Genomic DNA, 55,677 nt, shown 5'->3' with positions numbered 1-55,677 from the left:
ATTCGTAGAGGCCGGCTGCGAGCAGCGGCGCAACGAGAAAAAAGCCGGAGATGGCGACTGTTACCAGGTACGGGTAACGCAAGGTGGCCAGGATGATCAGGTCGCCACCCAGAGCGAACAGCAGGCCGTAGGCCAGCGAGGGGAGTGGATTCGCCTTGAGGTCATCGACCCCGGCCATCAGCCAGGAAAATGGCCGGTCCCAGCCGACTTGGCGGATCGCCGGCAGTGACACGCCCGGCAAGTGGAGATGGATATGCGGTCTCATGGCAGCCTCCTCGAATGGCGGAACTGCCGTTTGACCCGGCCATGGCGGCCGGGTTCCGTAATGACGTGGTACTTTTTACAGCGTCTGGCCGGTCAGGCGCTCGTAGGCCTCGATGTATTTGGCGCTGGTCCGGGCCACGACATCATCCGGCAGCTTCGGGCCGGGGGCGACCTTGCCCCAGTCCAGGGTTTCGAGATAGTCGCGGACGTACTGCTTGTCGTAGGACGGCGGGTTGCTGCCTTCCTGGTACTGGTCGGCCGGCCAGAAACGCGAGGAATCCGGGGTCAGCGCTTCGTCGATCAGGTGTAGCGTGCCGGCGGCATCGATGCCGAACTCGAACTTGGTGTCGGCGATGATGATGCCGCGTGTTGCCGCGTAAACCGAAGCTTCCTCGTACAGACGGATGGCGGCGTCGCGGGCTTCGGCGCAGAGCTGGGCGCCGGTCTTGCCGGTGCCCTTGAGGGCCTCGGCCAGCGTTGTATCGCAGTTGGCCTGGGCCTGGGCGAAGGAGACGTTTTCGTCGTGATCGCCGACTTCAGCCTTGGTCGCCGGGGTGAAGATCGGTGCCGGCAGCTTGGCCGCCATTTTCAGGCCGGCCGGTAGCGGGATGCCGCAGATGGCGCCGGTTTCCTGGTAATCCTTCCAGCCGGAGCCGATCACGTAGCCGCGGACGACGGCTTCGATCGGCAGCGGCTTCAGGCGCTTGACGACGACGGCACGGCCGCGCACCTGCTCGCGTTCATTCTCGGCAACAACCGATTCCGGATCGATGCCGGTCAACTGGTTCGGCACGATGTGGCCGAGCTTTTCAAACCAGAAATTGGCAACGGCCTGCAGCACTTCACCCTTGCGCGGGATCGGATCGGGCAGGATGACGTCGAAGGCCGACAGGCGGTCGGTGGTGATAATCAGCAGTTTGTCGGCGTCGACCGCGTAGATGTCGCGGACCTTCCCCTTGGAGAGCAGTGGCAGGCTGGTGATGGACGACTGGAAGAGAGGTGCGGTCACGGTCATGTTCCCGAAAGCAAAACGACAATTATAAATTAATGCGCGGCTTCGCCTTCTTCGGCGGCGAGCTTCTTGCGCATCTGGCGAGTTCCCCAGGCCACGACGCCGGCGATCACCGGAATCGAAATGGCGGTGATCTGGTCGGTGTTCAGGTGGTGCAGTTCCTTGCTGCCCTTGGCCAGATACTGCACCAGTTGCGAGCCGTAGTAGGTGAGGACAACCACCGACAGGCCTTCGACGGTTTCCTGCAGGCGCAGTTGCAGCTTGGCGCGGCGGTTCATCTGCGACAGCACTTCCTGATTCTGGCGTTCCAGTTCGATATCGACGCGGGTACGCAACAGTTGGCTGGTCCGGGCAATACGGGCCGAGAGGTCTTCCTGGCGGCTGGACACCGCGGCGCAGGTGTTCAGGGCCGGGGCCAGGCGGCGCTCCATGAAGCCCTTGATCGTCGGGTAGCCGGAAACGCGGGTTTCCTTGAGGTCGACGATGCGTTGCTGGACCAGCCGGTAGTAGGCGGCGGCAGCCCCGAAACGGAAATTGGTGCTCGCCACCGAGTGCTCGACTTCGGCGGCCAGTCGGGTCAGGTCGGCCAGCACGGCACGTTCGTCCTGCGGGCTGGCGGCGCTGACCATGCGGTCGATCAGCATGGCGAGGTCGGCTTCGGCACGGTTGAGCAATTTGCCGACCGCTTTGGCGACCGGGAAGGCAAGCAGCGCCATCACCCGGTAGGTTTCGATTTCGAGCAGGCGCTGGATGATGCGGCCGGTGCGCAGCTTGCCCATGCTCTCGTCGAGCACGGTGAAGCGCGAGAAACCGTGGTGGATGCGGAAGTCGGTGAACATCCAGGCGGCTTGCCCGGCGATCAGCGAAATGATGTTGGTGTCGCCCTTGTTGGTCAGGTTGACGATCATTTCTTCCGGGCTGATCGAGCCGGCGGCCAACAGTTCGACGTGGCTGGCGGCGATGACCTGGCCGGGAATGCCCTGCACCCAGTCGGCTGGGGCGGCATCGAGCGCGGTTTCACCCGATTGCGGCGGCTGCTTCGGCTGGGTGAAGAAGGTGTAGGTCGAGAATTCGCCGTGCTGCTCCCATTTCAGCTGGAAGTCGCCGCCGTCGATGATCAGATGCGCGGCTTCGGCGCTCGGCTCGACCGGCAGCCCCATCCGTTCGTAGAGCAGACCGATGTGGGTGCGTTCGCCAAGCGGGTTTTCCGGGTCATGGGTGAAGGCCAAGTAGCTGATCAGCGCCGGCGCTTCCAGCGGAATCGGCGGGCGGGTGTGCACTTCGTCGTTGAGGCGTTGGCGGAGCGGGTGTTGGGTGAATTCCACGGAGCTGACTCGAAAAGAAAAAGGCCGCAAGAAGCGGCCTCCGAATGTACCAAAAAAAGTCGATTATTTGACGATCTGGTTCAGTTCACCCTTGGCATAACGCTCGGCCATCTTGTCGAGGGCGACAGCCTTGATCTTGCTCGCCTGGCCAGCGGCACCGAAGGCTTCGAAACGGGCCAGACAGATCTTCTTGGCGGCTTCGCGGGCCGGCTTCAGGTAATCGCGCGGGTCGAACTTGTCCGGATGCTCTGCCAGGTAGCGGCGGACGGCGCCGGTCATGGCAAGGCGGATGTCGGTGTCGATATTGACCTTGCGCACGCCGTGCTTGATGCCCTTGACGATTTCCTCGACCGGCACGCCGTAGGTTTCCTTCATGTCGCCGCCGAATTCGCGGATTTCGGCCAGCAGTTCCTGCGGCACGGAAGACGAGCCGTGCATCACCAGGTGGGTATTCGGGATGCGGGCGTGGATTTCGGCGATGCGGTCGATGGCGAGGATGTCGCCGGTCGGCTTCTTGGTGAACTTGTAGGCGCCGTGGCTGGTGCCGATGGCGATGGCCAGCGCGTCGCAGTTGGTCTGCTTGACGAAGTCGGCAGCCTGCTCGACGTCGGTCAGCAGGTCTTCGCGGGTCATGTGGCCTTCGGCACCGTGGCCGTCTTCCTTGTCGGCCTTCATGGTTTCCAGCGAGCCGAGCACGCCGAGTTCGCCTTCGACGGAAACACCGATGGCGTGGGCGAATTCGACCACCTTGCGGGTCACTTCGACGTTGTATTCATAGCTGGCGACGCTCTTGCCGTCGGCCTGCAGCGAGCCGTCCATCATCACCGAGGTGAAGCCGGAGCGGATCGCGGCCATGCAGACGGCCGGGCTCTGGCCGTGGTCCTGGTGCATGACGATGGGCAGGTGCGGGTAGGCTTCGAGGGCGGCCAGAATCTGGTGGCGCAGGAAAGGCTCGCCGGCGTATTTGCGGGCGCCGGCCGAGGCCTGCATGATGACCGGGGCGTCGACCTGGCTGGCCGCTTCGCAGATGGCCCAGACCTGTTCCATGTTGTTGACGTTGAAAGCGGGCAGACCGTAGCCGTTTTCAGCGGCGTGGTCGAGCAGTTGGCGCATGGAGACGAGCGGCATGGGAACTCCTGTTCGATATCGTGTTTAGTTAATCTGGCTATTTTAAAGGATTTGATGTTCGCCGACGCGGACGATCTTGAGTGTATTGGTCCCACCGGTAGTGCCGATCGGCTCGCCGATGGTCAGGGCGATCAGGTCGCCTTTTTCTACGACACCACGATCGATCAGGAGTTGCTCGGCTTCGGCCAGCAGGAGGTCGCGGTCGGTGTGTTGCTGCTTCATCGAAAGCGGGCTGACGCCGCGGTAGAGCACCATGCGGCCGACCGATTCGGCATCGGGGGTCAGCGCGTAAATCGGCACACCGCAGTTCAGGCGGCTCATCCACAAGGCGGTCGAACCGGACTGGGTGAGCGCGGCGATGGCCTTGACCTTGAGATGATGCGCCGTCCAGATGGCGGCCATGGCGATCGACTGGTCGATGCGGGTGAAGACGCGGTCGAGGAATTCGCGATCGAGCGTCACTTCGGCCGAGCGCTCGGCTTCGACGCAGATGCGCGCCATCGACTCGACGACTTCGACCGGGTATTTGCCGGCGGCGGTTTCGGCCGACAGCATCACGGCATCGGTGCCGTCGAGCACGGCGTTGGCGACGTCGGAGACTTCGGCGCGGGTCGGCACCGGCGACTGGATCATTGATTCCATCATCTGGGTGGCGGTGATGGTCAGCTTGTTCTTGTCGCGCGCCATGCGGATCATTTTTTTCTGCAGCGCCGGCACGGTCGCGTCACCGACTTCGACGGCGAGGTCGCCGCGGGCGACCATGATGCCATCCGAGGCATCGAGGATTTCGGCGAGGTTGGTAATCGCTTCGACGCGCTCGATCTTGGCGATCAGCACGGCGGTGCTGCCGGCAGCGCGCAACAACTGGCGCGCCATGTACATGTCGGCGGCGCTTTTCGGGAAGGAGACAGCGACGAAATCGACGCCGATCAGCGCGGCGGTCTTGATGTCGTCCATGTCCTTGGCGGTCAGGGCCGGGGCGGTCAGGCCGCCGCCCTGGCGGTTGATGCCCTTGTTGTTCGACAGTTCGCCGCCGACCAGGACGCGGGTGTGAATCTCTTGGCCGCGGACACCGGTAACTTCCAGTTTCAGGCGGCCGTCGTCGAGGAGCAGGATGTCGCCGAAGACGACATCTTTCGGCAGATCCTTGTAATCCAGTCCGACGCGTTCCTGGTTGCCGAGCGTGCATTGGGCGTCGAGGATGAACTTCTCGTCGCCGACCAGCGTGATCTTGCCGTTCTCGAACTTGCCGACGCGGATTTTCGGGCCCTGCAGGTCGCCGAGGATGCCGACCGTGCGGCCGTGCTTGGCAGCGGCGGCGCGGATGCCTTCGGCACGCGCCTTGTGGTCGTCGGCCGTGCCGTGCGAGAAGTTCATGCGGACGACGTCGATGCCGGCCTGGACCATGCGTTCGAGGATTTCCGGCGTTGACGAGGCGGGGCCCAGCGTGGCGACGATCTTGGTATGGCGCGACATCTCTTCTCTCCCTGAAACTTGACTGGTTTTTGCTCTTTTTCGCAGGTCGACCGCGGGACTCGTGGCGAGGCCGGCGGTCGACGCGGTTTTACGACTTATTTCGCGGCGCGCTCTTCGAGCACTGCGATCGCCGGCAGGGTCTTGCCTTCGAGGAATTCGAGGAAGGCACCGCCGCCGGTCGAGATGTAGCCGACGTCATCGGCGATGTGGAACTTGGCGATGGCAGCCAGCGTGTCGCCGCCGCCGGCGATCGAGAAGGCTTCGGAGTGGGCGATGGCCGAGGACAGCATCTTGGTGCCGCCGGCGAACTGCGGCAGCTCAAAGACGCCGACCGGGCCGTTCCAGACGATGGTGCCGGCATGGGCGATGATCTCGGCCAGCTTGACCGCCGACTTCGGACCGATGTCGAGGATGCGGTCGTGGGTCGCGACGTCATCGACCGAGATCTTGTTGGCACGGGCCAGAGCCGAGACTTCGTCGGCCACGACGACGTCGGTCGGCAACGGCACTTCGGCGCCGCGCTCCTTCATCATGTCCATGATGGCGTGGGCTTCCTTGACCAGGTCGGCTTCGGCCAGCGAGTCGCCGATGCGCTTGCCGGAGGCGAGCAGGAAGGTGTTGGCGATGCCGCCGCCGACGATCAACTGGTCGACCTTGCCGGCCAGCGACTTGAGGATGGTCAGCTTGCTGGATACCTTGGAGCCGCCGACGATGGCGACCAGCGGCCGCTTCGGCTCGTGCAGAGCCTTGCCCAGCGCGTCGATTTCGGCGCCCATCAGGATGCCGGCGCAGGCCACCGGGGCGTACTTGGCGATGCCGTGAGTGGTCGCTTCGGCGCGGTGGGCGGTGCCGAAGGCGTCGTTCACATAAACGTCGCACAGCTTGGCCATCTTCTGGGCTAGTTCATCATTGTTCTTCTTCTCGCCCTTGTTGACGCGGCAGTTTTCGAGCAGGACGACTTCGCCCGGCTTCACGTCAAAACCGCCATCGACCCAGTTCTGGATCAGGCGGACCGAGGTGTGCAGCATCTGGCCGAGACGCACGGCGACCGGCATCAGGCTGTCTTCGTGGCTCAGTTCGCCTTCGGTCGGGCGGCCGAGGTGGGAAGTGACCATGACGGCGGCACCCTTTTCCAGGCAGTACTTGATCGACGGCAGCGAGGCACGGATGCGGGTGTCTTCGGTGATGTTGCCGGCTTCGTCCTGCGGCACGTTCAGGTCGGCGCGGATGAACACACGCTTGCCGGATACATCGAGGTCGGTCAGTTTGATGACGTTCATGGTCTTCTCCAGAGGTCGGTTAGTTATCTTGTTGTTGCCAGAGTCGCGACCAGTGGTCGGCAACTTCCAGCATGCGGTTGGCGAAGCCCCATTCGTTGTCGAACCAGACGAAGAGATTGACCAGATGCGTACCGCTGGTCCGCGTCTGGCTGCCATCGACGATGGCCGAATGCGGGTCGTGATTGAAATCGATCGAGGCGTGCGCCGCTTCGGAATAGGCGATCAGGCGCTTGAACGGGCCACTGGCGGCGTCGGCGAGCAGCCGGTTGATGCTGTGTGCCGAGACCGGGCGCTGGGTGGTGATGGTCAGGTCGATGGCCGAGACATTCAGCGTCGGGACGCGGATCGCCTTGGCCTGGACGCGGCCGGTCAGGCCGGGGAGGAGGCGCTCGACGCCACGGGCCAGGCCGGTCGACACCGGGATGATCGACTGCATCGCCGAGCGCGTCCGGCGCAGGTCGTCATGGTGGTAGCCGTCGATCAGCGGCTGGTCGTTCATTACCGAGTGCAGCGTCGTCAGCAACACCTGTTCGATGCCGATCTCGCGGTCGAGTAGGTCGAGGATGGGTACAATGGCGTTGGTCGTGCACGAGGCGGCGGAGACCAGGTGCTCGTCACCACGCAGCGTGTTCTGGTTGATGCCGGCGATTATGGTGGCGTCGACGTCCTCACCGCTGGCGCCCGGGTGCGACAGCAGCAGGCGTGGGCTGCCGGCGTGCAGAAAACGGCTCAGTTCGGCGCGTCGACCGTAGGCCCCCGAGCATTCGACAACGAGGTCGATGCCCTGCCAGTCGACTTCTTCCGGCGTACGGGTGTGGCTGATGCGAATCGCCTTGCCATCGATCAACAGCTTGCCGTCGGCGACTTCAACCGGGCCGGGAAAACGGCCGTGGGTCGAGTCGTAGCGCGTCAGGTAGGCCATGCTTTCCAGATTGGCCGGTTCGTTGATGGCGGCAACCTGCAGGTTGTGGGCGACCGGCGATTCGAGCAAGGCGCGCAGGAAACAGCGGCCGATCCGGCCATAGCCGTTGATGGCGAGACGAAGAGGGCGATGGGTGCCGGGCACGCGGGCCAATCCGAAGTGATCGAAGCCTGTGATTTTACAAGGTTGTGAGCGTAAATCCGAGCGCTGTTGTGGCGAATTGGCATAGCCGGTCGGCAATATCTGCCGCAAGTGCGGGGGCTTTTTGAAAAACCAACCCTCTTGCCGGGCTTACGGTCGGTTTTATGCTGGTGCGTTATTTGCTTTTCTATCTTGTCTCTTTCAAGGATCGAATCATGCAGATTGTCAATGAACTGTCCGGCACTCTTCCGGCAAGCCGTGGGCGCTCGGCTGAGCTGCCGGGTGGTCAAAATTTTGCTGATGTCTTCAAAAAGGCTGCAACGGCTGCCGAGCAGGGAAAAGAGGTCAAGCTTGAAAAATCGGCCAGTCAGATTCAGCAGGAAAAGGACGAAGCCATTGAGGCGGCACGCAAGGTCGCGCTGGCCGAGTTGCACGACTACCTGAAAAAAAGCCCGGCCGAACATATCCGTGATGCCGTCTTGAAGGAGTTGGGTCTAAGCGAGGAGAGCCTGGCGGCCATGCCGCCGGAGCAGCGGATGGCGTTGGAGGCGAAGATCAACGAGCGTATTCGCGAACAGCTGCTCGGCCGAAAACCGGAGTCGGGGCCTGAGGTTGCTTCTGCCCAACTGATTGGCCGGGATGCAAGCGAGAGCAGTGGTGTCGCTACCGATGCCCTCCGGGTGGCCCTGGCGGGGACGACTCAGGCAATGATCACGGCTGCCTGATTGAGGTCAGAGTAACTGCTTGGTTCAGGGGGGGCGTTTCGCTGGCCGTGCATTTCATGAGGACGAGCGGGGCGAAAAAAAAGGGGTCTTGCGACCCCTTTTTGTATTGCGGCGAGTTACTTGGCGGCCATCCAGGCGCGGGCGGCGTCGAGCATGCGGCAGGAGTAGCCCCACTCGTTGTCGTACCAAGCCAGCACCTTGACCAGCACCGAGCCGTCTTCGCCCTTGATGACGCGGGTCTGGGTGGCGTCGAAGGTCGAGGAAACGGTGGTGTGGTTGAAGTCGGAAGAGACCAGCGGCTCGTTGTTGACGTCGAGGATGCCCTTCAGCGGACCGTTGGCAGCGGCGGTCATCAAGGCGTTGATTTCTTCCTTGGTGGTGGCGCGCTCGGCGGTGAAGGTCAGGTCGACCAGCGAGACGTTGATGGTCGGCACGCGCAGCGCGAAACCATCGACCTTGCCAACCAGTTGCGGCAGCACCAGGCCGACGGCCTTGGCGGCGCCGGTCTTGGTCGGGATGATGTTGGCGGCAGCGGCACGGGCGCGACGCAGGTCCTTGTGACGGACGTCGACGGTAACTTGATCGTTGGTGTAGGCGTGGATGGTGGTCATCAGGCCCTGCTTGATACCGATTGCGTCGGACAGGATCTTGGCGACCGGGGCCAGGCAGTTGGTCGTGCAGGAAGCGTTGGAAACGACGGTCATGTCGGCCTTGACGTCGCCTTCATTGACGCCGACGACGATGGTGGTGTCGACGTCATCGCCACCCGGGGCGGAGATCAGGACGCGCTTGGCGCCTTGCTCAAGCAGCGCGGCAGCCTTGGCCTTGGTGGTATAGGCGCCGGTACATTCGAGCAGGACTTCAACGCCGTGGTCGGCCCAGTTGATGTCCTTCGGGTTCTTGGTCGAGTAGAAGGGGATCTTCTTGCCATCGATGATGATGCAGTTTTCACCTTCGGTCTCGACGCTGGTGCGGAAACGGCCGTGCGTGGTGTCGTACTTCAGCAGGTGGGCGTTGGTCGCCAGGTCGCCGGAGGCGTTGATGGCGACGACGTCGAATTCATTCTGCAGACCCTGTTCGTAAATCGCGCGCAGCGTGCAGCGACCGATACGACCAAACCCGTTGATTGCAACCTTGATAGCCATGTGATTCCTCTCTCTGTTGAATTTGAATCAGGACAAAAGTTCTTTCGCCGTCTTGACGACGTTGGCGACCGTGAAGCCGAACATTTCGAAAAGTTGACCGGCGGGGGCGGATTCACCGAAGCGGTCGATGCCGATCACGGCACCGTGCAGGCCGACGTACTTGCGCCAGAAATCCGGATGCGCCGCTTCGATGGCGATGCGCTTCTTGCAGGCGCCAAGCACGGCGGCTTTGTAGTCGGCGCTCTGGCGGTCGAAAACGTTGGTGCAAGGCATCGAGACGACGCGGCTGGCAATGCCTTCGCCGGCCAGGGCGGCCTGGGCGTCAAGCGCCAGCTTGATTTCGGAGCCGGTGGCGATGAAAGTGATCTGGGCTTCGCCGGTGCAATCGGAGAGTACGTAGCCGCCCTTGGCGATGTCGGCGTCGCCGACGTTCTGCGTCACGGTCGGCAGGTTCTGGCGCGACAGGGCGAGCAAACTCGGCCCGTCGGCACGGTCGACCGCAGCGGTCCAGGCGATCGCCGTTTCGGTCGCGTCGGCCGGGCGCCAGACGTCGAGGTTGGGGATGATGCGCAGGCTGGGAATGTGCTCGACCGGCTGGTGGGTCGGGCCGTCCTCGCCGAGGCCGATGGAGTCATGGGTGTAGACCATGATCTGGCGCTGCTTCATCAGCGCAGCCATGCGGATGCCGTTGCGGGCGTAATCGGAGAAGACCAGGAAGGTCGCCGTGTAGGGGATCAGGCCGCCGTGTAGCGCGAGACCGTTGGCGATGGCGGTCATGCCGAATTCGCGGACGCCGTAGTAGCAGTAGTTGCCGCCCTCGGTACGGGTGACACCCTTGCTGCCCTTGACGAAGGTCAGGTTGGAGCCGGCCAGGTCGGCCGAGCCGCCGAAGATTTCCGGCACGGCCGGGACCAGTGCGGCGATGGCGTTCTGGGAGGCCTTGCGGCTGGCGATGTTCTCCGCCTTTTCGCGGCAGCTGGCGAGGTAGGCGGCCTTGGTCGCTGCCCAGTTGGCCGGCAGTTCGCGCTTGATGACGCGGCGTTCGAACTCGGCGGCTTCGGCCGGGAAGGCGGCGCGATAGGCGGCGAAACGGTTGTTCCAGTTTTCCTCGAAGGTGGCGCCGCGCGGCTTGCCGTTCCAGGCTGCATAAACGTCGGCCGGGACCTCGAAAGCCGGGTGCGGCCAGCCGATGTATTCGCGGGCGGCGGCAATTTCGTCCTTGCCGAGCGGTGCACCGTGGCAGTCGTGCGAACCCTGCTTGTTGGGCGACCCCATGCCGATGGTCGTCTTGCAGCAGATCAGGCTCGGCTTGTCGGTGACGGCCTTGGCGGCAAGCAGGGCGCGCTCGATGGCGTCGCTGTCATGGCCGTCTACATCGGCGACGACATGCCAGCCGTAAGCTTCGAAGCGCTTCGGTGTGTTGTCGGTGAACCAGCCTTCGACGTGGCCGTCGATCGAAATGCCGTTATCGTCCCAGAAGGCGATCAGCTTGCCGAGGCCGAGCGTGCCGGCCAGCGAGCAGGCTTCGTGCGAGACGCCTTCCATCAGGCAGCCGTCGCCGAGGAAAACGTAGGTGTGGTGATTGACGATCTCGTGGCCGGGCTTGTTGAACTCGGCAGCCAGAACGTGTTCGGCGAGGGCGAAGCCGACGGCATTGGTGATGCCCTGGCCGAGCGGGCCGGTCGTCGTTTCGATGCCGGCGGTGTAGCCGAATTCAGGGTGGCCAGGAGTCTTGGCGTGCAGCTGGCGGAAGTTCTTCAGGTCGTCGATCGACAGTTCGTAGCCGGTCAGGTGAAGCAGCGCATAGACCAGCATCGAACCGTGGCCGTTCGACATCACGAAGCGGTCGCGGTCGGGCCAGTGCGGGTTGGCCGGGTTGTGGCGCAGGTGGCGACGCCAGAGGACTTCGGCGATTTCCGCCATGCCCATCGGTGCGCCGGGGTGCCCGGAATTTGCCTGTTGCACGGCATCCATGGCCAGGGCGCGAATGGCGCCGGTCAGGGGAGAAAACTTGGGGGCGTTGCTGACGCTCATGATCCGGAAATCCAGCCTGCTGAAAAGGTGAAATTATCCGGGAAAAGGCCCTTTTTGGGTAGGGCAATGTGAGGAGGCTGCAGGTCGACGCAACCTGCAGCTCTCGTCTCTATTTATGCCTATTGGATTTTCGGGTCGTAGTTGATCATCATCAGCACGCCCTGGCCGCCGCCCATGCCGCCACCGGTGTAGGCGACGCTGCCCTGGCCGGCATAGACCGCTTCGTAGCGGTGGCTGTCGGTGCCGAAGTAGAACGGGATGAAGGCCTTGCCGGTGACGTAGCCGCGGATGTTGTGGGTGACGCCGAGGATGCGTTCGACTTCGCTCTGGTGCATGCCGATCTGCAAGCGGGACCATTTGCTGCCGGCCGGGATGTTGCCATGCACCTCGCCGTCGAAGGTGCCGTCCCGCGACTTGACGACGCAGGGCTTGCATTCCGTGCCGGTCTTGATGCTGCCGGCCGAGACTGGTGCCGCAGCGGCGCCTGGCTTGGTTTCGACAGTCTTGGCGGTGGGGGCGACCGCTTCGGTCTTCGGCTTGGCGGGCTCGCAGTCCACCGGTGCCGGCTCGGCCTTCTTCGCGGTTTTCTTGCTGCCCTTCTTGGCGGCCGGTTCGGGTTTGCAGGCCGGCTTCGCGGCGACCGGTTCGGGGGCCGGTGCAGCCGCCGGGGCAGGGGGCGCCTCGGGCTTTTTCTCGTTGCTGGCGCAACCGGCACCAATGATGGAGGCGGCAAGAAGCAGGGCAAGCAGGCGTGGGGTCATGGGGTCATCCTCGGGCGTTTGTCGGTTATGACAATGTAGCAGGTCAGGCGGCGTGATAGCCAGTGACGCGGTCGACCTCGTTTTTCGAGCCCAAAATGACCGGCACGCGCTGGTGCAGCTTGCCCGGCACGATGTCGAGGATGCGCTGGCGGCCGGTAGTGGCGGCGCCGCCGGCCTGCTCGATCAGCATCGCCATCGGGTTGGCTTCGTACATCAGGCGCAGCTTGCCGCCCTGGGCCTTGATCTTGCTGTCCAGCGGGTACATGAAGATGCCGCCGCGGGTCATGATGCGATGCACGTCGGCGACCATCGAGGCGACCCAGCGCATGTTGTAGTCCTTGCCGAGCGGGCCTTCCTTGCCGGCCTGCATTTCGGCGACATAGCGCTGGACCGGGGCTTCCCAGAAACGCTGATTCGACATGTTGATGGCGAATTCCTTGGTGTCGGCCGGAATCTGCACGTTTTCCTGGGTCAGGATGAAACTGCCCTGTTCGCGGTCGAGGGTGAACACGGCGACGCCATTGCCGACGGTCAGGACGAGCAGCGTGGTCGGGCCGTAAACGGCGTAACCGGCGGCGACTTGCGCCGTGCCCGGTTGCAGGAAGGCGGCTTCGGCCGCTTCCGGTGTGCTCAGGTCAGCGCCTTCCGGGCATTTCAGCACCGAGAAGATGGTGCCGATCGAGACATTGACGTCGATGTTCGACGAGCCGTCGAGCGGGTCGAAGGTCAGCAGGTATTCGCCTTTCGGGAAACGATGCGGCACCAGGTGCGGCAGGTCCATTTCCTCGGAGGCCATGGCGGCAAGGTGGCCGCCCCATTCGTTGGCGTCGAGCAGGATGTCGTTGGACAGCACGTCGAGCTTCTTCTGCGCCTCGCCCTGCACGTTGTCGCTGCCGGCTTCGCCGAGCACGCCGCCCAGGCTGCCCTTGCCGATGGCGACTGAAATGGCCTGGCAGGCACGGGAAACGATTTCGATCAGGAACTTGAGATCGGCGGTGATGACGCCCTTGTTGCGTTGCTCCTCGGTGAGGTAGCGTGCCAGCGTGCGCTGAACCATGGTGACTCCCTGCTGCAATGACAAAAGCGGGATTTTACTCCGAGCGGCAGCGGGCGTGCAGGAAGGCGAAGGCGGCGGCGCTGTTGAGGGGCTTGCTGAACAGGTAGCCCTGGACTTCGTCGCAGCCGTTGCTGCGCAGCAATTCGAGCTGGTCGGGGGTTTCGACGCCTTCGGCAATGACGTTGAGGCCGAGCGAGTGGGCGAGCGCGATGGTACCGAAGGCGATGGCCCGGTCGTTGAGGTCGTGCTCGATGTCGGCGACGAAGGAGCGGTCGATCTTCAGGTGGTCGATCGGGAACAGCTTCAGGTAGGCGAGCGACGAGTAGCCGGTGCCGAAGTCGTCGATGGCCAGCGAAACGCCCATGCGGCCGAGGCGTTCGAGAATCTGGATGGCCTCTTCCGGGTTTTCCATCACCGAGCTTTCGGTGATTTCGAGCTCCAGCAATTCGGCCGGCAGGCCGGAGCCGGCCAGCGCGCCGGCCACCGTTTCGCAGAAGTCGCGGCGGCGCAACTGGCGGGCGGAAACGTTGACGGCGATGCGCATCGGCTTGAGGCCGGCGTCGATCCAGTGCTTCATCTCGCGGCAGGCGTTGAGCAGCACCCATTCGCCGATCTCGACAATGATGCCGGTTTCCTCGGCGACCGGGATGAAACGCAGCGGCGAGATCATGCCGTCGACCGGGTGGTGCCAGCGGATCAGTGCCTCGACACCGGTCGGCTGCGAGCTGTCGGCCTTGAACTGGGGCTGGAAGCAGAGCGCCAACTCGTTGCGGGCGATGGCGTGACGCAGCTTGCGTTCGATGTTCAGGCGCTCGGCGGTCGCCTTGTTCATGTCGGCGGCAAAAAACTGGTAGTTGTTCCGGCCGGCCGCCTTGGCGTGGTACATCGCGGTGTCGGCGTTTTTCAGGATGGTGTCGCCATCCGGGCCGTCATCGGGGAAGAGGCTGATGCCGATCGACGGGCTGGTGTGCAGCTCGTGGCCTTCTGCCTCGATCGGAGAAGAGAGGGCGGCGATGATCTTGTTGGCGACGATCGCCGCATCCGACGGGTTGGTGATGCCGGGCAGGATGACGACGAACTCGTCGCCGCCGAGACGGGCGACGAAGTCGGTTTCGCGGACGACCTTGCTCAGGCGGCAGGCGACTTCGCGCAGCAACTCGTCACCGACCTGGTGGCCCAGGGTGTCGTTGATGATCTTGAAGCGGTCGAGGTCGAGGAACATGATCGCCATCGTCAGCTTGTGCCGACGGGCTTCCGGCAGCAACTGGCCGAGGCGCATCAGTAACGCCAGACGATTCGGCAGGCCGGTCAGCGCGTCGTGCTGGGCGATGTGCCGCATGCGCTCCTCGGCTTCCTTGCGTTCGGTGATGTCGGCCAGGATCCAGATGTAATGGGCCGGCATGCCGCTGTGCGGGTCATCGACCCGGGTGACGCGGATGCCTGCCGGGAAGTCTTCGCCGCTTTTCTTGGTGACTTCCAGTTCGCCGCGCCAGGAGCCGCGCAGCGCGACATTTTCCTGAAAGCTTTCCGGGGTCTGGTCGGGCGGCAGGTTGGCCAGGCCGAAGACTGTATGACCGAGCAGCTCGAAGGCTTCGTAGCCGGTCATCTGGGTGGTGGCCGGATTGATCGACAGGATGCGGTGCACCTCGTCAGTGAAGATGATGCCGGTCGGCGTGTGGTTGAAGACCTTCTGCGCCAGTTGCTCCCGTTCGGCGCTGGCACGGCGTTCGCTGATGTCGGTGTAGATCGTGACGAAGCCGCCCTCGTCGAGCGGCATGCCGCGAATGTCCAGCGTCTTGCCGTTCGGCCGGGTCCGTTCGAAGCGGTGCGCTTCGGCCTGCTCAGCCTTGACCAGCAGGGTCTGGACGATGGCCTGCTGGTCGCCCGGGCCGTACTCGCCGCGCTCGGCGTTGAACCGGAACAGCTTTTCCATGGTGACCGGCCGGTCGTTCAGCAAGGAAGGCGGCAGGTCGAGCAGGCGCGGGAATTCCTGATTGTAGAGGATCAGCTCCTTGTCCTTGCTGAACAGGCTGACAGCGCTCGGAATGCTCTCGATCACCGTCTGCAGCAGGTTATCGTGGCGCTGCAATTCAACTTCTGCAGCCTTGCGTTCGGTGATGTCGGTGTAGGTCGTGATGAAGCCGCCGAGCTGACCATCGATGAATAGCGGTTCGCCCTGGACGAGATGGGTGCGGCCGCTCGGTCGGGCCCGTTCGAAACGGTGGGCTTCGAACTTCAGGGCAAGGGCGGTGATGCGCGCGATATGTTCTTCGACATCGCCGGGACCGTACTCGCCGCGCTCGGCCGGTATGCGGATCAGCTCGGAAAAATGTACGCCGTCGAAGACCGCGCTGGCCGGCAGGTTGAGGACGTCGAGAAAACCCTGGTTCCACACGCGCAGCCGGAGGTGCTCGTCGAACACACTGATCCCCTGCGGCAGGTGGGACAACACCGCCTGCAAGTATGCATAACGGCGCCCGAATTCGGCGGCGTTAGGCGGAGAAGCTTCGGTGGTATCCAATTGGAATAAGCGGGCTCAGGTTAGGCGGCCATGATAGCCGAAGCATGCGACGCTTCCAATATCGCGATATTTGTCAGATCTGGTGTTTTGTGCAGTGGAGTGTTCAGTCTTCTTTCCACTTGATCGAGCACCCGATCGAAGCGTTCTGCTCCGCAGGTCCACGGCCGCTACGGGCAATTTCCTGCAGTGCTGAAAACAGTTCGCGCCGACTGTCGGCGGGGGCAGGCTGGCGGCCCGAGGCGTCGAGCCGGCCGCGATATTGCAGTTCCAGCGTGGCGTTGTAGCCGAAAAAGTCCGGGGTGCACACGGCGCCGTAAGCGCGGGCGACGGCCTGGGTCGCGTCGTAAAGGTAGGGGAAAGGGAAGTCGAGTTCCTGCGCCCAGCGCTGCATCGCTTCGGGCGAATCCTCGGGGTAGGCAGCAACGTCGTTGCTCATGATGGCGACGCAGCCGATGCCGTGGGCCGCCAGTTCCCGGCAGTCGCGGATCAGGCGGTCGATGATCGCCTTGACGTAAGGGCAGTGGTTGCAGATGAACATCACCAGCAAACCGTTCGGGCCGCGGCAACTGGCCAGCGTGTGGCGCCGGCCGTCGGTGCCCGGCAAGTCGAAGTCGATGGCCGGTCGGCCAAAATCGCACAGCGGTGGGTTCAGCGCGACCATGATTTCCCCTTCAAAAGCGCATTTCGCCCATAATAGCACCGATGAATCTACCCCGTTTTTACTGCCGTGAAGCCCTCTCGCCGGGGGCTCATATTGAACTTCCCGAGCCGGTGGCGCGCCATGCGGTTCGGGTTTTGCGCCTGCCGCCGGGGGCGCCGATGATCCTTTTCGATGGTCGTGGCGGCCAGTATCTGGCCCATATCGAACGCATCGAGCGCGACCGGGTGATGGCCGTGCTGGCCAGCTGGGACGAGATCGAGCGCGAGTCGCCGTTGTCGATCACCCTGGTCCAGGCCCTGCAGGCCGGCGAAAAGATGGATTTCACCATCCAGAAAGCGGTCGAGTTGGGGGTGCGTCACATCGTGCCGGTCGAGAGCCGACGCAGCGTACTACGCCTGGCCGGTGAACGTGCCGCCAAGCGGGTGGCGCATTGGCAGGGCGTGGTTGCCTCGGCCTGCGAGCAATGCGGGCGCAACCAGGTGCCACTGGTCGCGCCGCTCGAAAAACTGGAGAACTGGCTGGCCCGTCCGGCGCCGGGCGCTGTGCGCCTGATGCTGGCGCCGGATGCCGAGCAGACGCTGGTCGATCTGCCGCCCGCCAAAGAGGTGCAGCTGCTGATCGGGGCCGAAGGGGGACTCGATCCGCAGGAAATGATCGCTGCCCGGCAAGCCGGCTTTGTCGGCGTGCGCATGGGGCCGCGCATTCTGCGGACGGAGACGGCCGGGCTGGCCGCGCTGGCTATCCTGCAGGCTTTATGGGGTGATTTCAGGGAGGGCTAGGGGATGTTCGAATCAGCGGAACTCGGTCACAAGATCGACAAGGAAACCTTCAAGCGCGAGGTGCCGAAGCTGCGCGCCGAGTTACTCGATGTGCAATACGATGTGCTGCAGAAGAAGGAATTTCCGGTCGTCATCCTGATCAGCGGGGTGGACGGTAGCGGCAAGGGCGAAACCATCAACCTGCTCTACTCCTGGATGGACCCGCGCCATATCTCGACCCTGGCTTTTTCGGCGCCGAGCGACGAGGAGCGTTCGCGGCCCTACATGTGGCGCTACTGGCGCGCCCTGCCGCCGCGCGGCAAGGTCGGTATCTTCGCCGGCTCGTGGTATTCGCAGCCGATCACTGACCGCATCACCGGCAAGATGCGCCGTTCGGAAATGGACGAGCAACTCGACGACATCAACCGCTTCGAGGCGATGCTGGTCAACGAGGGGGCGCTGGTCCTCAAGTTCTGGTTCCACCTCTCGAAGGACGGCCAGAAACAACGCTTGAAGGCGCTGGAAAAGGATCCGCGCACGGCCTGGCGCGTTACCAAGGCGAGCTACGACCGCCTGAAAACCTACGACAAGCTGCAGGAAGTGGCCGGCCATGTGCTGCGTGTTTCCAACACGGCGCATGCACCGTGGATCATCGTCGAAGGTACCGATGACGAATACCGTTCGCTGACCGTCGGTCGCATCGTGCTCGAGGCGATGAAGCGGCGCCTGCAGCAGGAAGGCCGGCAGCAGGTGCCGGTGGCGCCGCCGATCGTGCACGCCATCGACCAGAAGAACGTCCTTTCCGAACTGGACCTGACGCAGCAGTTGAGCAAGAAGGATTACGAGCGCGATCTGGCCAAGTATCAATCGAAGCTTTCCGAATTGGTGCGCGATCCGCGCTTCGTCGGCAAGCGCTCGCTGGTTCTCGTTTTCGAAGGCTCGGACGCGGCCGGCAAGGGCGGCAGCATCCGCCGGGTCGGGGAATCGATGGATGCCCGGCAGTACCAGATCATCCCGATTGCCGCGCCGACCGAGGAAGAGCGCGTCCAGCCCTACCTCTGGCGTTTCTGGCGGCATCTGCCGCGGACCGGGCGGGCAGCGATCTTCGACCGCTCCTGGTATGGCCGCGTGCTGGTCGAGCGGGTCGAGGGCTTCTGCGCCGAAGCCGACTGGCTGCGCGCCTATGCCGAAATCAACGATTTCGAGCACCAGATGGTCGAGGCCGGTGCGGTGGTCGTCAAATTCTGGCTGCAGATCAGCGCCGACGAACAGTTGCGCCGCTTCAAGGAGCGCCAGGACACCGAGTTCAAGCGTTTCAAGATCACCGATGAAGACTGGCGCAATCGCGAAAAGTGGGACGATTACGTGTCCGCCGTCTGCGACATGGTCGACCGCACCTCGACCGGTCTGGCGCCGTGGACCCTGGTCGAAGCCAACGACAAGAACTTTGCCCGGGTTAAAGTATTGAAAACCCTTTGCCAGCGTCTGGAAGACGCGCTGAAAGACGACGGAAAACATAACGAACAATGAGCGACACCCCTTACGACGAGCACTTCGTCTCCTGGTTCCGGGCGGTGACGCCCTACATCAATGCCTTTCGCGGCAAGACCTTCGTCATCGCCTTCGGCGGCGCCGCGGTCGAGAGCGAGTTCGCCAAGACCCTGGCCTATGACGTCAACCTGCTGGTCAGCCTGGGCATTCGCCTGGTACTGGTGCATGGGGCGCGACCGCAGATCGAGGAAGAGCTGCGCGAGAAGAACCTGGAATCGATCTACCATCGCGGCTACCGGGTGACCGACGCCGAGGCGCTCGATTGCGTGCTCGACGCGGTCGGCAGCGTCTATCTCGAAATCGAGGCCATGCTGTCGCAGGGGCTGCCCAACACGCCGATGGCCAACAGCCGGATTCGCGTCATCGGCGGCAATTTCATCACCGGCCAGCCGATCGGCGTCCTCGACGGCATCGACATGCAATACGCCGGTAAAGTGCGCAAGGTGGACGCCGAAGGGATCAACGCCCAGCTCGGCCTCGGCAACATCGTGCTGCTCAACTGCGAAGGGCCGTCGCCGACCGGCGAAATCTTCAACCTGCAGATGGAAGAGGCAGCCGAAGCGGTGGCGGTGGCGATCAAGGCCGACAAGCTGGTCTATCTGACCGATAGCCAGGGCGTCACCGACAAGGCGGGCGAACTGATCGATGCGATGACCGCCGATGAAGTCGCCGAACTGCTCAGCGGCGGCGACTGGCTGTCACCCGATATCCGGCGCTACCTGCCGTGCTCGGTGCGGGCGACGCGCACCGGCGTCGGCCGGGTGCATCTGATCAGCTACGAACAGGACGGCGCGTTGCTGCGCGAGTTGTTCACGCACGACGGGGTCGGCACCGTGGTCACCCGCGAATCGCTGGAAAACATCCGCGAAGCCAAGCCGGACGACATCGCGGCGTTGATCGCGCTGATCGAGCCGATGGAAGAGGAAGGCATCCTGGTGCATCGGCCGCGCGAGTTGCTGGAACGAGAAATCGAGCATTTCTCGATCATGCTGCACGACGGCATCATCGTCGGCTGCGCGGCACTCTACCGGCATTCCGACGAAGAGGCCGAGCTGGCCTGCCTGGCGGTCAGCCATGAGCACCGCGAATGGGGCTACGGCGAACAGCTGATGAAACGCATCGAACGCCGCGCCCGCAAGCTCGGCATCAAGCGTCTCTGCGTGCTGACGACGCGGACCGAACACTGGTTCGTCGAACGTGGTTTCAAGCTCGGTACGGTCGACGACCTGCCGGCGCAAAAACGCGATATGTACAATTATCAGCGGCGATCCAAGGTTCTCTTCAAAACCTTATAATTCGCCCATCAACCCCCTCGGAGTTTCACATGGCACGTACCGTCAATTGCATCAAGCTCGGCCGCGAGGCTGAAGGTCTGGATTTCCCGCCCTATCCGGGCGAGCTCGGCAAGCGCATTTTCGAATGCGTTTCGAAGGAAGCCTGGCAGCAGTGGATCAAGATGCAGACCATGCTCATCAACGAAAACCGCCTGAACCTGGTCGATGCCCGTCATCGCAAGTACCTGGCCGAACAGGTCGAAAAGCATTTCTTCGGCGATGGCGCCGACAAGATTCAGGGCTACGTTCCGCCGGCCGCCTGATTGCGGCCTGAGTGAACCGAAAACCCCGCTGCGGCGGGGTTTTGCTTTTGGGGGCCGCTGTTTTAGCTGCGGTGGAAGTGGTAGTAGTAGTTCGACATTGCGTCCACCCATTCGCCGGGTCGGATGCTAGCGACATCGAGGTCGCGCCGGTCAACGCCGATGCGGCGCTCGGCTGAGGCGGCCGGCGGACCGTTGTCGGTCTGGCGACGATCGGTCGGCAGGCGGTGCTGGAACAGGTGGCCCGACGGATGCTCGAAGTAGAAATTAGCAGCGGCTTCCGACCAGGCGGCAAAGGACAGCCGGGAAACGTTGAAGGCGCGCCGCTCAGCCTTGAAGCGCCGATCGACCATGCCGGGCAGCAGGCAGGCATCGCCTTGCCGTCTGTCCAAGCCGCGGCGGCGCCTGTTTCGAGCTGGCATCTCCATTGCCTGACTCCTCATTTCATCGCATCAACACTGATCTTAGGTCAGGCACTGAGCATCTTCAATGTCCTGTTTGTCATAGGTTGGAAAACTGCTCAGGCCAGCTTCTCGAGAACGAGGAAGAGCAGGCCGCCGCTGCCGGCGGCAAGCACGCCGAGCAAGGCGCTGGTCCGCCGGAGGCCGGCCGTCTGTTCGGCGATGAACTGTTCCATGCCGGCGAACAGTTCGGGGAAGGCGGCGATGTCACTGTTTCCCTGCTTTTCCATACGAATCTCCGTCAATTAGCCGGCAACGGGCTTGCCGTCCGGGCGGGTGATGACCAAGGTGGCGGAGCGCGGGCGACCGCCGGTGGCATTTGGAAACTGGTTGGCCGGCCAGGCCGAAACGGCGGTCGGTCGGGCCGGGTCGGAACGTTCGCTGGCCGTTTCGCCGGGGTGCTGGATATTGACGAACAGCGTCCGGCCATCCGGCGTCGCAGTGATGCCGGTCAGCTCGCAGCCGTGCGGGCCGCTCAGGAAGCGGCGGGTTTCGCCGCTGCCGACATCGGCGACCAGCATCTGGTTATTGCCGAGCCGGGCATAGTCTCCCTGGTTCAAGGCGCTGGTCGAGACGTCGGTCTGGATCCACAGCCGGCCGCTCGGGTCGAACCACAGGCCGTCCGGGCTGCCGTAGGCGTCGCCCTTGACTGTGCCGCGCTTGTTTTCGTCGGTGTGCTGCGGATCGCCGGCCAGCGCAAAGATGTCCCAGGCAAAACTGTGGGCAGCGGCGTCGCGGCCTGTTTCGCGCCAGCGGACGATGTGGCCGAAGACGTTGGCGGGCCGCGGGTTGGCAGCGTTCGGCCCGGGCTGCCCGGCGTTGCCGCGCTGGCTGTTGTTGGTCAGCGTGACATAGACCTCGCCGCTGTGCGGATGGACGGCGATCCATTCCGGGCGGTCCATCTTGGTGGCGCCGGCCAGATCGGCCGCCTGCCGGCAGCGGATGACGACATCGCCCTGGTTGCCGAAGCCATGTTCGGCGGTCAACGCGCCGTTTGGATACTTTTCGCCATGGCGCAGCGGCAGCCAGCGGCCTTCGCCATCGTCGCCAAATTGGGCGACGTAGAGAATGCCGTCGTCGAGCAGCTTGCCATTGTCGGCGCTGCCCGGCTGGAAGCGCTGGCGCGAGACGAACTTGTAGATGTATTCGAAGCGTTCGTCGTCGCCCATATAGACGACGACCCGGCCGTCCTTGGCGAGGGTGACGGTGGCGCCTTCGTGCTTGAAGCGGCCGAGCGCCGTGCGCTTGACCGGCGCCGCCTGCGGGTTCCAGGGATCGATTTCGACCACCCAGCCGAAGCGGTTGGCTTCGTTCGGGTGGCGGTTGAGGTCGAAGCGTTCGTCGAACTCATGCCAGCGGTAGCCGGCGGTCTTCTCGCTGATGCCGTAGCGTTTCTGATCGGCGCTCGGTGTCGGGGGGCTCTTGAAGTAGCCGTTGAAATTTTCCTCGCAGGTCAGGTAGGTGCCCCACGGGGTAAAGCCCATGGCGCAGTTGTTGAAGGTGCCGAGCGCGAATTCGCCCCAGCGGTCGGTGCTGGTCAGCATCGCCGGGTGGGCGCGGGCCGGGCCGCTCAGCCGGCACGGCGTGTCGGCGCTGATCCGGCGGGCCCAGCGCGAGGGGCGGACGACCTGCCAGCCGTTCCGGTCGCGCTTGACCTCGATGATCGAGACGCCATGCGCCGCCTTCGACTTGGCGACCTTGTCGGCGCTCCAGTTGGCCATGCCGTCGCTATGCAGCAGGCCGTCGTCAGTGTATTCGTGGTTGATGCAGAGCAGGCCATGGCTCGACGAGGGCTTGCCCTGTTCGAGAAAGGGGAAGAAGTGCATGCCGTCGTGGTGCATGCCGGCCTGCTGCAACTGGGCGGCGGCATCGTCGCTGGCGTCGGCCTGGGCCGCCGGACCATCGGAAATCGGGTCGCCCCAGGCATAGAGCAACTCGGCACGGAAGCCATTGGCGACGCGCACTGCATCCTCGCTGGCGGCCGGCAGTGAGGCAAAGGCTTGCAGGGCACCGGCGGCCCGGCCGCTGCTGGCGGCCAGTGCTGGCAGCGGGATGCCGGCCGCCGCCAGGGCGCTGCCGGAAACGCCGAGCACGGCAGCCGACAGCAGGCGGCGCCGGAACGGGTCGGCGAGTTGGTCGCCGGCGGCATTCGGGGCGTCGTCGTGGTTGGGGTCGAAGCAGGTGTTGGACATGATGGGCCGCAGGCAAGGTAATGGAGTGACTATCCTGAACAAATATTGCAGGCGAATGACGGTTGACCGGCGGCGTTCACCATCACGGTACTGTAACAATCCGGCAATAAGGTGGCGCCTTCTTCATGTTGTCGATCGGGTGCGGTCTTGCCAAATGTTATCGGTGGTCTTCTCAGCCGGCTGGGGTTTCGCGGCTTGTTCCTGTTGATTGCGCTGGTCGTTACGCTGGCCTTGCTCGCCGTCGGCGTGCCGCACCTGTGGTTGCGGCTGAGTGCGATGCAGGCGGCCCAGGCTCGGTTGGCGGCGATCAGCGCGATTGTGCCGGCCCAGGCTTTTCTCGCCGACCTGCGCGGGCACCGGGCCCGGCTGTTCTTTGCCGGCGCCGGCGATGCGTCGGCGGCAGCGGATTTGCCTGCCAAAAAGCCGTCCACCGCAGGCCCCGCCTTGCTTGCCGATGGCCGGCTGGCCGAGGTGCTGGCTTTGGATGCCGAGGCCGCCGGTGGACGGCGGCGCATGCAGCATTTCGGTGAATTCGGCCAGGCCGTCGATCTGGTCCAGCAGCAGATTGTCGAGCAGACGGCCGGTCTCGAAGAGAGTGTCGGGCCGCTGGCCGCCATCTGGCAGGAGGATCTGCCGCAACTGAACGAAGCGCTCGACCGCCTCAATGTCTTGGCCGGCATTGCCCAGCGCGAGGGGGCGGTAGCCGAACGCCTGCGCCCGGAATTGTCGGCGGCGGTGGCGGTGGCCGCGCACAGCCTGGCGCAGGGCTCCAAGCATTTGCGCCAGTTGGGATCGGCCGAGCTTAGCGAAGCCCTGACGGCGCTGGAGGGGCAGTTCGCCATGACCCAGACGCTGGCCTACGGCCTGGCGTTGAGCAGTACGGTTTATGCCGCAAACGAAGTGGAAGAGGGCATTACCCGGCCCTTGCGCGAGGTGGCGGCGCTGGAGAAGCGCGTCCAGGCACTGCTCGTCGAGGCGCTGCAAGTTCAGGTGGCCCTGGCCCAACAGCATTTGCTGGTCACCCTGGCCCTGATCGTCGGCGGCCTCCTCTTTTCCGGGGCCGGGCTGTTTGTCGCCTATCGCCGGCTGGCCGGGAATATCGAAGTGCTGGCCGAAGGCGCCCGCCAGTTGGCGACCGGCGATCTGACCGTGCAGATCGAACTGGCCGGGGCCGACGAATTGCAGCGTGTCGCCGGTTCGTTACGCGAGGTGCGCGACGGCATGCGGCGCCTGATCACGGAAATCATCGACAGCGCACAGGCGATGACCGGCGCTTCGCTGTCGGTCGCCCAGGCAGCAACCACTTCCGCCGAGCGGGCGCGGCAGCAGGAGGCCGATACGCTGCACGTCGCGGCCGCGGTCGATGTCGTCAGCAGCCAGGTGGCGGAAATTGTCGAGGCGGCGCAGGAAACCGATATTGTCGCCCGCAATGCCGACGAACTGGCCGGTTCCGGCATGGCCTCGGTCAGCCAGGCGAAGGACGTGCTGGAGGCGATGCACGCCGATATTGCCGAGGCGACCCGTTGTCTCGACCGCATGGAAGCCGAGTCGAAGCGGGTGTCGAGTGTGGTCGCGGTGATCGCCGGCATTGCCGAGCAGACCAATCTGCTCGCCCTCAATGCCGCGATCGAGGCAGCGCGGGCCGGCGAGACCGGGCGCGGCTTCGCCGTGGTCGCCGACGAGGTGCGCAAGCTGGCCGAACGGACGGCGCAGAGCACCAAGGAAATCGGCGGCATGATTGCCGGCATGCAGGGCATCAGCGGCGAAACGGCGGCCGCCGTGCGTACCGCGGCAAGCCATGTCGCGCACAGCAACAGTTGCGCCGGCGAGGCGGCGAGTGCGATGGGCCGGGTCTGCGAGCAGGCGCGGCTGGTCGAGTCGGCCAGCGCCCGCATTGGCGGGGCGCTCGGTGCCCATCGGGCGGAAACGGCAAGAATCGAGACGCTGGTGCGCGACATTGCCGGGGCTTCGGTCGAGAACGGCAAGGCGCTGGCCGGGGCGGCCGATGCGGCCCGCCTGCTGGAAGGCCTGGCCGGCGATCTGCGGCAGGCGATCGGCCAGTTCCGGCTGGCTTAGTTCGATCCCGGCGGTCGACCGTCCAAATCAGGCAATTTTCAAGGTTTCATGCCGGCCGTTTCAGCCCGGCATGAAACCTTGTTCGACGCGCACCAGGGCCAGGCGTTCGGCGACCAGTTGCGCGTCGGCGCGATTGATTTCGGTTTGCTGGCGGCCGAAGGCGTCACGTTCGCGGCGCGAACAGGCGGCCGCCTCGATGCTGCGGATGCAGCGCCAGCGATAACCCTGTTTGGTCCGGAAGGGACGCATCTGGTCTTTCGGGTGATGGACCCGGCAGCAGTAGCAGAACAGCATTTCCATCATTGCAACCTCTTAGCAGAAAGGACTGGCCGTAGCTGACAGCATGATAGTCCTATATTGCAGGCAAATGACAGGTGGCTTGCTGTCGCCGGTCTGCCTTCAGGGGCCGGGGGCAAGCTGGACGACGAGGCTGGCCTCGTAGCCGTGCCAGCCGAGCGGGATGGCATAGGGTAGATTGCCGCTGATGTTGGGCAACGATTGCTCGCCATAGTTCAGCAGGCGGGGGGGCGCGATGCTCAGGCCCTCGCCGAAATGGCGGCGGGCACGGCCGGACAGCGTGTTGGCAATCTCGCCGACGATGTCGGCGTGGCGGTCGTCGGTGAATACCGACTCGCCCATCTTGAGCAGCACGTGCGAGAGCAGGGCGCGCGGCGCCGAAAAGCAGACGCTGCCGGTGTAGGCGCCGCTAATCTCGATCAGGCCGTTGAAATCGTTCCAGAGCACGGCCGGGCCGTGTTCGATCAGGTAGGCCGAGCGCACGTTGGCCGTTTCGCCGGTGCAGGTGTTGAAGAAATGGGTGATGGCTTCTGAGAAGACTTCGATGTCTTCCGGGCGGAGTTCGTGGCGCATGCTTAGTCGATCAGTTCGAGCAGGGAGTCGAGCAGTTCTTCGTCGGTGAACGGCTTGTGCAGAAAGCCGCTGGCGCCCTTCTTGATGGCGCGCAGCGCGGTGGCCTTGTCGGCCAGCGCCGAGACGACGAGGATCTTCGTCTCCGGCAGGAAGTCGATGATCCGCTCGATGCAGGCTTCGCCATCGAGCAACGGCATGGTCAGGTCCATGGTGATCAGGTCGGGCCGGCTGTCGCGGGCCAGTTCGACGGCCATTTCGCCATTGGCGGCGAGGCCGGCGATGTTGATGTGGGGCAGCGTCGGGCCGGCGACCAGGCGGGCGATGCGGTTGCGGATGATCATCGAGTCATCGACGATCATCATGCTAAGGATATTGTGGAGAGACATGTCAGGCGGGTTTGATCTGCATGATGAAACGGGTGTGGGAGTTGGCCCGGGAGTTGACGCGCAGGCGGCCGCCGAGGTCGCGCAGCGCGGCCTTGACGACGGCCAGACCGTCGCCGCGCCCGGCGTGCTGGTGAGCGCTGTCGAGCGAGCTGACGCCGGCTTCGAACAACGTCGCGATGACCTGCGCGTCGCTTAGCGCGGCAACCTCGGCCGGACTGTATAACTCGCGCTCGATCAGCACACCGCGCAACTGCTCGACCGACAGGCCGCAGCCGTCGTCGTGGATGGTCATGGTCAGCGTGCCGTCGGCCTCGCTGGTCAGTTCGACGCGAACCAGGCCGGTCGCCGGCTTGCCGTGGCGCAGGCGGTCGGCCGGCGCTTCGATGCCGTGTGCGATGGCATTGCGCACCAGTTGCGGCACCGCCTCGCGCAGCACGCTGGCCAGCGCCGGCGGCAAATGGTCGAGGCGCGGCACGGCGGCTTCGAAACGCACCTGCTTGTTGAGGTCTTCGGCCACCCGCAGCGCGTACTGCTCGATGCGGCGCAGGCTGTCGCCGAGCGGGTCGGGCGGCGGCGCGTCGGACTTGCCGCCGGCGAAATGCTGGACCCGCTTGACCACTGCCTCGACCTTGACGATTTCGCTCAGCAGCGTGCTCAGTGCGACGGCGACCGGGATCAGATCGTCGCCGGCGAGATCGTTGCGGCCGCGCAAGGGCTGCAGGATGTCCTCGAAGGCATGCGCCGCGCGGCTGATGCTGCTGCACCCGAGCGTTGCCGCCTCGCCCTTCAGGCCATGCACGATGCGGGCGATGCGATTGACCATTTGCGGGTAGGGCTGGCGCAGCGGCTGGATGCTCTGCAATTCGCCGTTGATCAGTTGCAGCGTATCGCGGGCGCGGCTCAGGAAATCGGCGACTTCGTGCGGGTTGTGGTCGAGGATGCCGAGCAGCAGCGCGATCTCGTTGTCGGCGCGGGCCTCGGCGCCGGCCAGCTGGTGTTCCAGCCTGACCTTCTGCGAGACGTCGAAGACGGTGACGAGTAGTGCGACGACCTGGCCGTTCTCGCGAATCTGGTTGAATTCGAAGGTCAGGTAGCTGGGGCTTTTCTTCGTCCGCTGTTCGGCCAGCAACTCGATCTCGACCAGCGGATTCAACTGTTCGAGCAGGCTCTGCTTCATCTTCTTGTTGAACAGCAGGTCGATGTAGTCGCGCGCCGCCTCGGCATTGGCAGTCGAGGTCAGGCGGCCGAGAAAGGCCAGGAAGTCGGCACCGGGCTGCAGTTGCTGGCCGAAGATGCGGTCCAGCGATTGCGAGCGCTGGCCGCCGACGGTGCGCTTGCTGGTGAGCAGGAAGAGGCCTTCGCGGACGCTGCCCAGGATGCGTTCGGTTTCTTCGCGGGCGGCGGCGGTCTGGCGGTCGCTGGCGGCCAGCCGGCCGATGAACTTGAAGAGGATGAAGGCGAAATTGAGGAAGGCCAGCGAAATGGCGATGGCCTGGATCAGTCGTACGGTCGACGTCTTTTTATTGGCCATTTCAGTCAGCGTTTCGCTGAGGTCGTCGGCCTGCTGGGTCAGCCGGTTGTTGCGGGTGACCGCCTTTTGCACGGCGCGGGCGGCCGATTCCGGATCGGGATCGGCGTTGACGATCAGCGGTCCGACTTCGCGGTCGATCGGCTCCCAGGTGCGGACGACCGAGGCGAGCAACTCCTGGGCGTGCTGGCGCAGGCTTTCCGGCTCGATCAGCGGCAGCGCCGAGGGCTGTGCCAGCTTTTTCTCGAGGGCGAGGCGGGCGTCGTCGAAGCCAAGGCGGGCTTCCGAAATTTCGGCCAGGCTGGACTGGGTCCGCTGGCCGTTGCGCAGATCCATCTCCAGCGTCAGCAGGCCCTTGGTCAGTTGCTGGGCATAGGTGCGCAGCAGGCCGGCGGCGTTGATCCGGCTGGCGTCGGCCTCGATCTGGCGCGAGGTGTAGATGTTGATGGCGGAGACGCCAGCGTCGAGCAGCAGAAAGATGCCGATGGCCAGCACCAGATCGCGGTATTTACCAAAAAGCGAAGCAAGCAGCGTTTTCATGACGACCTGAAACGAGGCGGGGTCACGATCTTGCCGGGCCAATGTTGCGCCGCTGTGACAGGCAGAACTTTTGTCACCAACGCCCCCGGTGTCACCGGAGTGAAATATTGACTTCCTAAACTCGCCGCATTGTTACTGTGCCGGAATGAAACACAATGATTGTCTTGATGGATGACGAAGCAGCCGAATTGCGCCGGATCATCGACGAGGGGCTGCTTTATCCTGTCTTTCAGCCGATCGTCGATTTTCGCGTGCGGGCCATTCTCGGCTACGAAGCCCTGATCCGCGGCCCGCAGGATTCGCTGCTGCAATATCCCGATGCCTTGTTTGCCGCCGCCAAGGCCTGCGACCTGGCGCTCGAACTCGAACATGCCTGCCGCGAAGCCAGCCTGCGCGCCTTCGCCGCCCAGCGCCTGCCCGGCCGGCTGTTCCTCAACGTCACGCCGGGCTGCCTGCTCGACCCGCTGATGATCAACGGCCACACCCGTGCCCTGCTTGCCGAACTGGGCATCGCCCCCAACCGCATCGTCATCGAGCTGACCGAAAACCAGCAGATCACCGACCTGCCCGGCATCCAGGAGGCCTTGCAGAATTACCGCGGGCGCGGCTTCCAGATCGCCATCGACGATCTCGGCGAAGGCTTCGCCAACCTGCGCATGTGGTCGGAGGTCCGCCCCGAGTTCGTCAAGATCGACAAGCATTTCGTGCATGGCATTGCCGACGACCGCATCAAGTACCACTTCGTGCGGGCGATGCAGGATCTGGCCGAAATCTGCAACGCCTCGCTGGTCGCCGAAGGGATCGAGCGCCGCGAGGATTTCTGCTGCATTCGCGACATGGGCATCGCCTGCGGCCAGGGCTATTTCATCGCCCGGCCGGAGCCGGTGCCGCTACGCCAGTTGAGCCAAGCGGCGCAGAGCGCACTGGCCAACCAACAACTGTCGCTGACCCCGAACGGTCAGGCGCTCGGCAAGATGCCGACGGCGCGGACCCTGCTCCGGGTCATCGAGCCGGTGCCGATGGACGCCTGCAATTCGCTGGTCATTGCTCGCTTCGAGGCCGATCCCGAGCTCGATGTGCTGCCCGTCGTGCACGACAACCAGCCGATCGGCCTGATCAACCGGCACAGCATGGTCGACCGCTTCGCCCGGCCCTTCCGCAAGGAGTTGTTCGGCCGCAAGAGTTGCGAGCTGTTCATGGATCACGCGCCGCTGGTCGTCGATCAGCACGCCACCATCCAGCAACTGGCGATGATGCTGTCGCTGGCCCCCAAGCATTACCTGTTCGATGGCTTCATCGTCACCGACGAGGGCGGCTACCTCGGCGTCGGCAGCAGCCACGACCTGATGGCGACGATTACCGAAATGCAGATCAGCGCCGCCCGCTACGCCAACCCGCTGACCCAGCTACCGGGCAACGTGCCGATCAACGAGCACATCGACCGCATGCTGGCCAGCGACAGCGAATTTGTCGCGGCCTACATCGATATCGACAATTTCAAGCCCTACAACGACACCTACGGCTACCGGCGCGGCGACGACGTGATCCAGCTGCTCGGCCGGCTGACCGGCGAGGCGGCCGATGCGCGCTGCGATTTTGTCGGCCACATCGGCGGCGACGATTTCTTCGTCATCTTCCAGAGCGCCGACTGGGAAATGCGCTGCTGGCAACTGGTGCGCTCCTTCGCCGAGGCGATGGACGGCATGCTCAGCGCCGAGGAGCGGGCGCGCGGCGGCTACATGGCCGAGAACCGGCGCGGCGAATTCGTCTTCCAGCCCTTGCCGACGCTGTCGATCGGCGTCGTCAAGGTCGCCGCCGGCGACTGCGAATCGCACCGCGAGGTGGCGGCAGCGGCCTCGGCGGCCAAGAAGCAGGCGAAAAAGCGGGCCAAGAACCCGGCCGCCGACAGCCTGGCCGGCAGCGTCTTTGTCGAACGCCGGCGGCCGGGCCTGGCCGATGCGCCGCGTCCGATGCTGCGCGTGCTGAACTGAGTCCGGCGGTCGACGCCGGAAAAAGGGCAAAAACCGCCGCCGTTCAGTAAAACAATCGGGCCAGGTCGAGCGTCGCCTGTTGGCCGAGGGCGGCCCGGTGCCGGGCCAGCCAGGCGCGGGCGTGCTGCCGGCCGTCATCGCGCAGGCGCTCGAAAAAGGGCAGGCTGACCGCCAGCTTGCTTTCGGCCGGCAGGTCGCCGAGCAGCGAATCGGCACTGATCGCATGAAAGCGCAGGCGGCCGATGCGCCGTTCGAAGCGGCCGATCGGCAGCCATTCCGGCAACCAGCTATTGCCGATCTGCTCGCGCAGGTGGGCGAACATCCGCATTTCGCGCAGGAAAGTCGCATTGAAGGCCAGCTCGCGCAGGCGCAGCTTGATATCGGCGGCCGAGGCCGGCGTTTCGCTGTAATGCAGCGGGGTGAGCAGGACGAGCAGGATGTCCGGCGTCGTGCATTGGTAAAGCAGCGGAAAGACCGCCGGGTTGGCGCTGTAGCCGCCGTCCCAGTAAGGCTCGCCGTCGATCGTCACGGTCCGGTGGATGGTCGGCAGGCAGGCCGAGGCGAGCAGGGCGTCGAGCGACATCTCGTGGTTGTGGAAGATGCGCAGCTTGCCCGAGTTGGCGTGGGTGGCGGCGATGAACAGCTTGACCGGGCTGTCCCGGCGCAAGCGGGCGAAGTCGATCTGCTGGCCGAGGATATCGCGCAACGGGTTGAGGTCGAGCGGGTTGAGCTGTTCCGGCGACAGGTAGTCGGCCCATTGCAGCATCATCTTCATGGCCGGGGCCAGGGCCGGCGAAGCGTTCTCGGTATCGAAGGGCGACGAATTGGCCACCGCCGTCCAGAAATCGGCCAGCGCCCGGCGGGCGCCGTCACGGCCGCCGACCATCAGGCCGTGCGCCAGGCAGACGGCATTCATCGCGCCGGCGCTGGTCCCGCTGACGCCTTCGAAATCGAGCGTGCCGTCTTCGAGCAGGGCGTCGAGCACGCCCCAGGTAAAGGCGCCGTGCGCGCCGCCGCCTTGCAGGGCGAGGTTGAGGGTGGGCATGGCGATTTCTCCGGTGGAGGCAGGCGACGGTGGTGTCGCCGGCTTGAGCCTGAAAGCAGTCACAGTCTGGGATATCAGGCGGGTCCGGTCAATCGTTTATCACGGCGGGCGGCGGACAAAAAAAGCCCGGCGGGGCCGGGCTGAATGGAGAGAGATCGTGGTGGCTTTTCCGGTTTCAGACGCTTTCTTCGCCGCTGCTGTCGTCGGCTGCGACCGGTTTTTTTCTCGGGGTCTTTTTATCCGTGACGCTCTCCGTGACCTGCTGCTTGACCGTCTCGGCCTGGCCGACGCTTTCGATGGCGGCGACGTTGATTTCGTGCAGGGCTTTTTCGGCATTTTCCAGCGTCGACCGCAGGGCAGTCAGCGCGATTTCACCCTCCCACGGGCTGCTTCTGGCAGCGCGGTTGATTGTCGCAAAAGCGATTTCATCGAAGACGCGAACCTGCGCTTCGGCAGTCTGGAGCAGGGTCTTGTGCGTTTCGCCGAGAATGCCGAAGGCGGTATCGAGCAGTTTGCTGTGGCGGACGCTCTGTTCCAGCCACAGCGTGGTCGGCAACTGCGTCATCGATTCGAGCTGGCCGTGGCCGAACAGCGCCAGGTGCTTGCTGCCGTGGTGCAGGGCGTCGCGGCCGGCGGCCGAGAGCAGTTCGGAAAAGCGCTGGCCGGCTTCGAGGCAGGCGGCCGACAGGCCGAGCAGGTTGTTCAGCGTGTGATCGCGGCTGTCGGCGATCTGTTGGGCGGACAAGAACATGGGGCGCTCCCGGCGTCGTTGAATGCCGCCAGACTAGCGCCCCGATGTGACAGAAAAATGAAGGCGCTCAGCCCAGCGTGCGGACGCCTTCGGGGGTTCCGAGCAAGCAGATGTTGGCCGGGCGCAATGCGAACAGGCCGTTGGTGACGACGCCGGTGATCTGGTTGATCTGCGCTTCCAGGCCCTTCGGGTCGGTGATGGCGAGGCCATGCACGTCGAGGATCAGGTTGCCATTGTCGGTGACGAAACCGGCGCGTTCCTGCGGTCGACCGCCCAGTTTGACCAATTCCCGGGCGACATGGGCGCGGGCCATCGGAATCACTTCGACCGGCAGCGGAAACTTGCCCATCGTCTCGACCAGCTTCGAGCCGTCGGCGATGCAGACGAAGGTCCTCGCCACCGCGGCGACGATCTTCTCGCGCGTCAGCGCGCCGCCGCCGCCCTTGATCATGTTGAGGCCGGCATCGATTTCGTCGGCGCCATCGACATAGACCGGAATGTCATCGACGTCGTTGAGGTCGAGGACCGGGATGCCGTGTCCTTCGAGGCGCTTGCGGGTCGCTTCCGAACTGGCGACGGCGCCCTTGTACTTGTCCTTGAGCGGGGCCAGTGCGTCGATGAAGAAATTGGCCGTCGAGCCGGTGCCGACGCCGATGATGCTGCCGGCCGGCGCGTGTTTGGCCACGTAGTCGGCGGCGGCCTGGGCTACGGCCTGCTTGAGTTCGTCCTGGGTCATGGGGCTGCTCCTGAATGGTTTGCCGGGCATTTTAACCTGTCAAAAAAGTTTAACTTTACGGCGTCGGCAAATCGCTAAACTGCACATACCGTTTTTTATGAGAGAGCCATATGACAGAACAGAAAAAGAATACCGCTGCCGCCAAACCGCCGAAAAAGCTGGTGCCGCGTCCGGCCCCGAAGGCCGAGGTCAAGGCAGCGCCGCCGGTTGTCGAGGTGGCTGCACCGGTTGCCACCGAGGCGCCCGCCGTCGTAGCCGCAGCACCGGCCACGGCAGCCGCCACCGCCAAGGCCCGCCCGCCGCGCAAGCCGTCACGGGTCGATGAAACCGTCGCCAAGCACCAGAAGGTGCTGGCCGAAGCGCTGGTCAAGGCGCAAGCCATCAAGTACGAGCAGCCGCAAGTGATGAAGCAGGCGGCGGCCAAGCCCGCCAAGGCAGCCAAACCGGTCAAGCCGCGCAAGCCGAAGCTGGTCCGCGACAGCTACGCCATGCCGGAAGCCGAGTACGCCCGCATCGGCGAACTGAAAAAACGGCTGGCCGGACTGGGCAGCGAGGTCAAGAAGAGCGAACTGCTGCGCGGCGGCATCGCGCTGCTGGCGGCGCTCAACGACGCCGAACTGCAGGCGGTGATGGGCCGCGTCGAACGCATCAAGACCGGCCGCCCGGCCAAGGATGGCAAGAAGTAAGTTGTAGAAGTCATGACCTGGTCTGACATCTGGTGTTAGGTCAGGTCATGCTGACCCCTTACGGTCTGATGGCAGACGAAAATCGTTTGTGGGCTCGGTGCCTAAGTGGAACTAACTAGCTTTGGGACGCGGATGTTCAGGGAGATGTAACAAAGACTGCTCTGAGCACGAGATACGTATGGCACCCCAAAATGTGGCTATTGAGCGTACGAAAGTTTGCCGTAAATACTCCGACTCATTGGTAAGTTTGGCCAGAATGCTTGAGCCAACCGGCTTGGTGGCGTCTGGCTGGGTCATGGTGAGTCCAATGAATCACGCCGCCTTTTGCATTCCATTCGTATACGCCGTTGAAGGCAACCAAGTCCCCTGCTTTGAGTGTCGCGATTCGAGGTGCCAAATCAATGTTGTGTGCGATGAGGAGGGTTTGGCCTGAAGGAAGCGTGAGAATAAAGCGTTGATGGCGCTTTCCGTCATTGTCGTCAGCAAGTAGCTTTAGAACCACCCCCTCACCTTGAACTTGTATCCCACTCTTTTGTTCATTGAACGCTGCTTGAACTGCGTTTGAATAGGTTGAGTGTTCGACGCTTGCTTGTGTGGTTTCTGACCTTGTGAATGGGTGAAATCCATTTGTCTTTCCGTATCCTAGGTAGACGGCTGCCACCACAGCAATGACGAGTAGTAATTTTTTCATTGGATTTCTTTGTCGACTGTCAGATATTTTTGGGTTCGAGTTTGAGTATATCAACCTGAATATGCTGAACGTGTTTTTGACTTTTCGCGATCATAGAAAAATCATTTCGGATAAGCGTTTGCTTGAGGAAGTGTGCTGGCCGCTCGCTCATGGCCGCGAGCAGCACGCCCTGAAACTCAGCGCAGACAACGCCTCGATTCCCAAAAACTAGAGCGCCTGCTCATTTGTTACAGCCTGTCATTTGGCTGTAACAAAGCGGCGCTAACCTGCACAGCGTTGTTAATTCCAACCTTGTGCAGGAGTCTCCCCCGATGTTCAAGCATTCCAAGCTCGTATCCGCACTGGCCGTGGCCGGTGTCGCGCTGTTCGGTGCCCAGGCCGCCCAGGCCCAGATCGTCAAGATCGATGGTTCTTCGACCGTTTATCCGATCACCGAAGCAGTTGCCGAAGAATTCCAGAAGTCGAAGAAGAACGCCGTCAAGGTGACCGTGGGTATTTCCGGCACGGGCGGTGGCTTCAAGAAGTTCTGCCGCGACGAAACCGATCTGTCCAACGCTTCCCGTCCGATCACCAAGAAGGAAATGGAAGACTGCAAGGCTGCCGGTGTCGAGTACATCGAAATGCCGGTTGCCTTCGACGCGCTGACCGTCGTCATCAACCCGAAGAACACCTTCCTCAAGGAAGCCACTGTCGCCGAACTGAAGGCGCTGTGGGAACCGGCCGCCCAGGGCAAGGTCATGAAGTGGAACCAGGTCAATCCGGCCTGGCCTGACGCGCCGGTCAAGCTGTTCGGCGCCGGTGCCGATTCCGGTACCTTCGAGTATTTCACCGAAGCCATCGTCGGCAAGGCCAAGTCCTCGCGCGGCGACTACACCGCTTCCGAAGACGACAACGTGCTGGTCCAGGGCGTCTCGCGCGACGTCAATGCGATCGGCTACTTCGGCTACGCCTACTACGCCGAGAACATGAACAAGCTGAAGGCGCTGCCGATCGTGCCGCCGAAGGGTGGTGCCGCCGTCGCGCCGTCCGAACAGGCCGTGATCAAGGGCACTTACCAGCCGCTGTCGCGCCCGATCTTCGTCTATGTCAAGGCCAAGTCGCTGCAGAAGCCGGAGGTCAAGGAGTTCGTCGAGTTCTACATGAAGAACGCCGCCAAGCTGACCAAGGAAGTGAAGTACGTGCCGCTGCCGGACAACGCCTACACCGGCAATCTTGAGCATGTGAAGAAGAACAAGATCGGTACCGTGTTCGGTGGGCAGAATGAAGTTGGCATCACCATCGAAGAGTTGATGAAGCGCGAAGCCAAGATGTAATGTTCGTTCCGGCGAGCCACTCGCCAGTTGTCAAAAGCCCGGCCCCGGAGCGGGGTCGGCTTTTCCGTTTATGGAATTCTTGATGTGAATTCGCACACTATGTCTGCAAACAACGCGTCCGACCTGCCCAAGGTCAGCGATCGTCTGGCCTACAATGCCATGCGCAACTGGAAGGAACGCCTGATCGAGGCGCTGCTGCTCGGTGCCGCGGCGGTTTCGGTGATGACGACGCTCGGTATCGTCTATGTTCTGGTTTCCGAGTCCATCCAGTTCTTTTCCAATGTCAGCATCGTCGATTTCCTGACCGACACGCAATGGACGCCGCTGTTCGACGATGCCCACTTCGGCATCATGGTGCTCATTTCCGGCACCCTCGTTTCTTCGCTGGTCGCGCTGCTCGTCGCCATCCCGATGGGCACGATCATCGCCATCTACCTGTCCGAATTCGCCAACGCCAAGGTCCGTGAAATCGCCAAGCCGATTCTCGAATTGCTCGGCGGCATTCCGACCATCGTTTTCGGTTACTTCGCGCTGCTCGTCGTGACCCCGATCCTGCAGTACATCTTTCCCTCGCTGCCCGGTTTCTCGCTGCTCTCGGCCGGTCTGGTGATGGGCATCATGATCGTGCCCTACATCGCCTCGCTGTCCGAGGATGCGATGCGCGCCGTGCCGATGAGCATGCGTGAAGGCGCCTACGCGATGGGTTCGACCAAGCTCTACACCGCCATCCATGTCGTCGTCCCGGCCGCCGTTTCCGGCCTTGCCGCTTCCTACATCCTGGCCATCTCGCGCGCCGTCGGCGAAACGATGATTCTCGCCGTTGCCGCCGGCATGCAGCCGAACCTGACCTGGAACCCGATGGAGCCGGCCGCGACGATTACTTCCTACATCGTGCAGGTCGCCCTGGGTGATCTGCCGCACGGTTCGATCGGCTACCAGACCATTTTTGCAGCCGGCCTGACGCTGCTGTTGATCACGCTGATTTTCAACATCCTCGGCCAGTGGCTGCGTGCGAAATATCGGGAGACCTACTGATGCAAGCCCTGACTACCGAACAAATCCGCGCCGTCATCGCGCGCGGCAAGCTGCGCGACAACATCTTCAAGGCGATGGGCATCTTCTGTCTGTCGCTGGCGCTGATCGTCATCGTCGCCTTGATCGCCGACATGGTGATGAAGGGTTCGGAGCGTTTTACGCTCGATTTCTTCCTCAACTTCGCCTCGCGGCGCGCCACGCAGGCCGGCATCCTGTCCGCCTGGGTCGGCTCGCTGCTGGTCATGCTGGTCACCGCGCTGGCCGCCGTGCCGCTCGGCGTTGCCGCCGGCCTCTATCTTGAGGAATACGCCAAGCGCAACTGGCTGACCAACGTCATCGAGATCAACATCAGCAACCTGGCGGCGGTGCCGTCGATTGTGTACGGCCTGCTGGCGCTCGGCATCTTCGTGTACCAGTTCGGTTTCGGCCAGAGCATCCTGTCGGCCGGCCTGACGCTGGCCCTGCTCATTCTGCCGATCATCATCGTGTCGACCCGGGAAGCGATCCGCGCCATTCCGGCGATGATCCGCGAAGGTTCGATGGCGGTCGGTGCGACGCGCTGGCAGACCTGCCGCTACCACATCGTTCCCTACGCCATGCCCGGCATCCTGACCGGCGTCATCATCGGCCTCGCCCGCGCCATCGGCGAAACGGCGCCGATCATCACGATCGGGGCGCTGACCTTCATCGCCTTCCTGCCGCCCGCGCCGTTCATGGGCGAGCCGGCCGCCGGCCTGTTCGACTGGGTGTTCGCACCCTTTACCGTGATGCCGATCCAGATTTTCAACTGGACCTCGCGTCCCGACCCGGCCTTCGAAATCAATGCTGCCGCCGCCGGCTTCGTGCTGATGGCCATGGTGCTGTCGATGAACGCCGTCGCCATCTGGCTGCGTTACAAGATGCGCAAGAACATTAAATGGTGATTCCGGCGGTGAACCCCGGAAAAACACCCAAAACCGAATACGAAATGGAGTCTCAAATGCAGATCCACGATCACCCCCAGCTCAAGGCTGAAGCCCGTAACCTGAACTTCTACTACGGTGAAGCCAAGGCCCTGAAGAACATCAACATGCCGATCTACGACAAGAAGGTCACCGCGCTGATCGGCCCGTCCGGTTGCGGCAAATCGACCTACCTGCGCAGCTTCAACCGCATGCACGACCTCTACCCGGGCAACCGTTACGAGGGCGAGATCCGCTTCTTCCCGGATAACACCAACCTGCTGTCGCCGGATGTCGACCCGATCGAAGTCCGCATGCGCGTCGGCATGGTTTTCCAGAAGCCGAACCCGTTCCCCAAGTCGATCTACGAAAACGTCGCCTACGGCCTGCGCGTCCGCGGCGAGAACAACCGCCGCGTCCTCGACGACAAGGTCGAACAGGCCCTGCGTGGTGCCGCGATCTGGGACGAAGTCAAGGATCGCCTGCAGGATCTGGCTTCCAACCTGTCCGGCGGTCAGCAGCAGCGGCTGTGCATTGCCCGCGCCCTGGCCACCGATCCCGAACTGCTGTTGTTCGACGAGCCGACTTCAGCGCTCGACCCGATCGCCACCGGCGCCATCGAGGAGCTGGTGCATGAGCTGAAGAAGCGCGTCACCATCCTGATCGTCACCCACAACATGCAGCAGGCGGCGCGCGTTTCCGACTACACCGCCTACATGTTCCTCGGCGAGATGATCGAATTCGGCAAGACCGACGAGATTTTCATCAAGCCGCAAGACAAGCGCACCGAAGACTACATTACCGGCCGCATGGGCTAAGAAGGGGACCGACATGAACGAAAGCCAGCATCTTTCCAGCCAGTTCGACGAAGAGCTCAGCCGTCTGCGCACCCACGTGCTGCAGATGGGCGGTCTGGTCGAAACCCAGGTCTCGGCCGCCATCGATGCCTATTCGACCGGCGAGATCGCCAGCGTCAAGACCATCGTCGAGACCGATCGCAAGGTCAATGAACTGGAAAAGGCGATCGACGACGATTGCGCCCACATCATCGCCAAGCGCCAGCCGACCGCCTCCGACCTGCGTCTGGTGCTCGGCATCAGCAAGATCGTCACCGATCTGGAGCGGGCCGGCGACGAGGCCAAGAAGATCGCCAAGGGTGTCCGCCGCATCTACGAAAACGGCCACATGCCGTCGCAGTACGGGGTCGGCATCCGCCACCTGGCCGAAGCGGCGCTGACCATGGTGCGCGAGGCGCTCGATGCCTTCGCCCGCCTCGATACGGTGCAGGCCACCGAGGTCATCCGGGCCGATTCCGAGGTCGATACCGAGTTCAAGTCGATCATCCGCCAGTTGATCACACACATGATGGAAGATCCGCGCACCATTACCACCGCCATCGACATCATTTCGATTGCCCGCGCCATCGAACGGATCGGCGACCATGCCAAGAACGTTTCCGAACAGGTGGTGTACGTCGTCGAAGGGCGCGATATCCGCCACACCAAGGAGATCATCAAGTGACTCCGACCATTCTGGTCGTTGAAGACGAACCGGCGATCCAGGAGCTTGTTGTCATCAACCTCAAGCACGCCGGTTTTCTGGTCGTTCGGGCCGGCAGCGCCGAGGAGGCCGAGTCGGCCATCCGCGCTGCGCTGCCCGACCTGGTCGTGCTCGACTGGATGCTGCCCGGCCAGTCCGGCGTGACGCTGGCCAAGAAGATCCGGGCCGACGAGCGGACCCGCGAACTGCCGATCATCATGCTGACCGCCCGCGTCCATGAAGAAGACAAGGTGCAGGGGCTGGAGGCTGGAGCCGACGACTACGTCACCAAGCCCTTCTCGCCGAAGGAACTGGTCGCCCGCGTCCGCGCCGTGCTGCGCCGCCGCGCTCCTCATCTGGCCGGCGAAGCGGTCGAGATCGGTTCCCTGGCGTTGAATCCGGCGACCCACCGGGTCCTGGCCAGCGGCCAGCCGATCGAACTGGGGCCGACCGAGTTCCGCCTGCTCTTCTTCTTCATGACCCATGCCGAACGGGTCTATACCCGCGCCCAGCTGCTCGACGAAGTCTGGGGCGACCATGTCTTCATCGAGGAGCGCACGGTCGATGTGCACATCCGCCGGCTGCGCGCCGCGCTGGAGGGCTCCGGCAACCACGAGCGGGTCGAAACCGTGCGTGGCACCGGCTATCGTTTCCGCGGGGCCTGAAACAGGTGACGGCACAAGTCATCCGGGCCCTGTTGCTCGCCCTGTTGTCGATCGTTGTTGCGCTGCCGGTCGGCCATTTCTACGCGCCCTGGGCCGGCTGGGTGGTCTTCTGTGGCGGCCTCGGCCTGCAGATGCTCTTCCACTTCCGCAACTTCGCCCGCCTCGACCGCTGGTCGCGGGCTCCGGTCGTCGATAGCAGCCTGGAGGGCGAGGGCGCCTGGGACGGGATTTTCGGCCGCCTCTACCGACACGAGAAAGACCTGCGGGCGCAGATCGCCCGCCGCGACGCCGAGATCGCCATGCTGATCGCCGCCGGCCAGGCGCTGACCGATGGCGTCGTGCTGCTCGACAACCAGAACCAGATCCTGTTCTGCAACACGACGGCCGAGATGCAGCTCGGCCTCGTCGTCAAGACCGACCGCGGCCAGCCGGTGGTCAACCTGGTCCGCCAGCCCGAATTCGTCGCCTACCTGACCAACGAGGACTTTTCCCGGCCGCTGACGCTGCGCTCCGATCGCAACGAGGATCGCGTGTTGTCGATCTACGTCATTCCCTATGCCGGCGACCGCCGCCTGATGCAGATCAAGGATGTGACGCAGACCGACCGCCTCGACCGGATGCGCCGCGATTTCGTCGCCAACGTCTCGCACGAACTGCGCACGCCGCTCACCGTGCTCGCCGGCTTCCTCGAAACCTTGCAGGAAATCGAGGTCGACCGCGAGGAACAGGCCCGTTACCTGGCGATGATGAGCGAGCAGTCGCTGCGCATGCAGTCCATCGTTCAGGATCTGCTGACGCTGTCATCGATCGAGTCGGCGCCGCCGCCGGACAACGAGCCGGTCGATATGGTCAATATGATTGACAAGCTGCGCCGCGATGCCGAGGCGCTGTCGGCCGGCCGCCATACGGTGGTCGTCGAGACCGACGGCCAGGGCGACCTGCGCGGCTCCGAGCCGGAGCTGGTCAGCGCCTTTGCCAACCTGGTGTCGAATGCGGTGCGCTACACCCCGCCCGGCGGCACCATCCGGATCAGCTGGCGGGCCAGCCCGCAAGGCGCCGAGTTCGCCGTCCAGGATACCGGCATCGGCATCGATCCCAAGCATATCCCGCGACTGACCGAGCGCTTCTACCGGGTCGACCGCGGCCGTTCGCGCGATGTCGGCGGCACCGGCCTCGGTCTGGCCATCGTCAAGCACTCGCTGAACCGCCATCAGGCACAGCTCGACATCAAGAGCACGCCCGGCCTGGGCAGCCGTTTCGCCGCCCGCTTCCCGGCCAGCCGGGTGGCCGGTATTTGAAGCGTGTTTGGCTAATTTCGGCGGATTTTCCGAATTGCCTTGACGGGGGAACCCGATAGGCGGATAGTGCGCACCTCTGACGGACGCGGGATGGAGCAGTTGGCAGCTCGTCGGGCTCATAACCCGAAGGTCGCAGGTTCAAGTCCTGCTCCCGCAACCAAAGAAATTCAACGAAGGATCAACTGCTTAACGGCGTTGGTCCTTTTTTGTTTTTGGGCAGCGTTGACCGCAAGACTCGGCAGTTCTCCAGGGCCAAAGCACTGCTTCAACCGCCTCAGGCAAACCAGCGCAGGAAGGCGGCGGCCGATAGCGCCGTCGCCGCCAAGCCGACCAGCGCAACCCAGGCGTGACGGCGCCGCGCCGCCGGCCAGCTGTCGGCAAACTTGAGGCAGAGCAGGCTCAACAGCAGCCCGCCCGTCGCGCAACTCAACTTGAGCACCAGGGCAACAACGGCCACTCCGTGCAGATCGGGAAACCGCCCGTAGTAAGCCAGACTGATCAGCCCGAAGCCGGCGCCGCTCGCCGCCTGCAGCGCCCAGCCGGCGAGGACCAGCCAAAGCAGAGCGGTCGCCGGTGCGGACTCACGACGTTGGCTGAGCCAGCCGGCCACGGCGCCGCCGGTCACCGCCACGGCGCCGAAGTTATGGGCCAGTTGAACGAGCGCGTAGGCCAGATTCTGCAGATCCACGGCCAGCGATCATTCAACCTTCACCTTGACGCATTTCTCGATGCCAACCGGCGTGTGATTCTTGTTCACCACCTTGATGCACAGATCGTGAGCGCCCGGCGTCAGGGACTTCAATGCGTAGCTGCCCTTCAATTCGCGCAGCACCGCGATTTCCTTGCCGTCGACATAAAGATGGGTATGGTCACCTTGCGGACCTGGTGTGACGTCGTAGCTGATCTTGTTCTCGGCCATCGCTTTCAGCGTTGCATTGTCAGCTGGCGAAACGATGGTCACCGAGCCAGTATCGGCCTGCGCCAGCAGGGGGAGGGCGGCCAGTGCCAACAGCATGCAGAGGGATTGCTTTTTCATGGAATTCTCCTCACGAGTCGGGGCGGCGCAAACGCGACGAAAGGTCGGGCACGCCGTAAGCGGTGGACCGGTCGGTTCCATATTTTGTTCAACCTTGCCCGTCGGCATTTTGGCCTGCGGGCGAGGTCGACCGCAGGAGTCGCTTCCGGCGGCCGGTCTGGCTTCAGCCGGCGATTGGCTTGACCCGGCTCGCCGCCAGTTTCGCCCGTTGGCGGGCTTCGTCGACGGTATCGGCATTGGCGACGGCGACGCCCATCCGCCGTTTCTTGAACGATTCCGGCTTGCCAAACAGGCGCAGGTCGCTGCGCGGGACGGCGAGCGCTTCGTCGAGGCCGCTGAAGGCGATGCCTTGCGCTTCGAGGCCGCCGTAGATGACGGCCGAGGCGCCCGGTTCGCGCAGCGCAGTATCGACCGGCAGGCCGAGGATGGCACGGGCGTGCAGTTCGAATTCGGAGAAGCGCTGCGAACAGAGGGTGACCAGGCCGGTGTCGTGCGGCCGCGGGCTGACTTCGGAGAACCAGACCATGTCGCCCTTGACGAACAGTTCGACGCCGAACAGGCCGCGCCCGCCGAGGTTGCCGGTTACCGCGGCGGCGATTTCCTCGGCGCGTTGCCGGGCGGCCGGGCTCATCGGCTGCGGCTGCCAGGATTCGACATAGTCGCCGGCGACCTGGACGTGGCCGATCGGCTCGCAGAAATAGGTTTGCACGGTGCCGGCCGCATCGCGGGCGCGCACGGTGAGCAGCGTGATCTCGTAGTCGAAGTCGATGAAGCCTTCGACGATGACCCGCCCGGCATTGACCCGGCCGCCGCTCGCCGCGTAGTCCCAGGCCGTCTGCACGTCGGCCGGGCCGCGCAGCAGCGACTGGCCCTTGCCGGACGAGGACATCACCGGTTTGACGATGCACGGGTAGCCGATGCCGGCATCGATCGCGGCCTGCAGTTCGGCCAGCGAATCGGCGAACTGGTAGGGCGAGGTGGCGAGGCCGAGTTCCTCGGCGGCCAGCCGGCGGATGCCTTCGCGGTTCATGGTCAGCTTGGCGGCACGGGCGGTGGGGATCACTTCGGCCAGTCCGGCGGCTTCGATATCGACCAGCATGTCGGTGGCGATGGCCTCGATTTCCGGCACGATCAGGTGCGGCTTTTCCAGTTCGACCAAGCGGCGCAGTGCCGCGCCGTCGGTCATCGAAATGACGTGGGCGCGATGGGCGACCTGCTGGCCGGGGGCGTTTTCGTAACGGTCGACGGCGATCACTTCGACGCCGAGGCGCTGCAGCGCGACGATCACTTCCTTGCCGAGTTCGCCCGAGCCGAGCAGAATGACGCGGGTGGCGGAGGGCGACAGCGGGGTGCCGATTTGCATGGGGATTCCTTTACGGTCGACGGCGAAAATCCGGCGAATTTAGGCGTCGACCGCCGGAAATGCAAGCCCGCTGTCCTAGACCCGGTGCCCTAGGCCTCGATCGGTGCGTAGTCGCCGTAGCCGTCCGGCCACGGGGTGAGGATCTCGAAGCCATCGTCGGTGACCAGCACGGTGTGTTCCCATTGGGCCGACAGCGAGCGGTCCTTGGTGACCACCGTCCATTCGTCCGGCAGGTGCGTGATGGCGGCCTTGCCGGCGTTGAGCATAGGCTCGATGGTGAAGATCATGCCCGGTTCGAGCTTGAGGCCGCGGCCGGGCTGGCCGACATGCACGACCTGCGGTTCGTCGTGATAAACGGTGCCGATGCCGTGGCCGCAGTATTCGCGCACGACGCTGTAACCCTCGCGCTGGGCGACGCTCTGGATGGCGTGGCCGACATCGCCCAGCGTCGCCCCCGGGCGAACCTGCAAGATGCCGGCGCGCATCGCCTCGTAGGTGGTGCGCACCAGGCGCCGGGCCTGGATCGCCGGCTTGCCGACGAAGTACATCCGGCTGGTATCGCCGAACCAGCCATCCTTGATGACGGCGACGTCGATATTGACGATGTCGCCGTCCTTCAGTTTCTTGTCGGAAGGAATGCCGTGGCAGACAACGTGGTTGACCGAGGCGCAAATCGTCTTCGGGTAGCCGTGATAGCCGACGTTGGCCGGGATCGCCTGTTGCACATTGACGATGTAGTCATGGCACAGGCGGTCCAGTTCGTTGGTCGTGACACCGGCTTTGACGTGCCCGGCAATCATCTGCAGCAGTTCGGCCGCCAGCCGGCCGGCCTGGCGGGCCATGGCGATCTCGCCCGGCGTGCGGATCGGTACGCCGCGCCCGGCGCTCATGCGGCGAGTGCCGCGGCGGGCGGCTGTTCGCTGGTGTCCTGCTGCTCGGCCTCGATCAGCAACTGGCAGATGTCGGCGTAGCAGAGGTTCGGGTTGAGTTCGGAGAGCATGCCGACGCGCAGCCAGTGTTCGGCCTGGGCATTGATCGAACGGCTGAGCGCGCCGCTGGTCAGACGCAGGTTCTCATGCATCCGCTCGGAGATTTTGACGATTCCCATGGGTATGTGCGGTATATGGTTTGTATATGTTCCATATAATAACAGAGATCGCCGCCGGCGCAGCAGGGCGGCCTTGTCACACGCCTGTCACGGCCTCGTCATGGTCCGTTCACGGCGGCCGGCTATCGTGCCGTCATGCCCAAGGTCAGATCCGTATTCCTTTCCGACATCCACCTCGGCACGCGGGCGTGCCAGGCGGATCGCCTGCTCGATTTCCTGCGCGAGTATTCGGCCGAACAGACTTACCTGATCGGCGACATCATCGATTTCTGGGCGATGAGCCGCAGCATCTGCTGGACGCAGGCGCAGAACACCGTCGTCCAGAAGCTGCTGCGCCGAGCCCGGCACGGCGAGCGCGTCGTGTTCATTCCCGGCAACCACGACGAGGCGCTGCGCGACTACTGCGGCATCGTCTTCGGCGAGATCGAGGTGGTCGATGAACTGGTGCACGAAATGGCCGACGGCCGCCGTTTCCTGCTCATCCACGGCGACCAGTTCGACCAGGTGACGCGCCATCACCGCTGGGTCGCGGTGCTTGGCGACAAGGCCTACGACCTGCTGGTCCGCCTCAACCACTGGCTGTCCTGGGGGCGGCGCAAGCTCGGGCTGGCCGGCTACTGGTCGCTGGCCGGCTACGCCAAGCGCAAGGTGAAAACGGCGCTCAACTTCATTTTCGATTTCGAGACCTCGGCCGTCCATCACGCCCGCGAACGCGGGCTGGACGGCGTCATCTGCGGTCACATCCACTGGGCGACGATCCGCGAGATCGACGGCCTGAGCTACGTCAATTGCGGCGACTGGGTCGATTCCTGCACGGCCATCGTCGAACATTTCGACGGCCGCCTCGAACTGGTCGCCTGGGGCGAGGCGCGGCCACAGGCCTTGCTCGCCGCCCCGCTATCCGAAACTGCGGAGGTCTGAATGCGTGTCCTGATGGTGTCCGATGTCTATTTCCCAAGGGTCAATGGCGTGTCGACCTCGATCGAAACCTTTCGCCGGACCTTAGCCGAGCTAGGCGTCGAGGTCCGCCTGGTCGTGCCGCGTTACGGCGATGAGGCCGATGAGCCGGGCATCGTCCGCGTCGCCGGGCGGCCGGTGCCGGGCGACCGCGAGGACCGCCTGGTCGGCTGGCGGGCCATGCAGCGCGCCGTGCTGGCGGCGGCCGAGGATTGCGACCTGATCCACATCCAGACCCCCTTCGTCGCCCACTACGCCGGCCTCAAGGCGGCCCGGGCGCTGGGCCGGCCGGTGCTGGCCACCTATCACACGCTGTTCGAGGAATACCTGCAGCACTACGCGCCCTTCCTGCCGGCCGGCTGGCTGAAGGGCCAGGCCCGTGCCCTGTCGCGCCGGCAATGCAACGCGCTCGACGCAGTGGTCGTGCCGTCGACGGCGATGCAGCAGCGCCTGCAGAGCTATGGCGTCAACGTGCCGCTGCACGTGCTGCCGACCGGCATCCCGCTCGCCCAGTTCGGCCGTGGCGACGGCCTGGCCTTCCGGCTGCAGCACGGCATCGCGCCGGATCGCCCGGTGGCGCTGTTCGTCGGCCGCGTCGCCCATGAAAAGAACATTGCCTTCCTGCTTGACGCCCTGGTCCATGCCCGGCGCCTGCAGCCCGAACTGCTCCTGCTGATTGCCGGCGAAGGGCCGGCCATGGCCAGCCTGCAGGCGCGGGTCAAAGCCATGGGCCTGAGCGATGCCGTTACCTTCATCGGCTATCTCGACCGTCGCCAGGCCTTGCCGGATTGCTACGCGGCAGCCGATGTCTTCGTCTTTGCGTCGCGCACCGAAACCCAGGGCCTGGTGCTGCTCGAGGCGATGGCGGCCGGCCTGCCGGTCATCGCATTGGCCGAAATGGGGACCGTCGATATCCTCGCTCCCGGCCGTGGCGCCTTGTCGCCGCCGGCGGTGCCGCAAGCCTTCGGCGAAATGCTCGGCAACTTCCTGCAGCAGCCGACGCTGTGGCGCCGGCTGGCCGACGAAGCGCCGCGCTACGCCAGTGAATGGTCGGACACGGCGATGGCCGGCCGGCTGGCCGGCCTCTATCGCGAACTATCGGGTTTGAAAAGTGCCTCAGAAGGGACGTCGACCGCCGGAGTCCCGGATATTTCCCTGGACGCGGCCGGCTGAACAAGGGGGAACCATGAGCCTGAGCACCGAACACGCCTGCGAGCATTGTCGCTATTACACGCTGGCCGATGCCCTGACCGGCAACTGCCACCGTTTTCCGCCGGTTTTCGCCGGCGCCAGCTCACCGCGGGAAACGCATCACTGGCGTTTCCCGGCGGTCGGCAACCATGCCTGGTGCGGCGAGTTCCTGCCGCTACCCGAGGCTCAGATGTCCTCGATCGGCGCCACCATCTGATTGGCGGCGCGCAGGCGCTCGGCCAGCACGCGCATGACCTGGGTGGCGAAGAAGGGCGTCTGCTGGACCAAGTAATGAAAGCGCTTTTCGTCGACAGCGACGAATTCGCAGTCGCTGGTCGCGAGCACGGTTGCCGAGCGCGGCCCCGGTGAGACCAGGCCCATTTCGCCGACGATATTGCCGTGCTGCAGCGTTTCGACCACCCGGTTGTTGACGATGACTTCGGCCGTGCCGGTGGTCAGCACGTACATCAGGTGACCTGCATCGTTGACCTTGAACAGCGTCTGGCCGGCCGGGATACGGACGATGTCTGGGTTGTTGGCAAAAAGCTCGAAAAAGACCATGACTATTCTTCCATCAGAACGGGAGTCGGTCTTTTAGCATAGGCGATGGGGCAGAACTTTGACCGATTTATGACAAACGCCGGGGCCTTGATCTAGAACAAGGGCGGTGTGATCAGGCGCAGGCCGAGCGACAGCCAGCGCTCGTCGCGGATGTGGCCGAGCTGGCTGCCCCAGGTCGTGTCGAGCTGGACATGATTGGGCACCAGCCAGTAACGCAGTCCGAACTGGACGAAGGGATTGCCCTTGTCCTGGCCGTAGCTTTCGGCGATCACGTAGAGTCGTTCGATGGTCTGGATTTCGCTGCCCAGGCCCCAGGTCAGGCGGGTGCCGCGGCTTTCGCGGTCATAAGTGGCGCCGAGATTGCTGTGCACGACAATGCGGTCGTCGGCCAGGGAAAGACTGGCCGGAAAGTAGAAGTAGGGCGCGCCGGACTGGCCGTTGCCGGGCTGCGTCGCATAGCCGGCGGCGAGGCCGAAGCCGAAGCCATTGCTTTCCAGTTTGCGGAACAGCGTCTTGCCCTGGACCAGCACGGCACCGCTGTCGGCTTCGCCGTGAGCGCGGGCCAGCGCACCGCCGAGGGTGAATTCGAAATTGCCACCCGGGTTGCAGGCCGGCAAGGCCCACAGCTCGTTGCGCTGGCGATGGCCGTGCGCCCAGGTTTCAAGCTGGCAGGCCTGGGGATCGGTCAGCCGCGCATCGTCGGTGATCATCGGGCGCGCCGCGTGGGCGCCAGGCAGGCTGGCCAGCAGGGCCAGGCCGGGGAGGAGTCTTTTCATCAGCATAACCGGCCGATTTTAGCGCGGCATTGTGACAGTTTCCTGACGCTCCCTGTCATCAAAGCTTAGTGCTGGCCGGCTAGCCTCGGGGCTTTCATGGAGGTGTCATGCACGAAGCCAAGCCGCCCGAACTGGGCCTCGACCCGAGCCAGGAGTCGCCGTTCAAGGGCAAGACCGGTCTGCGCCGGGTCTGGAATGCCTTCAATTACTCGATTGCCGGCCTCAAGGCCGCCTACCTGTGCGAAGACGCCTTCCGCCAGGAGGTCTGGCTGGCGGTGCTGCTGATCCCGGCCGCGCTGCTGCTGCCGGTGCCCTGGCTCGGGCGCGGCCTGATGATCGCCAGCGTGCTGCTGGTGCTGGTCGTCGAACTGCTCAATTCGGCGATCGAGGCGGTGGTCGACCGGGTCAGCCTGGAAAACCACCGGCTGGCCAAGCGTGCCAAGGACATCGGTAGCGCCGCGGTGCTCGTTTCGCTGCTCACCGTGCTCGCCGTCTGGGCCTGCGTGCTGCTGGAGGCGGCATGATGTCGCTCGAGATCGCCTTCGTCACCGAAACCTTCCCGCCCGAGGTCAATGGTGTCGCGATGACGGTCGGCCGACTGGTGCACGGCATGCGCGAGCTGGGGCACCGGGTCAGCGTCGTCCGGCCGAGCCAGGGCAAGAGCGATCGCGGCAGCGAGCACGAACTGGCCTTGCCCGGCCTGCCGCTGCCCGGTTACCCCGGCCTGCGCTTCGGCCTGCCGGCCGGGCGTCGGCTGGCCCGGCAATGGCGGGCGCGGCGGCCGGATCTGGTGCATGTCGTCACCGAAGGCCCGCTCGGCTGGTCGGCGGTCAGTACGGCGCGCCGCCTGGGCATTCCGGTGACCTCCGGCTTCCATACCAATTTCGACCGCTACAGCGTGCATTACGGCCTGGGCTGGATGCGGCCGGCGGTCGCCGCCTACCTGCGCACGCTGCATCGGCGGACGCGGGCGACCATGGTGCCGACCGCGGCATTGGCCGCCGACCTGGCCGGCGAAGGCTTGAGCGGGGTGCGCGTCGTCGGGCGCGGCGTCGATACGCAGCTGTACGATCCCTTGCGGCGCAATGCCATGCTGCGCAACGAGTGGGGCGTCGCGCCGGGCGGCCTGGCCTGCCTCTATGTCGGCCGGCTGGCCGCCGAAAAGAACCTGGCGCTGGTCGAACGGACGTTCGCCGCGATCAGCCTGCGCCATCCCGAGGCGCGCATGGTCTGGGTCGGCGACGGGCCGTCAGCCCGCCAACTGGCGGTGGATCATCCCGGGCATCACTTCGCCGGCATGCGCCTCGGCGAGGATCTGGCCGCCCACTATGCCAGCGCCGATCTCTTCCTCTTTCCCAGTTTGACCGAAACCTACGGCAACGTGGTCGCCGAGGCGATGGCCAGCGGCTTGCCGGTGGCAGCCTACCGCAGTGCTGCGGCGGCCGAGTTGATCGAGCATGGGGTGAACGGGGCGGTCGCCTCGCCGGGTGACGAAGGCGCCTATGTCGCGGCGGCCCTGGCCTTGCTCGCCGACCGCACCCGCCTGGCGCAACTGTCGCAGGCGGCCCGGCAAAGCATGCTGCCGCGCAACTGGGCCGGCGTCGTGGCGAGTTTCGAGAAAGTCGCGCGCGAGGCGATTTCCGGCTGAGATTGTCGGCTGAAAGTCAGCGCCCGCCACACCACTGGCGCAGGCTGTCGACCAGTTCCTGGCGGCTGACCGGCTTGGCCAGGTAGGCGTCCATGCCGGCGGCCAGGCATTCTTCGCGGTCGCCCTGCATGGCGTTGGCGGTCATCGCGATCACCGGCCGCTGCGCCGCGGCCGGGCCCGCTTCGCCGGCACGCAGGCGGCGAGTGGCCTCGAAGCCGTCCATGACCGGCATCTGGCAATCCATCAGCACGATGTCGAAACTGTCGGCAGCGAGCATTTTCAGGGCTTCGGCACCGTTCACCGCCAGACTGACCTGGCAGGCCAGTTTTTTGAGCAGGGCGCCGGCCACTTTCTGGTTGACCACGTTGTCCTCGACCAGCAGCACGCGCAGGCCGGCCGGCAGTTCGCCGAGCGGGGGCTGAGCGGGGGCGGCTGCGGCGAGCGGCGCGGGGTCGGTGACGACGCCGAACGGCAGACGGAGGCGGAATTCGCTGCCGACCCCGGGCGTCGATGCGACCTCGATGCTGCCGCCCATCAGTTCGACCAGGCGCCGGCAGATCGACAGGCCGAGGCCGCTGCCGCCGAAGCGGCGGGTGGTCGAGGCGTCGCCCTGGTAGAAGGGGGCGAACAGGTTGTCGACGACTTCCCGGCTCATGCCGATGCCGCTGTCGGCAATCCGGAAGTCGAGCCAGACCTGATCGGGCTGGCCGGCGGCTGCTTCGCTCGCCATCGTGATCTTGACGCCGCCGGTCTCGGTGAATTTGACGGCATTGCCGGCCAGGTTGAGCAGGATCTGGCGCAGCCGGCCGGGATCGCCGAGCAGTTGGGCCGGTACGCCGGGGGCGCTGGCGGTGCTCAGGCCAATTTCCTTGAGGGCGGCCTGGTGGGCGAGCAGGGCGACGATGTCATGGAGCAGTTCGGCGGGTGCAAAGGGGATCGCCTCAAGCTGCAGCTTGCCGGCTTCGACCTTGGAAAAGTCGAGGATATCGTTGATCAGGCCGAGCAGGCTGTCGGCGCTGTGCCGGATGGTTTTCGCATAGTCGCGCTGTTCGGCGGTCAATGTGCTGCCGAGCAGCAAATCGCTCATCCCGATGACGCCGTTCATCGGCGTCCGGATTTCATGGCTCATGTTGGCCAGGAAGCTGCTCTTCGCCAGGCTGGCCGCTTCGGCCGCCTGCCGCGCCTGCTCCAGTTGCTCCTGGGCGTGCAGGCGTTCGAGGAAGGCGCCGGCCCAGCGGGCGAGCATGCGGATGAACTCGATGTCGGAGGGGTCGAAATCGTGGTCGCGGCCGGTCGCCGACGAGAAGCTGATGGTGCCGTAGACCTCGCCATTGACCTGGATCGGCGCGCCCAGGTAGGCGGCCAGCCGGAATTCGCGGAAGCACGGGTGGCGCTGGTAGTCGCTGGTTGCGGCATTGGCGATGGCGAGGACGCCGTCGTGTTCCAGCGTCGAGCTGCAATAGGTGATGCCGAGTTCGATCTGCTGCTTGTCGCGAAGCGTTCCCGGCGGCGAAACCTGGACTTCGATGCGGTAGGCGCCAACCTCGCGGTTGATGTGGCTGATGATGCCGTATTCGAGGTGCAGGTGATCGACGGCGACCTGCAGCGCTGCGCGCATCGTTTCCAGCGGTTCGAGACCGGTCGTCGCGACGATGTCGTTGAGGGCGCGCAGCGCGGCCAGCTGGCGTTGCAGGCGGATGGCTTGCAGGCGCTGTTCGGAAATGTCGAGCTTGACTGCGACGTAGTGCGTGATTTCGTCGTCGGTCTCACGGATCGGCGCGATCACCGCCCGCTCGTAATAGACCGAACCGTCCTTGCGCTGATTGACGAATTCGCCTTCCCAGACCTCGCCGCCGGCCAGCGTCTGCCACATCGCATCGTAGGTGGCGCTCGGCGTCAGGCCGGACTGCAGCATGCGCGGGTTCTGGCCGATCACTTCCTCCGCCGTGTAGCCGGTGGTGCGGAAGAATTGCGGATTGACGTACTCGATGGCCGGCAGCAGATTGGTGATGACGATGCTGGTCGGGCTCTGCTCGACGGCCTGCGACAGCCGGCGGATCAGGCTGTCGCGGCGGCGTTCGTCGGAAATGTCCTCGAAGACGCCGACGTAGTTGGTCAGTTGTCCCTGCGCGTCCCGCACCGAGGAAATGGTCAGCCACTCCTCGATCGGCGTGCCGTCCTGCCGCCGATTGACGATTTCGCCGCGCCAGACGTCGTGCGCCTGCAGTTCGCCGAACATCGCCTGGTAGAAGGCGGCATCGTGCAGGCCGGAGGAAAAGATGCGCGGATTGGCGCCGATCAACTGGCTGGCGGCATAACCGGAAACTGCCTCCAGGCGCGGGTTGACCGCCAGGATGCGGCGTTCGGCATCGGTGATCAGGATGCCATTGGTGCTGTGTTCGAAAACCTGAGCGGCGAGCTGGCGTTCCTTCTGCATCTGCTCTTCGGCCAGCATCCCCTTGCGCAGCCGGGCAATCAGCAGCGAAGTGAGGAGGAGCAGGGCGAGCAGGGCCAGGCCGACGGCGCCCAGCGTGCGCCAGGTTTGCGCCTGCCACTTGGCGAGGGCGACTTCGCGGTCGACATGGACCTGGACCAGCAGCGGGTAGCTGCGCGAGGCGCGAAAAGCGGTCAGCAGGTAGCCGCCTTTCTCATGGCTGGCATTGCGGGTGCCGATTTCCTCGATCTGCAACTGGTTCAGGCTGGCCGCGTCGAGGTGGCGGCTGCCGATGCTGCGCCGGTCGTTCGACGAGAGCAGCAGGGTGCCGTCGTAGGAGATGACTTCGACCTCGGTCAGCGCCGGGTCGATATGGCGGGCGAAGTGGTTGAGGAAATAGTCGGGATTCAGGCTGGCCAGCAGTTTCAGCCGCTGGCCGTGGAAAATTTCTTCGCGCAGGGCCGGGAAAAAATTGCTGGCATCGGCCGGGATTGGGTTGCCTGCGGTCGACGGCTTGCCATCGGCAAAATCGCGGCCGGCCCACGGCAAGCCGGTCCGCAGGAAGCCTGCTGCCTGCAGGCCTTCCGGGCGCGGCTGGAAATCGTCGGTGGCGACCATGGCGCCGATATTGTCCGGGTTGGAACTGGCGACGATGCGTCCATCCAGTTCGGCCAGCGACAGCGAACGGAGGAAGAGCAGGCGGCGCTGGATCAGTTCGAGCTGGGCATTGGCCCTTTCCGGCCGCGGCTGCGGTAGGTCGATCGCTTCCGGCAGGCTCTGCAGCGTCAGGCTGGCCAGGTTCAGCGTCTGCGTTAGCTGGTCTTCGAAGACGCGGGCCTGGGCCTCCGCTTCCTGCAGGTGACGGGCCAGGGTTTCCTGGCGCAGGCTGTAGACATTCGAGAAGGTGCCGGCCACTACCGAGATGACCAGCAATAGCTGCAGGCCGATCAGCAGCTTGGTGAAATAGCGGGCGCCGGCGTTGTTCACGCTGGTCAAGCCTGATCAGTCGAGGCGGAGGATGGGCAACAGGCCGTGCCGTTCGGCGGCCGCTTTCAGTTCGCCATTGCGCTTGGCGGTGGCGACGAAGGCTTCGACCCGGGCGTGCCAGCGGTCGTCGCCCGGCCGCATGGCGTAGGCGTAGGGGGTGATATGGTAGGTGCTGTCCGGCTTGATCAGGCGCGCCCAGTCGGTTGTCTTCAGCATGCGCTGGCTGTAGGGGAAATCGGTCATGAAAACGTCGGCCCGGCCGGATTCGACTTCCTGCTCGCGGGCGTGCGGCGTATCGAGCACTTTCAGCGTGCCGTTCTTCAGCTTTTCCTTCATCACCGGTTCGTGCAGCGTGCCCTTGGCCACGGCGACGACGCTGCCGGCCTTGTCGATGTCGTCCCAGGCGCGGATGCGGCGGTTGCTCTTGGTGGTGATGGCGTAGATGTCGCTGGCCAGGTGGGGCTTGGTGAAGCGCAGTTTTTCGGCCCGCTGCGGCGTGATGCCGATGGCGAACATGGCGATGTCGCAACGGTCTTCCGTGAGGTCGGCAATCAGCCGGGCAAAGGAGCTGTCGATGAATTCGAGGCCGACGCCGAGATCACGGGCCAGGCCCTTGGCCATGTCGATATCGATGCCGGACAGTTGCCGGGTTTTCGGGTCGCGATAGCTGATGCCGAAATAGTCGGGCCAGATGCAGACGCGGACGGTCTTGGCGGCGGCAATGCGGTCAAGCGCGCTCTCCTGGGCGAAGGCGGGGAGCTGGTGGGCGAGGAGGGCAAGGCCGATCAGGATTAAGCGCAACATGGCTGAACTCTATTGCTTTTGTAATATTAAGCATATCAGATTCAGCCCGGCCCCGCCCGCCTTCAATGGCGTAGCGTGAAGCTGAGCAGCCGGTCGCGGGCGCTGTCGTCGAGCAGGATGCGGCGGACGCGGTCCTGCCACAGTTCGGCAAACAGCTGGCGTTCCGCCGGGCCGGCCTGGCCGGCCAGGATGGCGCCGAGCAGCGGGCCGCTGCGCGGGTCGCCGGGCACGGCGGAGAGGTCGAGTTGGCAGTCGACGCTGAGGCCGGTGTCGATCCGGCGCAGGCGGATGTATTCGAGGCCGGCTTCGGCGAAATGCAGACGCCGGTTGCGCCGGAACTGTCCACCCAGGCCCTTGAAGCCGCCGGGGCCGGCGGCACCGGTGAGCAGGCCGAGCACGTTGGCGATGACGCCGGCGACGCCACTGTCTTCCGATTCGTGCAGGCAGACTTCGATCTCGCCGCGCCGCGGTACTTCGTCGCCGTAGAGGGCGCGCAGGGCGCCGACCCCGGTCAGCCAGGCACCGGCGACGGTCGGGCAGGCGTGGCCGGTCAGGCGGACGGCATCGGCAAACGAATATTCGATCAGGCCGCCCTCGGCCGCGCCGAGCACTTCGGCCAGCGGGTCATGCAGCGTGATGGTGGGAATACGGGAAAAGTAGTCGGGAAAGGCCATGTCGATCTCCTTGGCCGCACAGTATCGGCGGCGACGCAGCGAATGGCCTTGATCTGCCTCAGGCGCGCTGGATCAGTTCGATCTTGTAGCCGTCCGGGTCTTCGACGAAGGCGATGATGGTCGTGCCGTGCTTCATCGGCCCGGCTTCGCGCACCACCTTGCCGCCGCGCTGGTTGATCTCGGCGCAGGCTGCCGCGGCATCCGGCACGGCGAGGGCGATGTGGCCGTAGCCGTTGCCCAGTTCGTAGCTCGGCGTGTCCCAGTTGTGGGTCAGTTCGAGCACCGCCTCCTTGTCTTCCGGGCCGTAGCCGACGAAAGCCAGCGTGAAGCGGCCTTCCGGGTAGTCCTGGCGGCGGATCAGCTGCATGCCGAGGATTTCGGTGTAGAAGGCGATCGAGCGGTCGAGGTCGCCGACGCGGATCATGGTGTGCAGAATGCGCATGCTGTTTTCCTGTTCAGAGTTGGGGGAGCTGCCGGGCGTGCTGGCGCAGTTCGAGGCGCCGGCTGCGCCATTCCGGGCAGAGTTGCTCGACCAGAGACCAGAAGCGCGGGCTGTGGTTCATTTCCTTGAGATGGGCCAGTTCGTGGCAGACGACGTAATCGACGATCGGCAGCGGCATGAAGATCAGCCGCCAGTTGAGGGCGATGCCGCCGCTGTGGCTGCAACTGCCCCAGCGCGTGCGGGCCGACGACAGGCGCAACGGCGGTAGGGCGACGCCGAGCCGGGGGGCGTAGTGGCCGAGGCGCTCGGTAAAAACGGCGCGCGCCTTTTCGCGCAGCGCCTTTTCGAGCAGCTGATTGGCGCTGGCCGAGGCGGTCGGGCTCAGATAAAGCCGGTTGCCGGCAAATTGCCAGCGGCTGCGGGCAATTTCGGTGATCGCTACGGTCAACGGCTCGCCGAGGGCAAAAACCACGGTGCCGTCGCCGACGGCCAGCGTGGCCGGCGGCGGCCGTTCGCGCCAGTTGGCCAGCTTGTCGAGCACCCACTGGCCATGCTGGCGGATCAGGCCTTCGATGTCGCCGAGGCGGGCCTGGTGCG

Annotated in this window: 56 protein-coding genes and 1 tRNA gene (2 of these 57 running past the window's edge); 21 read left to right on the top strand and 36 right to left on the bottom strand. The window is 64.3% G+C overall.

The window, feature by feature from the left end:
- The 7 genes from GH663_RS00565 to GH663_RS00535 form a co-directional block, all read right to left on the bottom strand.
- On the bottom strand, window positions 1-265 hold the 5' end (the start) of the coding sequence (locus tag GH663_RS00565) for a DUF2189 domain-containing protein (RefSeq protein ID WP_153129812.1). Its footprint begins 509 nt before the window's first position; 265 of the gene's 774 nt are visible here — the first part of the coding sequence; the start codon lies at window positions 263-265; the stop codon falls past the left edge of the window.
- Window positions 266-340: 75 nt separating this feature from the next.
- On the bottom strand, window positions 341-1,273 hold the full coding sequence (locus GH663_RS00560) for a phosphoribosylaminoimidazolesuccinocarboxamide synthase (protein WP_153129811.1): 933 nt from the start codon (window positions 1,271-1,273) through the stop codon (window positions 341-343).
- Between the two features lie 35 nt (window positions 1,274-1,308).
- Entirely contained in the window at window positions 1,309-2,601 is a 1,293-nt protein-coding gene (locus tag GH663_RS00555) for a DUF3422 family protein (protein ID WP_153129810.1), read from the bottom strand.
- Between the two features lie 63 nt (window positions 2,602-2,664).
- A complete protein-coding gene (gene fba / locus GH663_RS00550; protein WP_066881651.1) occupies window positions 2,665-3,729 on the bottom strand; it encodes a class II fructose-bisphosphate aldolase in 1,065 nt (354 codons plus the stop codon).
- 42 nt (window positions 3,730-3,771) lie between these two features.
- Entirely contained in the window at window positions 3,772-5,205 is a 1,434-nt protein-coding gene (pyk, locus tag GH663_RS00545; protein WP_153129809.1) for a pyruvate kinase, read from the bottom strand.
- Between the two features lie 95 nt (window positions 5,206-5,300).
- Window positions 5,301-6,485, bottom strand: coding sequence for a phosphoglycerate kinase (locus tag GH663_RS00540; RefSeq protein WP_153129808.1), 1,185 nt, complete (start codon window positions 6,483-6,485; stop codon window positions 5,301-5,303).
- Between the two features lie 19 nt (window positions 6,486-6,504).
- Window positions 6,505-7,551 (bottom strand): type I glyceraldehyde-3-phosphate dehydrogenase, encoded by a 1,047-nt coding sequence (locus tag GH663_RS00535; RefSeq protein WP_153129807.1) that lies wholly within the window; start codon window positions 7,549-7,551, stop codon window positions 6,505-6,507.
- A 161-nt stretch (window positions 7,552-7,712) separates the two neighbouring features.
- Here GH663_RS00535 and GH663_RS00530 point away from each other — a divergent pair, with 161 nt between their 5' ends.
- Complete coding sequence (locus tag GH663_RS00530) at window positions 7,713-8,273, top strand: hypothetical protein (RefSeq protein ID WP_153129806.1); 561 nt, start codon at window positions 7,713-7,715, stop codon at window positions 8,271-8,273.
- Between the two features lie 116 nt (window positions 8,274-8,389).
- On the opposite strand, the gene gap is transcribed toward GH663_RS00530, so the two are convergent.
- The 6 genes from gap to GH663_RS00500 all read right to left on the bottom strand — a co-directional run bounded on the left by gap (window position 8,390) and on the right by GH663_RS00500 (window position 16,452).
- The gene (gene gap, locus GH663_RS00525; RefSeq protein WP_066881659.1) at window positions 8,390-9,418 is read right to left on the bottom strand and encodes a type I glyceraldehyde-3-phosphate dehydrogenase; all 1,029 of its coding nucleotides are present in this window, start codon (window positions 9,416-9,418) and stop codon (window positions 8,390-8,392) included.
- Between the two features lie 27 nt (window positions 9,419-9,445).
- The gene (gene tkt, locus GH663_RS00520) at window positions 9,446-11,452 is read right to left on the bottom strand and encodes a transketolase (RefSeq protein ID WP_153129805.1); all 2,007 of its coding nucleotides are present in this window, start codon (window positions 11,450-11,452) and stop codon (window positions 9,446-9,448) included.
- Between the two features lie 119 nt (window positions 11,453-11,571).
- Entirely contained in the window at window positions 11,572-12,213 is a 642-nt protein-coding gene (locus tag GH663_RS00515) for a hypothetical protein (protein ID WP_153129804.1), read from the bottom strand.
- Between the two features lie 43 nt (window positions 12,214-12,256).
- Entirely contained in the window at window positions 12,257-13,270 is a 1,014-nt protein-coding gene (locus GH663_RS00510; RefSeq protein WP_153129803.1) for a class 1 fructose-bisphosphatase, read from the bottom strand.
- Window positions 13,271-13,304: 34 nt separating this feature from the next.
- On the bottom strand, window positions 13,305-15,722 hold the full coding sequence (locus GH663_RS00505) for an EAL domain-containing protein (protein ID WP_246181465.1): 2,418 nt from the start codon (window positions 15,720-15,722) through the stop codon (window positions 13,305-13,307).
- A gap of 172 nt (window positions 15,723-15,894) precedes the next feature.
- Window positions 15,895-16,452 (bottom strand): thioredoxin family protein, encoded by a 558-nt coding sequence (locus GH663_RS00500; RefSeq protein WP_153129801.1) that lies wholly within the window; start codon window positions 16,450-16,452, stop codon window positions 15,895-15,897.
- 41 nt (window positions 16,453-16,493) lie between these two features.
- Here GH663_RS00500 and GH663_RS00495 point away from each other — a divergent pair, with 41 nt between their 5' ends.
- From GH663_RS00495 to GH663_RS00480, 4 genes are read left to right on the top strand one after another with little or no spacing between them, the layout of a single operon-like run.
- The gene (locus GH663_RS00495; RefSeq protein WP_153129800.1) at window positions 16,494-17,231 is read left to right on the top strand and encodes a 16S rRNA (uracil(1498)-N(3))-methyltransferase; all 738 of its coding nucleotides are present in this window, start codon (window positions 16,494-16,496) and stop codon (window positions 17,229-17,231) included.
- Between the two features lie 3 nt (window positions 17,232-17,234).
- Entirely contained in the window at window positions 17,235-18,740 is a 1,506-nt protein-coding gene (gene pap, locus GH663_RS00490) for a polyphosphate:AMP phosphotransferase (protein ID WP_153129799.1), read from the top strand.
- A complete protein-coding gene (gene argA, locus GH663_RS00485; RefSeq protein ID WP_153129798.1) occupies window positions 18,737-20,056 on the top strand; it encodes an amino-acid N-acetyltransferase in 1,320 nt (439 codons plus the stop codon). The genes pap and argA overlap by 4 nt, the downstream gene beginning before the upstream one ends.
- Before the next feature lie 29 nt (window positions 20,057-20,085).
- Window positions 20,086-20,358, top strand: coding sequence for an oxidative damage protection protein (locus GH663_RS00480; protein ID WP_066881675.1), 273 nt, complete (start codon window positions 20,086-20,088; stop codon window positions 20,356-20,358).
- A gap of 62 nt (window positions 20,359-20,420) precedes the next feature.
- Here GH663_RS00480 and GH663_RS00475 read toward each other — a convergent pair whose 3' ends face one another.
- The 3 genes from GH663_RS00475 to GH663_RS00465 form a co-directional block, all read right to left on the bottom strand.
- Window positions 20,421-20,747, bottom strand: a complete 327-nt coding sequence (locus GH663_RS00475; RefSeq protein WP_153129797.1) for a hypothetical protein — start codon at window positions 20,745-20,747, stop codon at window positions 20,421-20,423.
- Between the two features lie 128 nt (window positions 20,748-20,875).
- Entirely contained in the window at window positions 20,876-21,046 is a 171-nt protein-coding gene (locus GH663_RS00470; RefSeq protein WP_153129796.1) for a hypothetical protein, read from the bottom strand.
- 15 nt (window positions 21,047-21,061) lie between these two features.
- Complete coding sequence (locus GH663_RS00465; protein ID WP_153129795.1) at window positions 21,062-23,008, bottom strand: PhoX family protein; 1,947 nt, start codon at window positions 23,006-23,008, stop codon at window positions 21,062-21,064.
- A gap of 195 nt (window positions 23,009-23,203) precedes the next feature.
- Here GH663_RS00465 and GH663_RS20935 point away from each other — a divergent pair, with 195 nt between their 5' ends.
- Window positions 23,204-25,084, top strand: a complete 1,881-nt coding sequence (locus GH663_RS20935) for a methyl-accepting chemotaxis protein (RefSeq protein ID WP_211371030.1) — start codon at window positions 23,204-23,206, stop codon at window positions 25,082-25,084.
- Between the two features lie 60 nt (window positions 25,085-25,144).
- Here GH663_RS20935 and GH663_RS00455 read toward each other — a convergent pair whose 3' ends face one another.
- From GH663_RS00455 to GH663_RS00440, 4 genes are all read right to left on the bottom strand, one after another.
- Window positions 25,145-25,387, bottom strand: coding sequence for a hypothetical protein (locus GH663_RS00455; RefSeq protein WP_153129794.1), 243 nt, complete (start codon window positions 25,385-25,387; stop codon window positions 25,145-25,147).
- Window positions 25,388-25,483: 96 nt separating this feature from the next.
- Entirely contained in the window at window positions 25,484-25,954 is a 471-nt protein-coding gene (locus GH663_RS00450; protein ID WP_066885284.1) for a chemotaxis protein CheX, read from the bottom strand.
- Window positions 25,955-25,956: 2 nt separating this feature from the next.
- Window positions 25,957-26,316, bottom strand: coding sequence for a response regulator transcription factor (locus GH663_RS00445; protein WP_246181464.1), 360 nt, complete (start codon window positions 26,314-26,316; stop codon window positions 25,957-25,959).
- A gap of 25 nt (window positions 26,317-26,341) precedes the next feature.
- Window positions 26,342-28,408 carry an ATP-binding protein gene (locus tag GH663_RS00440; protein ID WP_153129793.1) on the bottom strand — a complete coding sequence of 689 codons (2,067 nt, stop codon included), beginning with the start codon at window positions 28,406-28,408 and terminating at the stop codon, window positions 26,342-26,344.
- A gap of 167 nt (window positions 28,409-28,575) precedes the next feature.
- On the opposite strand from GH663_RS00440, the gene GH663_RS00435 reads away from it, so the two are divergent.
- Complete coding sequence (locus tag GH663_RS00435) at window positions 28,576-30,399, top strand: GGDEF domain-containing protein (RefSeq protein WP_246181463.1); 1,824 nt, start codon at window positions 28,576-28,578, stop codon at window positions 30,397-30,399.
- A 43-nt stretch (window positions 30,400-30,442) separates the two neighbouring features.
- Here GH663_RS00435 and GH663_RS00430 read toward each other — a convergent pair whose 3' ends face one another.
- From GH663_RS00430 to rpiA, 3 genes are all read right to left on the bottom strand, one after another.
- A complete protein-coding gene (locus tag GH663_RS00430; protein ID WP_153129791.1) occupies window positions 30,443-31,444 on the bottom strand; it encodes a patatin-like phospholipase family protein in 1,002 nt (333 codons plus the stop codon).
- A 175-nt stretch (window positions 31,445-31,619) separates the two neighbouring features.
- Window positions 31,620-32,195, bottom strand: coding sequence for a hypothetical protein (locus GH663_RS00425; protein ID WP_153129790.1), 576 nt, complete (start codon window positions 32,193-32,195; stop codon window positions 31,620-31,622).
- A gap of 67 nt (window positions 32,196-32,262) precedes the next feature.
- The gene (gene rpiA, locus GH663_RS00420) at window positions 32,263-32,931 is read right to left on the bottom strand and encodes a ribose-5-phosphate isomerase RpiA (protein ID WP_153129789.1); all 669 of its coding nucleotides are present in this window, start codon (window positions 32,929-32,931) and stop codon (window positions 32,263-32,265) included.
- A 110-nt stretch (window positions 32,932-33,041) separates the two neighbouring features.
- Here rpiA and GH663_RS00415 point away from each other — a divergent pair, with 110 nt between their 5' ends.
- Window positions 33,042-33,617, top strand: coding sequence for a hypothetical protein (locus GH663_RS00415; protein ID WP_153129788.1), 576 nt, complete (start codon window positions 33,042-33,044; stop codon window positions 33,615-33,617).
- A gap of 235 nt (window positions 33,618-33,852) precedes the next feature.
- On the opposite strand, the gene GH663_RS00410 is transcribed toward GH663_RS00415, so the two are convergent.
- Entirely contained in the window at window positions 33,853-34,308 is a 456-nt protein-coding gene (locus GH663_RS00410; RefSeq protein WP_153129787.1) for a DUF3465 domain-containing protein, read from the bottom strand.
- A gap of 311 nt (window positions 34,309-34,619) precedes the next feature.
- Between GH663_RS00410 and GH663_RS00405 the strand changes: the two genes are divergently transcribed.
- The 8 genes from GH663_RS00405 (at window position 34,620) to GH663_RS00370 (ending at window position 41,259) form a co-directional block, all read left to right on the top strand.
- A complete protein-coding gene (locus GH663_RS00405) occupies window positions 34,620-35,621 on the top strand; it encodes a PstS family phosphate ABC transporter substrate-binding protein (protein WP_153129786.1) in 1,002 nt (333 codons plus the stop codon).
- 99 nt (window positions 35,622-35,720) lie between these two features.
- A complete protein-coding gene (pstC, locus tag GH663_RS00400; RefSeq protein WP_066885257.1) occupies window positions 35,721-36,656 on the top strand; it encodes a phosphate ABC transporter permease subunit PstC in 936 nt (311 codons plus the stop codon).
- A complete protein-coding gene (gene pstA / locus GH663_RS00395; RefSeq protein ID WP_153129785.1) occupies window positions 36,656-37,579 on the top strand; it encodes a phosphate ABC transporter permease PstA in 924 nt (307 codons plus the stop codon). The genes pstC and pstA overlap by 1 nt, the downstream gene beginning before the upstream one ends.
- A gap of 56 nt (window positions 37,580-37,635) precedes the next feature.
- On the top strand, window positions 37,636-38,415 hold the full coding sequence (pstB, locus tag GH663_RS00390; protein WP_153129784.1) for a phosphate ABC transporter ATP-binding protein PstB: 780 nt from the start codon (window positions 37,636-37,638) through the stop codon (window positions 38,413-38,415).
- A gap of 13 nt (window positions 38,416-38,428) precedes the next feature.
- Window positions 38,429-39,118: a phosphate signaling complex protein PhoU gene (phoU, locus tag GH663_RS00385; protein ID WP_153129783.1), complete on the top strand. Its 690-nt coding sequence runs from the start codon at window positions 38,429-38,431 to the stop codon at window positions 39,116-39,118.
- On the top strand, window positions 39,115-39,801 hold the full coding sequence (gene phoB, locus GH663_RS00380) for a phosphate regulon transcriptional regulator PhoB (RefSeq protein ID WP_153129782.1): 687 nt from the start codon (window positions 39,115-39,117) through the stop codon (window positions 39,799-39,801). The genes phoU and phoB overlap by 4 nt, the downstream gene beginning before the upstream one ends.
- Before the next feature lie 5 nt (window positions 39,802-39,806).
- A complete protein-coding gene (gene phoR / locus GH663_RS00375) occupies window positions 39,807-41,099 on the top strand; it encodes a phosphate regulon sensor histidine kinase PhoR (protein WP_170291302.1) in 1,293 nt (430 codons plus the stop codon).
- Window positions 41,100-41,183: 84 nt separating this feature from the next.
- A tRNA-Met gene (locus GH663_RS00370) sits at window positions 41,184-41,259 on the top strand.
- A gap of 114 nt (window positions 41,260-41,373) precedes the next feature.
- Here GH663_RS00370 and GH663_RS00365 read toward each other — a convergent pair.
- The 5 genes from GH663_RS00365 to GH663_RS00345 form a co-directional block, all read right to left on the bottom strand.
- Window positions 41,374-41,787, bottom strand: coding sequence for a hypothetical protein (locus tag GH663_RS00365; protein ID WP_246181462.1), 414 nt, complete (start codon window positions 41,785-41,787; stop codon window positions 41,374-41,376).
- Between the two features lie 9 nt (window positions 41,788-41,796).
- A complete protein-coding gene (locus GH663_RS00360; protein WP_153129779.1) occupies window positions 41,797-42,135 on the bottom strand; it encodes a hypothetical protein in 339 nt (112 codons plus the stop codon).
- Between the two features lie 163 nt (window positions 42,136-42,298).
- Entirely contained in the window at window positions 42,299-43,498 is a 1,200-nt protein-coding gene (purT, locus tag GH663_RS00355; protein WP_153129778.1) for a formate-dependent phosphoribosylglycinamide formyltransferase, read from the bottom strand.
- 89 nt (window positions 43,499-43,587) lie between these two features.
- Window positions 43,588-44,388, bottom strand: a complete 801-nt coding sequence (gene map / locus GH663_RS00350) for a type I methionyl aminopeptidase (protein WP_153129777.1) — start codon at window positions 44,386-44,388, stop codon at window positions 43,588-43,590.
- The gene (locus GH663_RS00345) at window positions 44,385-44,606 is read right to left on the bottom strand and encodes a ParD-like family protein (RefSeq protein WP_153129776.1); all 222 of its coding nucleotides are present in this window, start codon (window positions 44,604-44,606) and stop codon (window positions 44,385-44,387) included. Before GH663_RS00345 ends, map begins: the two co-directional genes overlap by 4 nt.
- 135 nt (window positions 44,607-44,741) lie before the next feature.
- Between GH663_RS00345 and GH663_RS00340 the strand changes: the two genes are divergently transcribed.
- Genes GH663_RS00340 through GH663_RS00330 form a run of 3 tightly spaced genes read left to right on the top strand, consistent with a single transcriptional unit; the run spans window position 44,742 to window position 46,971 of the window.
- A complete protein-coding gene (locus GH663_RS00340) occupies window positions 44,742-45,527 on the top strand; it encodes a UDP-2,3-diacylglucosamine diphosphatase (RefSeq protein WP_153129775.1) in 786 nt (261 codons plus the stop codon).
- Window positions 45,528-46,736, top strand: coding sequence for a glycosyltransferase (locus GH663_RS00335; protein ID WP_153129774.1), 1,209 nt, complete (start codon window positions 45,528-45,530; stop codon window positions 46,734-46,736).
- 13 nt (window positions 46,737-46,749) lie between these two features.
- On the top strand, window positions 46,750-46,971 hold the full coding sequence (locus GH663_RS00330; protein WP_066885217.1) for a hypothetical protein: 222 nt from the start codon (window positions 46,750-46,752) through the stop codon (window positions 46,969-46,971).
- On the opposite strand, the gene GH663_RS00325 is transcribed toward GH663_RS00330, so the two are convergent.
- Both GH663_RS00325 and GH663_RS00320 read right to left on the bottom strand, forming a co-directional pair.
- Window positions 46,941-47,315: a Crp/Fnr family transcriptional regulator gene (locus tag GH663_RS00325; RefSeq protein WP_153129773.1), complete on the bottom strand. Its 375-nt coding sequence runs from the start codon at window positions 47,313-47,315 to the stop codon at window positions 46,941-46,943. The genes GH663_RS00330 and GH663_RS00325 overlap by 31 nt on opposite strands.
- A 92-nt stretch (window positions 47,316-47,407) precedes the next feature.
- On the bottom strand, window positions 47,408-48,091 hold the full coding sequence (locus GH663_RS00320) for a PA4824 family protein (protein ID WP_153129772.1): 684 nt from the start codon (window positions 48,089-48,091) through the stop codon (window positions 47,408-47,410).
- 107 nt (window positions 48,092-48,198) lie between these two features.
- Between GH663_RS00320 and GH663_RS00315 the strand changes: the two genes are divergently transcribed.
- On the top strand, window positions 48,199-48,615 hold the full coding sequence (locus tag GH663_RS00315) for a diacylglycerol kinase (RefSeq protein WP_153129771.1): 417 nt from the start codon (window positions 48,199-48,201) through the stop codon (window positions 48,613-48,615).
- Entirely contained in the window at window positions 48,612-49,739 is a 1,128-nt protein-coding gene (locus GH663_RS00310) for a glycosyltransferase family 4 protein (RefSeq protein ID WP_246181461.1), read from the top strand. Before GH663_RS00315 ends, GH663_RS00310 begins: the two co-directional genes overlap by 4 nt.
- Before the next feature lie 16 nt (window positions 49,740-49,755).
- Here GH663_RS00310 and GH663_RS00305 read toward each other — a convergent pair whose 3' ends face one another.
- The 5 genes from GH663_RS00305 to GH663_RS00285 all read right to left on the bottom strand — a co-directional run.
- Window positions 49,756-53,160 carry a PAS domain S-box protein gene (locus GH663_RS00305; RefSeq protein ID WP_153129770.1) on the bottom strand — a complete coding sequence of 1,135 codons (3,405 nt, stop codon included), beginning with the start codon at window positions 53,158-53,160 and terminating at the stop codon, window positions 49,756-49,758.
- A gap of 15 nt (window positions 53,161-53,175) precedes the next feature.
- Window positions 53,176-53,964 (bottom strand): ABC transporter substrate-binding protein, encoded by a 789-nt coding sequence (locus GH663_RS00300; RefSeq protein ID WP_153129769.1) that lies wholly within the window; start codon window positions 53,962-53,964, stop codon window positions 53,176-53,178.
- A gap of 62 nt (window positions 53,965-54,026) precedes the next feature.
- Entirely contained in the window at window positions 54,027-54,638 is a 612-nt protein-coding gene (locus GH663_RS00295) for a hypothetical protein (RefSeq protein WP_153129768.1), read from the bottom strand.
- 58 nt (window positions 54,639-54,696) lie between these two features.
- Window positions 54,697-55,080, bottom strand: a complete 384-nt coding sequence (gene gloA / locus GH663_RS00290) for a lactoylglutathione lyase (RefSeq protein WP_153129767.1) — start codon at window positions 55,078-55,080, stop codon at window positions 54,697-54,699.
- A gap of 13 nt (window positions 55,081-55,093) precedes the next feature.
- Window positions 55,094-55,677: the 3' portion of a M48 family metallopeptidase gene (locus tag GH663_RS00285; protein WP_153129766.1), read on the bottom strand. It continues 136 nt past the right edge of the window; only the last 584 of its 720 coding nucleotides appear in the window; the start codon falls outside the window, past its right edge; it ends in the stop codon at window positions 55,094-55,096.

The organism is Dechloromonas hortensis (genome assembly GCF_009469765.1).
In the GTDB taxonomy this organism is placed as follows: Bacteria; Pseudomonadota; Gammaproteobacteria; order Burkholderiales; family Rhodocyclaceae; genus Azonexus; species Azonexus hortensis.
This window is presented reverse-complemented; position numbering and strand designations above follow the sequence as displayed.

Excerpts from the sequence above, each read along its gene's own strand:
- fba (WP_066881651.1), bottom strand. The coding sequence starts at position 3,729 with ATGCCGCTCGTCTCCATGCGCCAACTGCTCGACCACGCCGCTGAAAAC.
- pyk (WP_153129809.1), bottom strand. The coding sequence starts at position 5,205 with ATGTCGCGCCATACCAAGATCGTCGCCACGCTGGGCCCCGCCTCGTCA.
- GH663_RS00540 (WP_153129808.1), bottom strand. The coding sequence starts at position 6,485 with ATGAACGTCATCAAACTGACCGACCTCGATGTATCCGGCAAGCGTGTG.
- GH663_RS00530 (WP_153129806.1), top strand. The coding sequence starts at position 7,713 with ATGCTGGTGCGTTATTTGCTTTTCTATCTTGTCTCTTTCAAGGATCGA.
- gap (WP_066881659.1), bottom strand. The coding sequence starts at position 9,418 with ATGGCTATCAAGGTTGCAATCAACGGGTTTGGTCGTATCGGTCGCTGC.
- tkt (WP_153129805.1), bottom strand. The coding sequence starts at position 11,452 with ATGAGCGTCAGCAACGCCCCCAAGTTTTCTCCCCTGACCGGCGCCATT.
- GH663_RS00515 (WP_153129804.1), bottom strand. The coding sequence starts at position 12,213 with ATGACCCCACGCCTGCTTGCCCTGCTTCTTGCCGCCTCCATCATTGGT.
- GH663_RS00510 (WP_153129803.1), bottom strand. The coding sequence starts at position 13,270 with ATGGTTCAGCGCACGCTGGCACGCTACCTCACCGAGGAGCAACGCAAC.
- GH663_RS00500 (WP_153129801.1), bottom strand. The coding sequence starts at position 16,452 with ATGGTCGCGCTGAACCCACCGCTGTGCGATTTTGGCCGACCGGCCATC.
- GH663_RS00495 (WP_153129800.1), top strand. The coding sequence starts at position 16,494 with ATGAATCTACCCCGTTTTTACTGCCGTGAAGCCCTCTCGCCGGGGGCT.
- pap (WP_153129799.1), top strand. The coding sequence starts at position 17,235 with ATGTTCGAATCAGCGGAACTCGGTCACAAGATCGACAAGGAAACCTTC.
- argA (WP_153129798.1), top strand. The coding sequence starts at position 18,737 with ATGAGCGACACCCCTTACGACGAGCACTTCGTCTCCTGGTTCCGGGCG.
- GH663_RS00480 (WP_066881675.1), top strand. The coding sequence starts at position 20,086 with ATGGCACGTACCGTCAATTGCATCAAGCTCGGCCGCGAGGCTGAAGGT.
- GH663_RS00470 (WP_153129796.1), bottom strand. The coding sequence starts at position 21,046 with ATGGAAAAGCAGGGAAACAGTGACATCGCCGCCTTCCCCGAACTGTTC.
- GH663_RS00465 (WP_153129795.1), bottom strand. The coding sequence starts at position 23,008 with ATGTCCAACACCTGCTTCGACCCCAACCACGACGACGCCCCGAATGCC.
- GH663_RS00455 (WP_153129794.1), bottom strand. The coding sequence starts at position 25,387 with ATGATGGAAATGCTGTTCTGCTACTGCTGCCGGGTCCATCACCCGAAA.
- GH663_RS00450 (WP_066885284.1), bottom strand. The coding sequence starts at position 25,954 with ATGCGCCACGAACTCCGCCCGGAAGACATCGAAGTCTTCTCAGAAGCC.
- GH663_RS00445 (WP_246181464.1), bottom strand. The coding sequence starts at position 26,316 with ATGATGATCGTCGATGACTCGATGATCATCCGCAACCGCATCGCCCGC.
- GH663_RS00440 (WP_153129793.1), bottom strand. The coding sequence starts at position 28,408 with ATGAAAACGCTGCTTGCTTCGCTTTTTGGTAAATACCGCGATCTGGTG.
- GH663_RS00435 (WP_246181463.1), top strand. The coding sequence starts at position 28,576 with ATGGATGACGAAGCAGCCGAATTGCGCCGGATCATCGACGAGGGGCTG.
- GH663_RS00430 (WP_153129791.1), bottom strand. The coding sequence starts at position 31,444 with ATGCCCACCCTCAACCTCGCCCTGCAAGGCGGCGGCGCGCACGGCGCC.
- GH663_RS00425 (WP_153129790.1), bottom strand. The coding sequence starts at position 32,195 with ATGTTCTTGTCCGCCCAACAGATCGCCGACAGCCGCGATCACACGCTG.
- rpiA (WP_153129789.1), bottom strand. The coding sequence starts at position 32,931 with ATGACCCAGGACGAACTCAAGCAGGCCGTAGCCCAGGCCGCCGCCGAC.
- GH663_RS00415 (WP_153129788.1), top strand. The coding sequence starts at position 33,042 with ATGACAGAACAGAAAAAGAATACCGCTGCCGCCAAACCGCCGAAAAAG.
- GH663_RS00410 (WP_153129787.1), bottom strand. The coding sequence starts at position 34,308 with ATGAAAAAATTACTACTCGTCATTGCTGTGGTGGCAGCCGTCTACCTA.
- GH663_RS00405 (WP_153129786.1), top strand. The coding sequence starts at position 34,620 with ATGTTCAAGCATTCCAAGCTCGTATCCGCACTGGCCGTGGCCGGTGTC.
- pstC (WP_066885257.1), top strand. The coding sequence starts at position 35,721 with ATGTCTGCAAACAACGCGTCCGACCTGCCCAAGGTCAGCGATCGTCTG.
- pstA (WP_153129785.1), top strand. The coding sequence starts at position 36,656 with ATGCAAGCCCTGACTACCGAACAAATCCGCGCCGTCATCGCGCGCGGC.
- pstB (WP_153129784.1), top strand. The coding sequence starts at position 37,636 with ATGCAGATCCACGATCACCCCCAGCTCAAGGCTGAAGCCCGTAACCTG.
- phoU (WP_153129783.1), top strand. The coding sequence starts at position 38,429 with ATGAACGAAAGCCAGCATCTTTCCAGCCAGTTCGACGAAGAGCTCAGC.
- GH663_RS00360 (WP_153129779.1), bottom strand. The coding sequence starts at position 42,135 with ATGAAAAAGCAATCCCTCTGCATGCTGTTGGCACTGGCCGCCCTCCCC.
- purT (WP_153129778.1), bottom strand. The coding sequence starts at position 43,498 with ATGCAAATCGGCACCCCGCTGTCGCCCTCCGCCACCCGCGTCATTCTG.
- map (WP_153129777.1), bottom strand. The coding sequence starts at position 44,388 with ATGAGCGCCGGGCGCGGCGTACCGATCCGCACGCCGGGCGAGATCGCC.
- GH663_RS00345 (WP_153129776.1), bottom strand. The coding sequence starts at position 44,606 with ATGGGAATCGTCAAAATCTCCGAGCGGATGCATGAGAACCTGCGTCTG.
- GH663_RS00340 (WP_153129775.1), top strand. The coding sequence starts at position 44,742 with ATGCCCAAGGTCAGATCCGTATTCCTTTCCGACATCCACCTCGGCACG.
- GH663_RS00335 (WP_153129774.1), top strand. The coding sequence starts at position 45,528 with ATGCGTGTCCTGATGGTGTCCGATGTCTATTTCCCAAGGGTCAATGGC.
- GH663_RS00330 (WP_066885217.1), top strand. The coding sequence starts at position 46,750 with ATGAGCCTGAGCACCGAACACGCCTGCGAGCATTGTCGCTATTACACG.
- GH663_RS00325 (WP_153129773.1), bottom strand. The coding sequence starts at position 47,315 with ATGGTCTTTTTCGAGCTTTTTGCCAACAACCCAGACATCGTCCGTATC.
- GH663_RS00320 (WP_153129772.1), bottom strand. The coding sequence starts at position 48,091 with ATGAAAAGACTCCTCCCCGGCCTGGCCCTGCTGGCCAGCCTGCCTGGC.
- GH663_RS00315 (WP_153129771.1), top strand. The coding sequence starts at position 48,199 with ATGCACGAAGCCAAGCCGCCCGAACTGGGCCTCGACCCGAGCCAGGAG.
- GH663_RS00310 (WP_246181461.1), top strand. The coding sequence starts at position 48,612 with ATGATGTCGCTCGAGATCGCCTTCGTCACCGAAACCTTCCCGCCCGAG.
- GH663_RS00300 (WP_153129769.1), bottom strand. The coding sequence starts at position 53,964 with ATGTTGCGCTTAATCCTGATCGGCCTTGCCCTCCTCGCCCACCAGCTC.
- GH663_RS00295 (WP_153129768.1), bottom strand. The coding sequence starts at position 54,638 with ATGGCCTTTCCCGACTACTTTTCCCGTATTCCCACCATCACGCTGCAT.
- gloA (WP_153129767.1), bottom strand. The coding sequence starts at position 55,080 with ATGCGCATTCTGCACACCATGATCCGCGTCGGCGACCTCGACCGCTCG.